52 protein-coding genes and 2 pseudogenes (1 of these 54 running past the window's edge) are annotated in these 54,977 nt (G+C 71.0%); 27 read left to right on the forward strand and 27 right to left on the reverse strand.

Translation table 11 applies throughout. From position 1 onward, the window contains the following. The 3 genes and pseudogenes from AC0ZLC_RS13990 to AC0ZLC_RS14000 all read right to left on the reverse strand — a co-directional run. Positions 1 to 78: pseudogene (locus AC0ZLC_RS13990) on the reverse strand (IS5/IS1182 family transposase); the annotation flags it as partial. Between the two features lie 120 nt (positions 79 to 198). Next, positions 199 to 711: a hypothetical protein gene (locus AC0ZLC_RS13995; protein ID WP_476752264.1), complete on the reverse strand. Its 513-nt coding sequence runs from the start codon at positions 709 to 711 to the stop codon at positions 199 to 201. Between the two features lie 64 nt (positions 712 to 775). Further along, positions 776 to 1,365: pseudogene (locus AC0ZLC_RS14000) on the reverse strand (ISL3 family transposase); the annotation flags it as partial. Positions 1,366 to 1,527: 162 nt separating this feature from the next. Here AC0ZLC_RS14000 and AC0ZLC_RS14005 point away from each other — a divergent pair. Next, entirely contained in the window at positions 1,528 to 2,199 is a 672-nt protein-coding gene (locus AC0ZLC_RS14005) for a hypothetical protein (protein WP_476752265.1), read from the forward strand. Between the two features lie 14 nt (positions 2,200 to 2,213). Here the strand turns inward: AC0ZLC_RS14005 and AC0ZLC_RS14010 are convergent, their stop codons facing one another. The 7 genes from AC0ZLC_RS14010 to ku all read right to left on the reverse strand — a co-directional run bounded on the left by AC0ZLC_RS14010 (position 2,214) and on the right by ku (position 8,264). Next, positions 2,214 to 2,804, reverse strand: a complete 591-nt coding sequence (locus AC0ZLC_RS14010) for an SMI1/KNR4 family protein (RefSeq protein ID WP_476752266.1) — start codon at positions 2,802 to 2,804, stop codon at positions 2,214 to 2,216. A 95-nt stretch (positions 2,805 to 2,899) separates the two neighbouring features. Continuing rightward, complete coding sequence (locus AC0ZLC_RS14015) at positions 2,900 to 3,274, reverse strand: hypothetical protein (protein ID WP_476752267.1); 375 nt, start codon at positions 3,272 to 3,274, stop codon at positions 2,900 to 2,902. A 79-nt stretch (positions 3,275 to 3,353) separates the two neighbouring features. Continuing rightward, positions 3,354 to 3,767, reverse strand: a complete 414-nt coding sequence (locus AC0ZLC_RS14020; RefSeq protein WP_476752268.1) for a DUF4279 domain-containing protein — start codon at positions 3,765 to 3,767, stop codon at positions 3,354 to 3,356. A 27-nt stretch (positions 3,768 to 3,794) separates the two neighbouring features. Then, positions 3,795 to 5,459, reverse strand: coding sequence for a putative T7SS-secreted protein (locus tag AC0ZLC_RS14025; RefSeq protein ID WP_476752269.1), 1,665 nt, complete (start codon positions 5,457 to 5,459; stop codon positions 3,795 to 3,797). Then, a complete protein-coding gene (locus tag AC0ZLC_RS14030; protein ID WP_476752270.1) occupies positions 5,459 to 6,118 on the reverse strand; it encodes a hypothetical protein in 660 nt (219 codons plus the stop codon). Before AC0ZLC_RS14030 ends, AC0ZLC_RS14025 begins: the two co-directional genes overlap by 1 nt. Further along, on the reverse strand, positions 6,115 to 6,579 hold the full coding sequence (locus AC0ZLC_RS14035; protein ID WP_476752271.1) for a hypothetical protein: 465 nt from the start codon (positions 6,577 to 6,579) through the stop codon (positions 6,115 to 6,117). The genes AC0ZLC_RS14030 and AC0ZLC_RS14035 overlap by 4 nt, the downstream gene beginning before the upstream one ends. Positions 6,580 to 7,139: 560 nt before the next feature. After that, on the reverse strand, positions 7,140 to 8,264 hold the full coding sequence (gene ku, locus AC0ZLC_RS14040) for a non-homologous end joining protein Ku (RefSeq protein WP_476752272.1): 1,125 nt from the start codon (positions 8,262 to 8,264) through the stop codon (positions 7,140 to 7,142). Positions 8,265 to 8,315: 51 nt separating this feature from the next. Between ku and ligD the strand changes: the two genes are divergently transcribed. After that, a complete protein-coding gene (ligD, locus tag AC0ZLC_RS14045) occupies positions 8,316 to 9,200 on the forward strand; it encodes a non-homologous end-joining DNA ligase (RefSeq protein ID WP_476752273.1) in 885 nt (294 codons plus the stop codon). Positions 9,201 to 9,229: 29 nt separating this feature from the next. On the opposite strand, the gene AC0ZLC_RS14050 is transcribed toward ligD, so the two are convergent. Further along, a complete protein-coding gene (locus tag AC0ZLC_RS14050) occupies positions 9,230 to 10,174 on the reverse strand; it encodes an alpha/beta hydrolase family protein (RefSeq protein ID WP_476752274.1) in 945 nt (314 codons plus the stop codon). Between the two features lie 180 nt (positions 10,175 to 10,354). Between AC0ZLC_RS14050 and AC0ZLC_RS14055 the strand changes: the two genes are divergently transcribed. Then, entirely contained in the window at positions 10,355 to 10,945 is a 591-nt protein-coding gene (locus tag AC0ZLC_RS14055; RefSeq protein WP_476752275.1) for a TetR/AcrR family transcriptional regulator, read from the forward strand. A gap of 358 nt (positions 10,946 to 11,303) precedes the next feature. Here AC0ZLC_RS14055 and AC0ZLC_RS14060 read toward each other — a convergent pair whose 3' ends face one another. Next, positions 11,304 to 12,107: a nuclease-related domain-containing protein gene (locus AC0ZLC_RS14060; protein ID WP_476752276.1), complete on the reverse strand. Its 804-nt coding sequence runs from the start codon at positions 12,105 to 12,107 to the stop codon at positions 11,304 to 11,306. A 116-nt stretch (positions 12,108 to 12,223) separates the two neighbouring features. Between AC0ZLC_RS14060 and AC0ZLC_RS14065 the strand changes: the two genes are divergently transcribed. The 6 genes from AC0ZLC_RS14065 to AC0ZLC_RS14090 all read left to right on the forward strand — a co-directional run bounded on the left by AC0ZLC_RS14065 (position 12,224) and on the right by AC0ZLC_RS14090 (position 18,403). Further along, a complete protein-coding gene (locus tag AC0ZLC_RS14065; RefSeq protein WP_476752277.1) occupies positions 12,224 to 12,730 on the forward strand; it encodes a protein-tyrosine phosphatase family protein in 507 nt (168 codons plus the stop codon). Between the two features lie 113 nt (positions 12,731 to 12,843). Next, a complete protein-coding gene (locus AC0ZLC_RS14070) occupies positions 12,844 to 13,626 on the forward strand; it encodes a hypothetical protein (protein ID WP_476752278.1) in 783 nt (260 codons plus the stop codon). Further along, positions 13,623 to 14,942, forward strand: coding sequence for an ATP-binding protein (locus AC0ZLC_RS14075; RefSeq protein WP_476752279.1), 1,320 nt, complete (start codon positions 13,623 to 13,625; stop codon positions 14,940 to 14,942). Before AC0ZLC_RS14070 ends, AC0ZLC_RS14075 begins: the two co-directional genes overlap by 4 nt. Positions 14,943 to 15,012: 70 nt before the next feature. Continuing rightward, positions 15,013 to 15,480 carry an SH3 domain-containing protein gene (locus AC0ZLC_RS14080; protein WP_476752280.1) on the forward strand — a complete coding sequence of 156 codons (468 nt, stop codon included), beginning with the start codon at positions 15,013 to 15,015 and terminating at the stop codon, positions 15,478 to 15,480. A 101-nt stretch (positions 15,481 to 15,581) separates the two neighbouring features. Then, positions 15,582 to 16,949, forward strand: a complete 1,368-nt coding sequence (locus AC0ZLC_RS14085; protein ID WP_476752281.1) for an FtsW/RodA/SpoVE family cell cycle protein — start codon at positions 15,582 to 15,584, stop codon at positions 16,947 to 16,949. Next, positions 16,946 to 18,403 (forward strand): penicillin-binding transpeptidase domain-containing protein, encoded by a 1,458-nt coding sequence (locus tag AC0ZLC_RS14090; RefSeq protein WP_476752282.1) that lies wholly within the window; start codon positions 16,946 to 16,948, stop codon positions 18,401 to 18,403. Before AC0ZLC_RS14085 ends, AC0ZLC_RS14090 begins: the two co-directional genes overlap by 4 nt. Positions 18,404 to 18,688: 285 nt before the next feature. On the opposite strand, the gene AC0ZLC_RS14095 is transcribed toward AC0ZLC_RS14090, so the two are convergent. Continuing rightward, positions 18,689 to 19,570: a hypothetical protein gene (locus tag AC0ZLC_RS14095; protein WP_476752283.1), complete on the reverse strand. Its 882-nt coding sequence runs from the start codon at positions 19,568 to 19,570 to the stop codon at positions 18,689 to 18,691. Between the two features lie 59 nt (positions 19,571 to 19,629). Continuing rightward, a complete protein-coding gene (locus AC0ZLC_RS14100) occupies positions 19,630 to 20,739 on the reverse strand; it encodes a ferritin-like domain-containing protein (protein ID WP_476752284.1) in 1,110 nt (369 codons plus the stop codon). A 153-nt stretch (positions 20,740 to 20,892) separates the two neighbouring features. On the opposite strand from AC0ZLC_RS14100, the gene AC0ZLC_RS14105 reads away from it, so the two are divergent. From AC0ZLC_RS14105 to AC0ZLC_RS14120, 4 genes are all read left to right on the forward strand, one after another. Next, positions 20,893 to 21,822 carry an AurF N-oxygenase family protein gene (locus AC0ZLC_RS14105; protein WP_476752285.1) on the forward strand — a complete coding sequence of 310 codons (930 nt, stop codon included), beginning with the start codon at positions 20,893 to 20,895 and terminating at the stop codon, positions 21,820 to 21,822. A 68-nt stretch (positions 21,823 to 21,890) separates the two neighbouring features. Then, positions 21,891 to 22,616, forward strand: coding sequence for a TetR/AcrR family transcriptional regulator (locus AC0ZLC_RS14110; protein WP_476752286.1), 726 nt, complete (start codon positions 21,891 to 21,893; stop codon positions 22,614 to 22,616). A 10-nt stretch (positions 22,617 to 22,626) separates the two neighbouring features. Continuing rightward, a complete protein-coding gene (locus AC0ZLC_RS14115; protein WP_476752287.1) occupies positions 22,627 to 22,971 on the forward strand; it encodes a hypothetical protein in 345 nt (114 codons plus the stop codon). 103 nt (positions 22,972 to 23,074) lie between these two features. Next, positions 23,075 to 24,244 carry a C40 family peptidase gene (locus tag AC0ZLC_RS14120; RefSeq protein ID WP_476752288.1) on the forward strand — a complete coding sequence of 390 codons (1,170 nt, stop codon included), beginning with the start codon at positions 23,075 to 23,077 and terminating at the stop codon, positions 24,242 to 24,244. On the opposite strand, the gene AC0ZLC_RS14125 is transcribed toward AC0ZLC_RS14120, so the two are convergent. Genes AC0ZLC_RS14125 through AC0ZLC_RS14145 form a run of 5 tightly spaced genes read right to left on the reverse strand, consistent with a single transcriptional unit; the run spans position 24,208 to position 30,174 of the window. After that, positions 24,208 to 25,470 carry a styrene monooxygenase/indole monooxygenase family protein gene (locus AC0ZLC_RS14125; RefSeq protein ID WP_476752289.1) on the reverse strand — a complete coding sequence of 421 codons (1,263 nt, stop codon included), beginning with the start codon at positions 25,468 to 25,470 and terminating at the stop codon, positions 24,208 to 24,210. The genes AC0ZLC_RS14120 and AC0ZLC_RS14125 overlap by 37 nt on opposite strands. A 31-nt stretch (positions 25,471 to 25,501) precedes the next feature. Beyond that, positions 25,502 to 26,164, reverse strand: coding sequence for a GTP-binding protein (locus AC0ZLC_RS14130; protein ID WP_476752290.1), 663 nt, complete (start codon positions 26,162 to 26,164; stop codon positions 25,502 to 25,504). Next, the gene (locus AC0ZLC_RS14135) at positions 26,145 to 26,543 is read right to left on the reverse strand and encodes a DUF742 domain-containing protein (RefSeq protein WP_476752291.1); all 399 of its coding nucleotides are present in this window, start codon (positions 26,541 to 26,543) and stop codon (positions 26,145 to 26,147) included. Before AC0ZLC_RS14135 ends, AC0ZLC_RS14130 begins: the two co-directional genes overlap by 20 nt. Beyond that, on the reverse strand, positions 26,540 to 27,040 hold the full coding sequence (locus AC0ZLC_RS14140; RefSeq protein WP_476752292.1) for a roadblock/LC7 domain-containing protein: 501 nt from the start codon (positions 27,038 to 27,040) through the stop codon (positions 26,540 to 26,542). Before AC0ZLC_RS14140 ends, AC0ZLC_RS14135 begins: the two co-directional genes overlap by 4 nt. Next, the gene (locus AC0ZLC_RS14145; protein WP_476752293.1) at positions 27,037 to 30,174 is read right to left on the reverse strand and encodes a sensor histidine kinase; all 3,138 of its coding nucleotides are present in this window, start codon (positions 30,172 to 30,174) and stop codon (positions 27,037 to 27,039) included. Before AC0ZLC_RS14145 ends, AC0ZLC_RS14140 begins: the two co-directional genes overlap by 4 nt. 359 nt (positions 30,175 to 30,533) lie before the next feature. On the opposite strand from AC0ZLC_RS14145, the gene AC0ZLC_RS14150 reads away from it, so the two are divergent. After that, positions 30,534 to 31,322: a protein phosphatase 2C domain-containing protein gene (locus AC0ZLC_RS14150; RefSeq protein ID WP_476752294.1), complete on the forward strand. Its 789-nt coding sequence runs from the start codon at positions 30,534 to 30,536 to the stop codon at positions 31,320 to 31,322. 57 nt (positions 31,323 to 31,379) lie between these two features. On the opposite strand, the gene AC0ZLC_RS14155 is transcribed toward AC0ZLC_RS14150, so the two are convergent. Beyond that, entirely contained in the window at positions 31,380 to 31,874 is a 495-nt protein-coding gene (locus AC0ZLC_RS14155; RefSeq protein ID WP_476752295.1) for a MarR family winged helix-turn-helix transcriptional regulator, read from the reverse strand. Between the two features lie 290 nt (positions 31,875 to 32,164). Here AC0ZLC_RS14155 and AC0ZLC_RS14160 point away from each other — a divergent pair, with 290 nt between their 5' ends. Then, positions 32,165 to 33,004, forward strand: a complete 840-nt coding sequence (locus tag AC0ZLC_RS14160) for a lysozyme (RefSeq protein ID WP_476752296.1) — start codon at positions 32,165 to 32,167, stop codon at positions 33,002 to 33,004. A 97-nt stretch (positions 33,005 to 33,101) separates the two neighbouring features. On the opposite strand, the gene lon is transcribed toward AC0ZLC_RS14160, so the two are convergent. Further along, entirely contained in the window at positions 33,102 to 35,519 is a 2,418-nt protein-coding gene (lon, locus tag AC0ZLC_RS14165) for an endopeptidase La (protein ID WP_476752297.1), read from the reverse strand. A gap of 175 nt (positions 35,520 to 35,694) precedes the next feature. Between lon and AC0ZLC_RS14170 the strand changes: the two genes are divergently transcribed. The 6 genes from AC0ZLC_RS14170 to AC0ZLC_RS14195 all read left to right on the forward strand — a co-directional run bounded on the left by AC0ZLC_RS14170 (position 35,695) and on the right by AC0ZLC_RS14195 (position 43,878). Then, positions 35,695 to 36,357: a GNAT family N-acetyltransferase gene (locus tag AC0ZLC_RS14170; protein ID WP_476752298.1), complete on the forward strand. Its 663-nt coding sequence runs from the start codon at positions 35,695 to 35,697 to the stop codon at positions 36,355 to 36,357. 350 nt (positions 36,358 to 36,707) lie between these two features. Next, positions 36,708 to 37,385 carry a spermine/spermidine synthase domain-containing protein gene (locus AC0ZLC_RS14175; protein ID WP_476752299.1) on the forward strand — a complete coding sequence of 226 codons (678 nt, stop codon included), beginning with the start codon at positions 36,708 to 36,710 and terminating at the stop codon, positions 37,383 to 37,385. A gap of 113 nt (positions 37,386 to 37,498) precedes the next feature. After that, the gene (locus AC0ZLC_RS14180) at positions 37,499 to 38,236 is read left to right on the forward strand and encodes a response regulator transcription factor (RefSeq protein ID WP_054236710.1); all 738 of its coding nucleotides are present in this window, start codon (positions 37,499 to 37,501) and stop codon (positions 38,234 to 38,236) included. A gap of 54 nt (positions 38,237 to 38,290) precedes the next feature. Beyond that, complete coding sequence (locus AC0ZLC_RS14185; protein ID WP_476752300.1) at positions 38,291 to 39,391, forward strand: HAMP domain-containing sensor histidine kinase; 1,101 nt, start codon at positions 38,291 to 38,293, stop codon at positions 39,389 to 39,391. A gap of 281 nt (positions 39,392 to 39,672) precedes the next feature. Continuing rightward, entirely contained in the window at positions 39,673 to 43,515 is a 3,843-nt protein-coding gene (locus AC0ZLC_RS14190) for a multifunctional oxoglutarate decarboxylase/oxoglutarate dehydrogenase thiamine pyrophosphate-binding subunit/dihydrolipoyllysine-residue succinyltransferase subunit (protein ID WP_476752301.1), read from the forward strand. Between the two features lie 180 nt (positions 43,516 to 43,695). After that, entirely contained in the window at positions 43,696 to 43,878 is a 183-nt protein-coding gene (locus AC0ZLC_RS14195; RefSeq protein WP_005312030.1) for a DUF6104 family protein, read from the forward strand. 131 nt (positions 43,879 to 44,009) lie between these two features. On the opposite strand, the gene AC0ZLC_RS14200 is transcribed toward AC0ZLC_RS14195, so the two are convergent. Then, positions 44,010 to 44,927 carry a hypothetical protein gene (locus AC0ZLC_RS14200; protein WP_476752302.1) on the reverse strand — a complete coding sequence of 306 codons (918 nt, stop codon included), beginning with the start codon at positions 44,925 to 44,927 and terminating at the stop codon, positions 44,010 to 44,012. A gap of 180 nt (positions 44,928 to 45,107) precedes the next feature. Between AC0ZLC_RS14200 and AC0ZLC_RS14205 the strand changes: the two genes are divergently transcribed. Both AC0ZLC_RS14205 and AC0ZLC_RS14210 read left to right on the forward strand, forming a co-directional pair. Further along, entirely contained in the window at positions 45,108 to 45,962 is an 855-nt protein-coding gene (locus AC0ZLC_RS14205) for a DUF4097 family beta strand repeat-containing protein (protein ID WP_476752303.1), read from the forward strand. A gap of 1 nt (position 45,963) precedes the next feature. Continuing rightward, positions 45,964 to 47,040, forward strand: a complete 1,077-nt coding sequence (locus tag AC0ZLC_RS14210) for a helix-turn-helix transcriptional regulator (protein WP_476752304.1) — start codon at positions 45,964 to 45,966, stop codon at positions 47,038 to 47,040. Positions 47,041 to 47,194: 154 nt separating this feature from the next. On the opposite strand, the gene AC0ZLC_RS14215 is transcribed toward AC0ZLC_RS14210, so the two are convergent. From AC0ZLC_RS14215 to AC0ZLC_RS14230, 4 genes are all read right to left on the reverse strand, one after another. Continuing rightward, on the reverse strand, positions 47,195 to 47,758 hold the full coding sequence (locus AC0ZLC_RS14215) for a Clp protease N-terminal domain-containing protein (RefSeq protein WP_476752305.1): 564 nt from the start codon (positions 47,756 to 47,758) through the stop codon (positions 47,195 to 47,197). Continuing rightward, positions 47,758 to 47,967, reverse strand: a complete 210-nt coding sequence (locus AC0ZLC_RS14220) for an HTH domain-containing protein (protein ID WP_217454569.1) — start codon at positions 47,965 to 47,967, stop codon at positions 47,758 to 47,760. The genes AC0ZLC_RS14215 and AC0ZLC_RS14220 overlap by 1 nt, the downstream gene beginning before the upstream one ends. A 161-nt stretch (positions 47,968 to 48,128) precedes the next feature. Beyond that, positions 48,129 to 49,094, reverse strand: coding sequence for a zinc-binding dehydrogenase (locus tag AC0ZLC_RS14225; protein WP_358852732.1), 966 nt, complete (start codon positions 49,092 to 49,094; stop codon positions 48,129 to 48,131). A gap of 270 nt (positions 49,095 to 49,364) precedes the next feature. After that, entirely contained in the window at positions 49,365 to 50,588 is a 1,224-nt protein-coding gene (locus AC0ZLC_RS14230; protein ID WP_476752306.1) for an NAD(P)-dependent malic enzyme, read from the reverse strand. A 538-nt stretch (positions 50,589 to 51,126) separates the two neighbouring features. Between AC0ZLC_RS14230 and AC0ZLC_RS14235 the strand changes: the two genes are divergently transcribed. Genes AC0ZLC_RS14235 through AC0ZLC_RS14245 form a run of 3 tightly spaced genes read left to right on the forward strand, consistent with a single transcriptional unit; the run spans position 51,127 to position 53,840 of the window. Further along, positions 51,127 to 52,080: an ABC transporter substrate-binding protein gene (locus AC0ZLC_RS14235; RefSeq protein WP_476752307.1), complete on the forward strand. Its 954-nt coding sequence runs from the start codon at positions 51,127 to 51,129 to the stop codon at positions 52,078 to 52,080. A gap of 33 nt (positions 52,081 to 52,113) precedes the next feature. Continuing rightward, positions 52,114 to 53,052 (forward strand): amino acid ABC transporter permease, encoded by a 939-nt coding sequence (locus tag AC0ZLC_RS14240; RefSeq protein WP_476752308.1) that lies wholly within the window; start codon positions 52,114 to 52,116, stop codon positions 53,050 to 53,052. Continuing rightward, positions 53,049 to 53,840, forward strand: a complete 792-nt coding sequence (locus AC0ZLC_RS14245; protein WP_476752309.1) for an amino acid ABC transporter ATP-binding protein — start codon at positions 53,049 to 53,051, stop codon at positions 53,838 to 53,840. Before AC0ZLC_RS14240 ends, AC0ZLC_RS14245 begins: the two co-directional genes overlap by 4 nt. 154 nt (positions 53,841 to 53,994) lie before the next feature. Here AC0ZLC_RS14245 and AC0ZLC_RS14250 read toward each other — a convergent pair whose 3' ends face one another. Then, positions 53,995 to 54,774, reverse strand: a complete 780-nt coding sequence (locus AC0ZLC_RS14250; RefSeq protein ID WP_476752310.1) for a class I SAM-dependent methyltransferase — start codon at positions 54,772 to 54,774, stop codon at positions 53,995 to 53,997. Positions 54,775 to 54,874: 100 nt separating this feature from the next. Here AC0ZLC_RS14250 and AC0ZLC_RS14255 point away from each other — a divergent pair, with 100 nt between their 5' ends. Further along, positions 54,875 to 54,977, forward strand: partial view of a CGNR zinc finger domain-containing protein gene (locus AC0ZLC_RS14255; RefSeq protein ID WP_476752311.1) — the beginning only. It continues 527 nt past the right edge of the window; 103 of the gene's 630 nt are visible here — the first part of the coding sequence; it begins with the start codon at positions 54,875 to 54,877; the stop codon falls past the right edge of the window.

Consider the following 54,977-nt stretch of genomic DNA (forward strand, 5'->3'; position numbering starts at 1 on the left):
CCTCGCGAACTGCCCCTCGGTCAGACCCGCAAACGGCTCGATCCACTTCGGATCACCTGCAGAGATCACCCCAGCCATGCCCGACCAACGCCCCAGCCGCACCACTGGTTACGGGACAACCTCTAGCTGGCTTTATCGAGTAGTAGTGGTTCTGGCTGGCTTTTCGTGAACCGGTCACAGTGGGTCATGCGACACAGCTCAAAGGCTGTGGTTCTGGTGCATTTCTATGGCGAGAAAGTCTCGCGCGGCAAAGGTGACGCGGTCGCGAATGTGCTGCTGGTCCGGAAGCTGATCGTTCGGCAGGTCGAGTGCCCTCGCCAGATCAACAATAGGTTGCAGCGCGCCGGGGTAGTCGAGTTCGGCTGCAGACTCCTGATAGATCAGTTTGGCTCCGTGTATGGGATCGAGTCGGCACGCCACGATCTGGCCGGCCCACCACCGGGCCGTGGTCCATCGCGCCTTGGCAAGATCGTCCGAGGCCAACGGCAGCACCATCAACTCTTCCAGCACAAGGTCGAACAGCTCGCGGGCCTGGGCGTACTCACCACGCGCGAGGCCGGCCAGCAGTGGAAGCGAGGGAGCCTCGATGTCGGCCATCAGGGCGTCCAGGCCCAACTGGACCAGATAAGCGTCCGAGGGGCGCTGCCAGGGTTCCATGGCCAAGTCTGCAGCGGCCATGCGGATCAGGCTGATCGCTACTACTGCGTCCACGCTGTCGCCCTCTCATCATGTGCCCGTAGAGGGATGTCCTATCACCGAAAGCCGGGCCGTTTGATCAGGTGGCCAGCAATATGCGCTTGCGTAGCAGGCTGAAACCGGGGCGGCCGAACTCCTGGCGCTTGAGCATCTTGATCCGGTTGATGTGTCCTTCGACGACGCCGGAGTTCCAGGGCAGGGTCAGGCTGGCGATGACCGCGTCGTGGTCTCGGTCGATGCCGCCCGCGAGAGTGTGGAGGCTGGGAAGGTCGTCCTGGCGGACGGCGTCGAGTCACTGCGAGAGTCGTTCTCCCTGCCGCTCGGTGAGCATCTGGGCGAAGGACGGACGTGACCGGTCAGGGCGTCGAGGTCAGGGCAGTTGGCCAGGACGGCATTGAGCCGGAGCTGTTCGATCTCGGTCAGCATCCCGGGTCGGCTGGGAATCCACCTCGTCACCACGCGCGGTGCCGGCGGTTGCGCGGTGACCGCCCGCTGCGAGGTGCGCTTCTCCCGCAGGTAGGCGCTGATCCGGCCGTAGCTGCCTCGGTAGCCCAAGGGAACGATCTCCTCCCAGAGCTTCCGGGCGTTGGTGCAGCCCTCGTCCCAACGTTCGTCCAGATAGGGCTTGCACTCGTCGAGAACGGAGGTCCTGTTGTGCTGCCACTGGCCCGGTGAGCATGCACAAAGGCACGGCAACCCGTCTACCTGTTCGGGAAGTTGACGGCTACGTTGGACGGGCACCCCGTCAACTGTCCTGGGGGTATACGAGTCGAGGTCCGAGCCATTGGTTCTCTGGCACTTCTGCCCCGCCGTACCAGGTAGCGTCCGCCTGTGAATCTCCACCTCTACAACGACGTTCCCAAGGGGCTGACCCGAAGGGCCCGGTCGTTTGTGCGTGCGCACGGCATCAAGGTCGACATCAAGTCGGTCGAGGAACACAGGGAGTGGTGGCTTGAGCGGGACATCCCGGCGGCAGTGATCGACCGGATGGGCGACTACCAGCAACGATGGGGCGGTCTGGTCTTGCCGCCCGGACCGCAGTACGACGGGGGCCCCAAGTACTTCCACCCTGACGCGCCGGAAGGTTCGTCCTCCGAGGGGTGGTCGTTCGAAGCAGGGGATCAGCGGACCGCGGTCCCCTACTCGTTCATGATCGGACCGACCGGTGAGTTCGGCATCCATTCACATCAGTGGACTCCGCTTCACGCGTCCGTCGAGGGATGGGTGGAGTCGCTCGCACTGGCCCACCATGCGTCTGTGTGGGCGAAGCAGATCACCAAGGTCACCGGCGACGCTGTGGACGACATCGAGCTGGACGCCTGCGAGTCGGTGCGAGAGGTGAGAGGGCTGGCGGACAAATGGTGGCGAGGAACCGATTCATTGGTGGCGATCTATTCAGGAGAAGCCGAGTCCCTGTCGTTCCCCGCGGCTCGCACTGCGTTGATCTACTCCGGCCTTGACGAGTGGGGGTTGCGAGGAGGCGTCAAGGACAGTGACGTATAAGAACGCTGGATCGATCAGCCTGACCGAGTTCTCATCGGTGGTTGAGTTGAGGATTCGCGACCAGGTTGGTCGCAGGTGGCCCGCCCGTCGAACCACAGTGAGCCCCGGTGCGGACCGGTGACAACGAGCAGGGTCATGAAGCCACAGCCGTTTTCCTGGATGAATACAGCGCCGGACGTCTTGCGCTCCTGGAACACCCCGTACTCAGCGTCCCACTGCTCCCATGCCGCCCGGTAGGCGTCGTGGTCAGGGAAGTCCTGCATCAGCGGCTCGCGCGCGTCCAGCTCGTCCTCGAAAGCACGGTAGGAGTCGGGATGCGGGAAGTCAGTAGTGAGCAAGTCGTAGTTGGTGCTTGAGTCCCCATGCCATCCCCAGCCCGCCGCGGATCGGCATAGACGGTTCACCGCACCGCCGGCGCTCTGCTGGAGCAAGTACTCTCGGTACTGGTCCGGTAACGCGATGCCCAACTGAGTCTCCGCTTCGCAGACCTCCACTTCGGACAGCGGCGGCGGGGAGGCGACCTGCCTCACGGGTGGACGGCTGAGCTCATCAAAGCGCCGCCCCCGAGCCACGCGTTCGTATTCCGCCATCCAATCGGTAGTCACACAGGTGAGGGTAGACGCGAGTAGTCCGTCAGGACTCTGCCGTGGCATGGATGCCCCCCACCAGGTTCTTGTGCTCAAGGCAGACTTGGCCTGCTTCACCCGAGCCAGGCGAGTGGGTCTTCCTCGTCCTCCCCGGATGCCTGGACCGTCGTGAAGGTGACCGGGACCTCCAGCTCGGCGAGGCCGGCGAGGACGTCTGGTGAGATGCGGAGTGCCGATCCTGACTCGGCGACGCCTGACACATCGACCTTCACCGACTTCCCGGCTGCCTTCAGCGCGTCGAGCGCCGGCTTGCGGGGGCCGAGGAGCGCGACGAGGTGCGCGGCTTGTTCGTCGGCGCTCTTCGAGTGCCGCTCGTCGACGGTGAGCGTGGCCCAGCCGGGGCCGGAATAGACATCCACACCTCCGGACGAGGACAGCTCTTCACCGGCGGCGAGTTGCAACTCGCCGAGCAGGGAAGCGGAGTCCACTTCCTGGCCTGCCACAACCAAGGACGCGCTCAGGTCGGCCCACGTCTTCAATTTCGCTCCAGGTTCCATGGTTGTTCTTTCAGCGTTCGTTCATGTTGGCCGCGACCCGAAGAGGGAATCCGAGAACGGAGATTCGCTTGACTTCCTCGGGCTTGAGGGTGAGGGCGCAGTCGTTCCCGGAAAATCCGTAGATGTCGACGATTACGTCATATCCCCGCTCGACCAGTTGGGCGAGCTCCGTCCGCTTGCTCTCCGTAGTGGAAAGGATGGTGTCCAACTGCTCGTGGAAGTCACGGCTGACGTTCGAGTTGCAGTTGATCCCCCATTCCCCGTCGACCTCGTCCGGACGACCCCATTTACTGGGTCCCGGGTTGCGCACACCAGTGGGCTCGATACCGAGGAAGGCCGTGATCTCCGCGGGCTCGAGATCACGTCCCTTGACGACGAGTGACACATCGGTCAGTACCCAGTGGCGCTTTTCTTCTACAGCCATGTACGGCTCCTCACAGATCAGGGGATTCTACTTGAGCTCACGGCACGCCGCCCAGTGCACATTTCCCATGCCGGGCTTCAGCAGTTCGCTCATCGCAGTCTCTTTGCCGACGGTCGTCGAATTCTCGAACACGCTGAAACCTCCGCCGCCCGTCGACGCGGGAGGCGCCAGCGTGTAGTTCGGGATGACATCGCCCGGACCGAACGTCTCCACGTAGCCTCCCGGATACACGCCTCGCTCGACGGTCAGGCCGTTGAGTCCGGGAAGTGCGTCTCCATGTTGCACGTAGAAAGAGACGTTGGTTCCCTCGGGCACCACGGTTTCGCCGGCTCTGGATGGCAGATAGCCGTGACCGGCGAAGACTTTCTCGCCGTCCAGACGGCCACCGGCCAGCACCCGGTCCGCATAGTAATGGCCCTCCGTGTCGGGCCACTTCTTGTTCACGATCTGCGGGTTGGAGTCGCGCAGCGCCTGCATGACGTCCGCGCGCTCGGGCATGGGGTCCCCGGAACCTCTGGCCGCCTGACGCTCGATGCCCTCCCTCGCTCCGCGTTGCGCCGCCGTCTCCAGACCCTCCTTCGTCGCCAGGCGCAGTCCGCCGCGGGCGAGACCGGCGCCTTTGGTGCCGATGAGTTCGGGGATGAGGCGGCCGACGAACTCGGACGGGTCCTTCTTGAAGCCGTCGACGGCGGCCTGGACGACCCGTTCGGGATGGGAGGCGGTGGAGACCAGGCCGGCCAGCGTCATGTTGACGTTCTGCAGGTAGGCGGCCGGGTGGGTGAGGTTGTACGGGTCCGTGGGGTTGAGGCCGCGGACGAAGTTGAGCAGTCCGGCCGTGCCCTTGAGCGCGCCGCCGACGACATGGGTGAGTTCGGTGTTGACGGCCTGGTAGCCGTCCACGAAGTCGTTGCCCAGGCGCTCCAGCGGCGGGGGTTCGGCGGGTGCGTGAGCCACGGCCGCCTTCACTTTGCCCTGCGCCTCGGAGGCGGCCGTGTTGCGCTGCCTGCGGGCCTCGGCGAGCTTCTCGGCGGCCGCCTTGACGTCCGCCTTGCCGGGGTCCTTGAACGGCTCGGGCCTCGGACCGGGGTCCTCGTTCGCCTTGATCTTCGCGTTGTAGGCGTCGACCTTCTTGTTGTACGCGTCGGCCGCGTCCTTGGACGCCTTCATGCCCTTCTTGTAGAGCTCCACCGCCTCCTTGGCCTGGCCCTGCGCCCACTTGACGGTGCCCGCGTACGCCTCCAGCGCCCCCGCCGCCGCCTCGCACGCCTCGGACGCTTGTGCCCACTTGGCGGGGTGGACGCCGAACTTCTCCCGGAACGCGGCGCCGCCCTCGCCCCGCCAGCCGGACGAGTCGACCTTCTTCAGTCCCGAACCGACCTTGTCGAAGGCGCCATGGAAGTCCTTGAGGTGCTTCGCACTCTCTCGGATCTTGTCCGGGTTGCCGTGGACGAGCTCGTTGGCCTCCTCGGTCTGGCCGAGCTGCTGCTCGCCGGGGGTGGCGCCCAGGTCCGAGGCGACCTCGTCGCCCCAGTCCTCCACACTGTCGGCCCAGTCGTGCGCACCGACCTTGTCCAGGCCCTCACCCAGCTTGTCCGTGGTCCAGTCGACACCTTCCCCGAGCTTCTCCTTGCCCGCGTCGTAGAGGTCTTCGGCGCCGCCCAGAAGCGAGTTGGTGAGGTCTCCGAGTCCCATCAGCCGTCAGCGCCCTGCTGTTCGGCCGCCTTGGCCCGCTCCTCTGGAGAGGGGCCGAAGGTGTCGTCCAGGAAGCCGTCGTACTCCTGGTCCGACACCCCGAGCGTGCCGTGCAGATTCTCGGGGTTGAGGCCCAGCGGGCCGACCGTGTGCGAGGTCATCACGTCCCGGCCGGCGTCCTTCCAGGCCTGCCCGCTGTTGGCCATCGCCTGGTCCAAGGATTCCTTGCTGTAGTCCACGTCGCCGCCGTAGACACCGGACTTGGCGAGGTCGCCCCAGCCCATCTTCTCCACCTCCTCCTCGGAGGCGTACGGATTGCCGATGGCCGAGTTGGCGACGACCTTGAAACTGCCCTCGACGTACTGCTCGGTCTCGTAGTACGTGCCCGCCGACAGACCCGTCTTCACGGCGAACCCGTTGCCCTCGTTGATCAGCGACCGCACGCCCCATTCCCAGCGCTCGCAGAACGACTTGAAGCCGGCGGTCAGCCCCTCGTGGCCGAGTTCCAGCCCGGACAGGGCGATGTCGCCGAAGCCACGCCCGGCACCGGCCTCGCCCACCATGCCCAGCTCCTTCAACTCGCCCAGCGCCTCCGTCAGGCCCTGGGCGATCAGGGCGAGCCCGTCCGCCTTGAGATCCTTGCCCCCGTCACCGGTCATGCCGCGCCCCCCGTCTCGAAGTCAACCGCCGCCCGGTCGGGAACGACGCCCCGCACCGGTGGAAACACCATCCCGTCCGGCCCGTCCGCGCAGTCCAGCGCCACCCCGCAGGGCACCCCGGCGGCCGGAACCGCCACATCCAGCAACCGCGCGCCGAGGACCGTCTGGTACGTCCACTTCCGCGCGAACTCGCCCCGTGCCTGCGCGTATCGTGCCAGCGCCTGCCCGTCGGAGAACGCCAGGATGAAGCGCACCCCGTTCCAGTCGGCGGTCAGCAGCCCGCGTTCAGCGTCCGGGCCGTCCGCCTCACCCAGCGGCACCAGCACCGCCGTATGCCGGAACTCCTCCAGCAGCTCCGCGAACCGCCGTCTGCGGGCGGCCACTTCAGGATCCTCGGCGACCGGGACCGGGGGCTGCTGCTCGGCCGGTGCCGGGACGTACTTGTCCACGTAGTCGGACAAGCGGGATCTTGGTCGGTGCGCGTTCGCCGTTCTGTCTTCCCCGTTGTTGGACACGGTCGCAATCATCACATCGGCGTGTCGGCCCGGACAATGAAGGGCTTACGAGGCTTTGATCACCGGCCTGACTGTGCTCGCCACGTTCAGAATTCGGAGCAAGGGCGCTCCGGTGACTCAGGTTTCTCGCGGCACGGGCATCCGGCATCCCGGCGCATCGGGATGCCCTCGGCGACCAGACACGCCGCACGTTCCCGTCCGTTCGGCGGTAGGCGGGGCGGCCGTTGTGCTCGGCGTCGCGTTCGAAGTGGTGGCGGAGCCCGTCGAGGTGGCGCACGAAGGTGAAGGATGTGCAAGTGCCGTCATGCCTTCGGCACTGTATGGGACGACGCTCGGCGGCTGAGGAGTTCTGGGCGCAGCCGAATGCAGGGCGCGTCTCACGGGCGGAGCCAGAGCCGGATCACCGCGGTGGTGACCGTGCTGTGGTAGACGTAGGCCCTCTTGTCGTAGCGGTTGCGGTTGGCGACGGCCCGGGAGTTCGCTGCGCCTCACCGGGACGCGGTGGGTCAGGCCGATGCGCGCTTGCGGGGTGCGGCCCTTTTCGCCGCGTTCTTCGTTCCGCTCTTCTCCGCGGACCTGGCCGTGGTCCCGGCCGCCTTCTTCGCGGCCGTCTTCTGGGCCGCCGTCGACTTCTTCTCCGCGGCCTTCTTCGCGCCTGTCGTCTTCGTGGCCGTCGTCTTCGCCGCCGCCGTCTTCTTGGCCGCGGTCTTCTTCGCGGCCGAGGTGGACTTCTTTCCGCCGACGTCCTTCGGGGCCGCCTCGGCCGATTTCCGCGAGGTCTGCTTGCGGGGTGACTGCTTGCGGGCCGTGAGGTGCGTGACCTCCGCCTCCTCCCCCGCCGGGGTCTCCTCGCCGCGGGACTCCTTGGCGGCGCGCACGCTCTTCTCCAGCGCGGCCATCAGGTCGAGCACCTTGCCGCCGTCCCCTTCCCGGGCGGGCGGACCGGCCGCCTCCTCGCCGGACGCCTTCGTGGCGATGAGTTCTTCGACGGCGTCGCGGTAGTCGTCGTGCAGATCCTCCAGGTCGACCTCGCCGAGGGTGTCCATCAGGGCGTCGGCCAGGTCCAGTTCCTGGTCGCGCACGGTGACGCCGGTCTCGGGGGCGACGCCCTCGGGCGCCCGGATCTCGTCCGGCCAGAGCAGGCCGTGCATGGCGATGACGTCGTCGACGACGCGCAGCATGCCGAGGCGCTCCCGCCCGCGCAGGGCGAACTTCGCGATGGCGACCTTGTTGCTGCGCTTCAGCGCCTCGCGCAGCAGGGTGTACGGCTTGGCTGCGGGGACGCCGTTCGCGGAGAGGTAGTACGCCGTGTCCATCTGGAGGGGGTCGATCCGGTCGGCCGGGACGAAGGCGACGATCTCGATGGTCCGGGCGGTCGGGATCGGGAGCTGGGCCAGGTCGTCGTCCGTGATCGGGATGATCGTGCCGTCGGCGTCCTGGTAGCCCTTGCCGATCTCGCCGGTCGTGACCTCGCGGTCCTCCAGTTCGCAGACCTTGCGGTAGCGGATGCGGCCGCCGTCCTCCAGGTGGATCTGGCGGAAGGAGATGGAGTGGCTCTCCGTGGCGTTCACCAGTTTGATCGGGATGCTGACCAGGCCGAAGGAGATGGCGCCGTTCCAGATGGATCTCACGTGCCGCACCTTTCAGGTCGATATCACCTGGTTTCGTGGGATTCTCATCGTATGACGCCGATTACCGAGGTGGAGGGGCGACGGCTCGCGCTGAGCAACCTGGAGAAGGTCCTGTATCCGGCGACCGGCTTCACCAAGGGCGAGCTGCTGCACTACTACGCGACGAACGCGGGCGCCCTGCTGGCGCACCTCCACGCCCGGCCGCTGTCCTTCCTCCGCTACCCGGACGGTCCGGACGGCCAGGTCTTCTTCGCCAAGAACGTGCCGCCCGGTACGCCCAGCTGGGTCACCACGGCCGAGGTCCCGCGTTCGGAGGGTCCCGCCCGGATGGTGTTGATCCAGGATCTGGCCAGCCTGATGTGGGCGGCGAACCTCGTCACGGAGTTCCACACGCACCAGTGGCGGATCGAGTCGCCCGGGTGCGCCGACCGGATGGTCTTCGACCTCGATCCGGGGGCGCCCGCCACCGTCGTCGAATGCTGCGAGGTGGCGCTGTGGCTGCGGGAGCGGCTGGCGGCGGACGGGATCGAGGCGTACGCGAAGACGTCCGGTTCGAAGGGGCTGCACCTGCTGGCGGGGATCGAGCCGACGCCGTCCGACGAGGTGTCGGCCTACGCCAGGAAGCTCGCCGTGGAGGCGGAGGGGGCGCTGGCCGGCCGGGTCACCCACCGGATGACCCGGAGCCTGCGGCCGGGGAAGGTGTTCGTCGACTTCAGCCAGAACGCGGCACGCAAGACGACGGCGACCGCGTACACCCTGCGGGCCCGGACCGCGCCGAGCGTCTCCGCGCCGGTGACGTGGGACGAGGTCGCGGACTGCACGGACCCCGGCCACCTGGTCTTCCTGGCCGCGGACATCGAGCCCCGCCTCGCACGGTACGGGGACCTGCTGGCACCGCTGCTGGACCCCGGCCACGCGAGGCCGCTCCCGAAGTGAACGGCCCCGCATGGCCGGGGCCGGGCGGCCTACTTGCTCTGGAGCTTGCCGAGCGGGTGCGGGTACTCCTCCAGCGCGGCGCGCGCCGCCTCCCCGACGGAGTCCTCCGGGTGCAGGGCGCTGCGCAGGTAGGCCCAGGTGAGCCGCTGGATCAGGGCGACGCGTGCGGGGCTCGCGTCGGTCGTCTCGGCGGCGTCGTGGCCGGAGACGCCGCCGAGCGAGTGTTCCGCGCCGAACAGGGTGAGCAGACTCTTGCGTCCCGGGCTGAGGAAGTAGGGGTCGGTGAACCAGTCCGGCCCGCGGGTGGTCAGCGCGGACTGGTCCTCGTCCCCGGCGACGACGAGGGTGGGGACGGTCATGCCGTCGAAGGACGGGTTCATGAAGGGGAAGTGCTCGGCCGCGAACGGTGACAGGTCGTCTCCGCCCCGCCCGGTGCAGGCGAGCAGCACGCCCGCGGCGACTCTCGGGTCGGAGAAGTCCTCGCCGGGGTTGCCCTCGGCGTCGAGGACGCGCGCGCCGAGCAGCGTACTCACCGTCTGGGCCCCCCAGGAGTGGCCGGCCACGGCGATGCGGTCACGGTCGACGCGGCCGCGGAGTCCCGGCACGGCGGCCTCCAGGACGTCGATCCCGTCGAGGGCGCGCTTGACGTCCTCGATGCGGAAGCGCCACATGCGCGGCGTACGGGGATCTTCGGCCGGGATGCCGAGCGTCCGCGAATCCAGATGGGTGGGCTGGAGGACCACGAAGCCGTGAGCGGCCCAGAAGTCCGCCAGCGGGGCGTAGCCGTCCATCGAAGAGCCGTAGCCGTGCGAGAACACGATGACGGGCAGGTCGGTGCCGGTCGCGGGCGCGGACACGCGGACCTGGAGGTCCTCACCCCGGCCGGGGGCAGGCAGGACGACGGGCTTGACGGACACGATCGGGGCGGGCGCACCCGCGCTGTCCGGCAGGATCGCGGTGGTCGAGACGGGCATGGCCGTACTTCCATTCGGTAGCTGTGCGACGGCCGCGCGGGGCCGGCACTTGGTCGCCGGAACGGCGCCTGGCATCATAAGGAAACGGAACCTTGTTCCGGAAACGACGATACGGAACGACGTTCCGCTTTGGCAAGCCCGTAATGGTTTCGGCAAGCCCGTAATGAAGGGAGCGACGCGGTGAACGACAGCGACGAGGGAGCGGGACAGCGGGCCCGGCCCAAGCGGAGGGACGCCCGGCGCAACGAGGGGACCCTGCTCGACGCGGCCGCCGCCGTTTTCGTCAGGTCGGGCGTCGAGGCGCCCGTGCGCGAGATCGCGGCCGAGGCCGGGGTCGGGCTGGGCACGATCTACCGGCACTTCCCGACGCGGGCGGATCTCATCATCGCCGTCTACCGGCGACAGGTGGACACCTGTGCCGAGGCGGGGCCGGAGCTGCTGGCGAGCAGCGCGACCCCGCATGCCGCGCTGGGGCGGTGGATCGACCTCTTCGTGGACTTCCTGGTCACCAAGCACGGGCTCGCCGCGGTCTGGCAGTCAGACGATGCCGGCTTCGAGGCGCTGCACGCGTACTTCCTCGACCGGCTCCTGCCGGTGTGCGCCCAGTTGCTGGAGGCAGCGGACGGGGCGGGGCAGATTCGGTCCGGGATCGACGCGTACGGGCTCATGCGGGGGGTCGGGAATCTCTGCATCGGAGCGGAAGGTGACCCCCGCTATGACGCGCGCCGCCTGGTCGAGCTCCTCATCGCGGGCCTCCGCCGCCCTCAGTGACCCGGGTGCGTCACCGCTGGGGCAGGGACAACCCCCTGGCCCGCAGCAAGCCGCCACGACCCGCACCCGCCCGCCCGCAGAAGGGGCCGTGCCGGTACATCACATGCCCGTTGCAGGTCGGGCGGACAACCCCGGCGCACCCCCGTGACACGTGCACGCCCGACATGCAACGGGCGGATGCACCGGCACGGCCCGACCCGCCCACCGGGCCAAGGCGCCCCACCCACCGGGGCAAAGACGCAACGGGACGGACCCACCGGAGCGAAGGCGCACCGGGACGGACCCACCCACCGGAGCAGAGGCGCAACCGGGCGGACCCACCCACCGGAAAGCGGGCGCGGCACGGCACCCGCACCGCTCACACCCGCACCCACGTCCCCCGGTCCCGCGCCATCGCGTGCAGCGCCTCGACGTCCGCCGGTTTCAGGACGCCGCCCAGGCGGGCCAAGGACGGCACGTCCGCATCCCGCAGGATGCGGACCGCACGCGGCGGAGCGGTCACCGCCACACCGGCGGGTTCGGCCAGCACCAGCACGGGCCTGACCTCCGCCGTCAGGGCGTACGACGCGCGGTCCGCCTCCGCCCGCACCTCCCGCAGCAGCGGCTGCGGCTCCCGGCGCCCCACCGTCACCATCGGGTCGGCGACGAACACCCGCTGCCTGCGGGCATACAGGGTCCGTACGGAGAACAGCCCGCCGGGACCGATCACGAGGTGGTGCAGACGGTCCCCGCCGGGCAGCGGCACCGAGTGCAGCGTGTGCCACCCCGCGCCGTCCAACTCGTCGAGGGCCCCTCCGACGGCCTGCTCGACGGCCAGCGCCCGCCGCCGCGGATCGGGCCGCAGCCGGTGCGCGGGCCCCGGATCACGGTCGAGGGCGATCAGCAGCGCCTCGCCAGGCCGGTTCGGCGCCAGGTCGTCGTCCGGATGCAGGGTGAGGCGGGCGAGCTCTGCGGGCGTCGGGACGGGTGGCGGTCCCACCGTCACAGGCCCGGTCAGGAAGGGCCCGAGCGCGTCGAGCACGTCCTCGCGCCGGTCCTCGCTGAGCACACTCACCCGGGCCGCCTCACGGTCGTACCAGGCGACGTTGCTCCCGTCCGTACGACAGACGTACAGCCGCTCCTGGCCGTGCCGCCAGGTCGGTATGACGCGCAGTCCGCTCATGCACCATCACCCCATGACCATGGGAACAGGAGGGGTGCTCCAGGGGCAAGAACCCCGATACCTTTGGAGGAGTCGGCCGGGCCCGAGGCCGGGGACCGCCATGGGGGGAGGCACCTTTGCGGACCCGCGGTAAGCATTCCGACGTACCGGCCCCGGACAGCGCGTGGAACGAGATCGTCCCCGGTCTGTGGATGGGCGGCCACGAGTTCCGGGCACACTCCGGACAGCACGAGTTCGCGGTGGTCCACGACGAGTTCGACCTGGTCCTGACCCTGCTGCGGCTCCCCGGACACGGTCCGGACCCGGGCGTGGAGCACCACGTGTGGCCGATCCCGGACGGCCCCCTCGACGGTACGCAACTGGCGGGCGTGATGCGTCTGGCGCAATCCGCGTGCGAGGGGCTCGACGACGGCAGACGCGTGCTGGTCCGCTGCTGGCACGGCTACAACCGGTCGGGGCTCGTCGTGGCGCACGCCCTGATCCGCGCGGGTCGCGCCCCCGACGAGGCGATCCGCCTCATCCGTGCGCGCCGCTCGCCGTGGGCCCTGCACAACGAGCTGTTCGTGGAGTACCTGCGGTCAGGCCTGGCGACGGCCCGCCTTCTCGAGGAACTCGCCGAGTAGCGCGGCGCCCCGACCCGGCGCACAAGGGAGGTTTCCCGCCGAGGACCACCGTACATAACGCGCATAAGGTGGACCGGACAGTCTCGTCGCGTCGCCCCGCACCCAGGAGCCCAGTGACACCGGACCGCCCCGACCATCCCGCGCACCGCCCCCACCCCACGCACCGCTCGCGCCCCGCGCTCCCCCACCGGCGCACCACCTTCGCCCCGGCCGTCGCCCTCGCCGCTCTCCTCCTCGCGACCGTCACGGCCTGCGGTGACCCCGGCGACCTGCGCGGAGCCGGATCCACGCCGACGGCCGTGGGTCCGACGCGGCTGTGGCCGGAGGTGCCGCCCGCCTCGACGCCCGCCCTCGACTACGGCGAGGCGGACACCGAGACGGTCCGGGGAGTCACGGCGCCCCGCGACGACATCCACCGCGTGGACCCGCTCGACGTGGTGCGCGCCGAGGTGGCCGCGCACCCGGACGAGTACGGCGGCCCGCACGCCTCGTACGCCGAGACGGCGGACCGGCTCGAGGACTGCGGCGGCGGGGCCGCACACGGCGGAAAGTGCCCGGTCCTGCGCGCCTACTACCGGGACCTCACCGGCGACGGGAAGGACGACATGGTGCTCGGCATCCGCTTCCCCGGGAACCAGCTGGCGGTGCGGGTGTACACGTTCATGAAGCACGAGCTGGTCCAGATCATGGGCACCGCGGACAGCACGGCCGGCGTCGAGCTCGCGGGCCGGGCCGTGATCATCCGCTCGCCGTCGACGCTGCCGGGTTACGAGTACCGGACGGTGTGGACGTGGGACCGGCACCAGCACGCGATGCTGGCGACCCGGGACGAGATCCTGCGCGTGGGCACCCCGACGCCGAGCGGGTCGCCGGTGCCGTCGGCGAGCGCCTCGTGAGACCGGGCCTGCCGCGGTGGACGGCCACCCTCACCGGGAAGGCGGCGGCCTTCATCACGGTGATGTGCTGCGCGCTGGCCGCACTGCTCGGGCTGCTCGTGCACGTGTCGGTGACCAATCACACCGTGGGCGAGGCCCGGACGCAGGCGCTGGACCGGCTGACCGCGGCTACGGAGTCGTACGAGGCGGGGGACCGGCTGCCGCCGGGCGCCGGCGTCGACCCGCCGGGGCTGCCCGCGCGGCTGAGGGCCCTCGCGGCGGGCGGGCGGCGCGGCACGATGGTCGGCGAACACGACCCGCGCCCCACGATGTGGGCGGCGGGACCTGCCGAGGAGGGACACGCGCTCGCCGTACGGGTCGACTACGCGCAGGGCGCCCACACGATCGACGCGCTGGACGAGGCGATCGTGTGGTCCTCGGCGCCGGCCATCGGCGCGACGCTGCTGGTGGGCGCGTTCGCGGTGACGCGGGTGACCCGGCGACTGCACGGGACGGCGCAGGTGGCCCGGCGGATCAGCGCGGGGGATCTGGACGCGCGGGTGGACGATCCCCGTACGAAGGATCCGACGCGACGCCAGGACGAGGTGGCCGCGGTGGCCGGTGCGCTGGACACCATGGCGTCGACGTTGCAGGGCAAGCTGCTGAGCGAGCAGCGGTTCACCGCGGACGTGGCGCACGAGCTGCGCACCCCGCTGACCGGGCTGCACGCGGCGGCCGAGCTGCTGCCGCCGGGCCGCCCGACGGAGCTGGTCCGCGACCGGGTAGCCGCCCTGCGCACGCTCACCGAGGATCTGCTGGAGATCTCGCGGCTCGACACGGGGGGCGAGCGGCCCGCCCTCGACGCGATGCGGCTCGCGGCGCTCGCGGAGCGGGTGGTGCGGGAGTCCGGCACGGAGATCCGCGTGGTCCGGGACGTCTGGGTGGAGACCGACCGGCGCCGGCTCGAACGGGTGCTCGGCAATCTGGTGGCGAACGCGCACAAGCACGGGCGGCCCCCGGTGGTGCTGACCGTCGACGGGCCGTTGGTGACCGTGCGGGACCACGGTGAAGGGTTCCCGGCGTACCTCGTGGCGCACGGACCGCAGCGGTTCCGCACGGAGGGCGGCGCCAGGGGGCACGGGCTCGGCCTGACCATCGCGGCCGGCCAGGCCGAGGTGCTGGGGGCGCGGCTCACCTTCGGCAACGCCGCGGACGGCGGAGCGGTCGCGACGCTGACGCTCCCCCGGGCCGGGACGCGGCCCCCGCCGACGGGGCCAAAGGCGCCGCCGGACCTCGCCGCGGAAACACCTCCGGGTCTCTCCGATGGCGCAGCGTGACGGGCGTACCGGCGGCGCCCCTCCTAGTGTGGCGAACAGTCAGCTGCGCCCCGTTCACGGAGGAGCCCCCATGACCCTGCGGTCCACGCTCACCCACCTCGGCATGGTCGCCGCCGGCGGCGCCCTCGCCACGCTGGCCGCCACGACCGCCCCGGCCCTCGCCGACGGCCGGGACTCCGACTCCGGCGAGAACCAGGTCAGCAGCAGCCAGGACCAGGACGACACCCAGGGCTGGAACGAAGGCGGCCAGGGCTGGAACAACAGCGGCCGCGACTGGAACCACGACGGCAACCACAGCCCCAGCCTCTACACCGGCCGGGTGACGGCCCGGAGCGGGCTGGTGCTGCGCGACGCGCCGACCCGCGGCAGCGCGGTCGTCCGCGTCGAGCCCTACGGCGCGACCGTCCACATCTTCTGCAGGACGAGCGGTCAGCAGGTCGGCCACGACAACCTCTGGTACCTCCTCACGGACGGCACCTGGGCCTGGGGTTCGGCGAAGTACATCGCCACCGCCGGTGCGGCCCCCCGCTGGTGCTGACCGCGCCACCCCGCGCGCACCGCACTCCGAGACAGACTGCGTTGGCCCGTTTGTAGCGACATAACAGGACATCGGGGTCCCACGCTTGCTACGTTCCGGACATGATCGAGGCCGGAACCACCGTGGCAGCGGATCCGCCCACCTCCGCCGTACGCCTGCCCCGGCGCCGCGGCGTCGAGTTCACCCTCCTCGTGGTCGCCGTCCTGCTCTCGGTGTACGGCTACTGCGCCGTCGGTCTCGCACAGCACGGCACCCTCCCGCCCGGCGCCGCCGGTTACGGCGCCGGGCTCGGCGTGCTCGCGCTGCTGGCCCACTTCGCGGTGCGCCTGCGGGCGCCGTACGCGGATCCGGTGCTGCTGCCGATCGCCGTGCTCCTCAACGGCCTGGGCCTGGTGCTGATCTACCGGCTCGACCTGGAGACGCCGCACGACCAGGCGGCCACCACCCAGCTCGTCTGGTCCACGCTCGGCGTCGCGTTCTTCATCGTGGCCGTCGTCGCGCTGCACGACCACCGGGTGCTCCAGCGCTACACCTACGTCAGCGTGGTCGCCGCGCTCGCCCTGCTCACCCTGCCGATCTTCTTCCCGTCCGTGAACGGCGCCCGGATCTGGATCAGGGTCGCGGGCTTCTCCTTCCAGCCGGGCGAGTTCGCGAAGGTGCTGCTCGCGGTCTTCTTCGCCGGCTACCTGGCGGCCAACCGGCACGCGCTCGCGTACTCGGGCCGGCAGATCTGGCGGTTCACCCGGCTCCAGCTGCCGACCGGGCGGGTGCTCGGGCCGATCGTCGCGATCTGGCTGCTGAGTGTGGGCGTGCTGATCCTGGAGCGGGACCTCGGCACCTCGCTCCTCTTCTTCGGCCTCTTCGTGATCCTGTTGTACGTCGCCACGGGCCGCACCGGGTGGATCGCGGTGGGGCTGCTGCTCGCGGTGGTCGGCGCGGTCGCCGTCGGCCGGCTCGAACCACACGTGCACAGCCGGGTCGAGGACTGGCTGCAGCCCTTCGCGTCGATCGAGGCGGGCCGGGGACCCAACCAACTCGCCCAGTCGCTCTTCGCGTTCGCCGCGGGCGGTGTGACGGGCACCGGTCTCGGCCTGGGCCACTCGATCCTCATCGGCTTCGCCGCCAAGTCGGACTTCATCCTGGCGACGGCCGGCGAGGAGCTGGGCCTGATCGGGCTCTGCGGGATCTTCCTGCTGTACGCGCTGCTGGTGGAGCGCGGCTACCGGGCCGGCATCGCCCTGCGCGACCCGTTCGGGCGGCTGCTGGCGATCGGTCTCGCCTCGATCCTGGCGCTGCAGGTCTTCGTCATCGCGGGCGGGGTGACCGGGCTGATCCCGCTCACCGGAATGGCGATGCCGTTCCTCGCCCAGGGCGGCTCCTCGGTCGTCACCAACTGGATCATCATCGCGCTGCTCATCCGGATCAGCGACTCCGCGCGCAGTCAGTACGACGGGACGGAGGGGCCGTGACCCGCTACATCCGCCGAGCGGCGGTGCTGTGCGCGGTGCTGCTCGTCGCGCTCCTGGTGAACGCGGTCCGCGTCCAGCTCGTCGAGGCGCCGTCGTACGAGGACAACCCGGCCAACCGCCGGGGGACGATCGCGCGTTACGGCCAGCCGCGCGGGAACATCGTGGTCGGCGACGGACCGGTCACCGGGTCCAAGGACACGGGCGAGCAGCTCCGCTACGAACGGACTTACCGGAACGGGCCGTTGTACGCGCCGGTCACCGGTTACGCCTCGCAGGTGTACGGGACCTCGCTGCTGGAGAACGCGGAGGACGGTGTCCTGTCGGGCGCCGATCCCCTGCTGGCCCCGCTCCCCCTGTGGAACGGCTTCACGCGGGCCAGGAGTCCGGGCGGTGAGGTGGTCACCACCATCCACGCGGCGGCGCAGCGGGCGGCGTTCGGCGGACTGGGCGCGCGCCGGGGTGCGGTGGCCGCGATCGAGCCGTCCACCGGACGGATCCTCGCACTGGTCTCGGCGCCCTCGTACGACCCGGGACGGTTGTCGGGCACCGGCCCGGCGGTGAAACGGGAGTGGGCACGGCTGAACGGCGACGAGGCCAGGCCGATGCTCAACCGGGCCATCCGGCAGACGTATCCGCCGGGTTCGACGTTCAAGGTGGTGACGGCGGCGGCGGCGCTGGACTCGGGCACGGTGACCGACCTCGACGCGCGGACCGAGTCCCCGGACCCTTACACGCTGCCGGGGACCACGACCCGGCTGACGAACGAGGTGCCGGACTGCCGGGACGCCTCCCTGCGCTACGCCTTCGAGTGGTCCTGCAACACGGTCTTCGCGAAGCTCGGCGTGGAGGTGGGGCTGGACGACATGACCAGGTCGGTGACGAACTTCGGTTTCAACGACCGCGAGTTGCGGATTCCGTTGTCCGTCGCGCCGAGCAACTTCGACACCCGGCTGGACCGGGCACAGCTGGCGTTGTCGTCCATCGGGCAGTTCGACACCCGGGCGACCCCGCTGCAGATGGCGATGATCTCGGCGGCGGTGGCGGGCGGCGGCTCGGTCAAGGCTCCGTACCTGGTGGAGCGGACGACCACCGAGGCGGGCACCCCGGTGCGGACGAAGGGCACGAGGACGCTCCACCAGGCGATGCGGCCGTCGACCGCCGCGAAGCTGCGGCAGATGATGACGGACGTGGTGGAGAAGGGCACCGGCGCGAACGCCGCGATCCCGGGGGCCACGGTCGGCGGCAAGACCGGCACCGCCCAGCACGGCATCGGCAACTCCGGGACGCCGTACGCCTGGTTCATCTCCTGGGCGCAGGCGGCGGACGAGATGCAGCCCGCGGTGGCGGTCGCGGTGGTGGTGGAGGACGCGGCGGCCCGCCGCGGGGACATCAGCGGCGGCGGGGACGCGGCGCCGATCGCCAGGGCCGTCATGCAGGCCGTGCTCGACTCGTGAGCGCGGGCGGGCGCGGGCGGCGGCCGCTGCGCCGCCCACGGCCACCCACCCTGCGGACACTGTTCCCGCCGGGCCCGGCGAGAGCGGCGGGCCCGGCGGGACCGTGGGCGGGCGGGAGCGGCGGGCAGGCGAGAGCGGCAAGCCGACGGGACCGTGGGCCGGCGAGGGCTACGGACCGACGGGGCCGTGGGGCCCGACGGGATCGTGGGGCCGGCGGGAGTTGCCGAGCCGACCGTGGTTCCGGCCCCGTCCGCCGTGGCGTCCCCGTGACGCCGCGGCGACCCCTCAGCCGATCGGCTTCCTGATCTCCGAGCGCACCTCGACCGCGGTCTTGGCGGCCGCCTCCAGATCCACGTCGGAGGGGTCCTTCGTCATGCTCTCCGCGGTGATCTCGGCGACGGAGGCACCGGTGTTGCCGTCCACCCAGCCGCACATCGGGATGGTCATCGTCGTGCCCAGCTGGTCCTTGGTGAGCACCTGGCAGGTGATCGTGGTGTCCGAGCCGGCGGGCTTGAAGTCCTTCGGCGGTACGGCCACCTTGGCACCGTCGGACTCGGCGGCGCCCTCCATCATCTTGTCGCGGGCGGTGCCGGTGTTCTTGAACCTGCCGTACATGCCCGAGATGACCAGGTTGCCCTTGGTGGTGTCGCCGCCGACGCTGTACTGGCCGACCACGGCGGTGACGTCCCGCGCGTCCCAGGCGCCGTCCGCCTCGCCCTCGACCTTGGAGCCCTCGGAGTCGGAGAGGTCCTGGGCGAGTTCGTAGCGCTCGTCGAGCAGGGTCTTGGGCAGCGTGAGCTTGAACTCCGCCTCGGGGAAGCCGCTGTCGGTCTTCGAACCGATCACCGCGAGCCCCACGACGATCACGACGACGAGGGCGACGACTCCGCCCACGATGCCGAGGACGAGACCCACCCGGCTCTTCTTGGGGGGCGGCGCCATCGGGGGCGCACCCCAGCCGTAGGGCTGCTGGCCGGGCTGGCCGGGCTGACCCGGCTGCCCGTAGGGGGCTCCCTGCGGCGCTCCGTAGGGCGCGGCCTGCTGGCCGTACGGGCTCGGGGGCGGCTGCTGACCGTAGGCCGGCGCGGGCGGCTGTCCGCCGTACGGGCCCTGGGGCTGCTGCCCGTACGGGTTCTGCGGATGCTGGGGCGGTGGAGGCGTGGACACGCCAGAACCGTACTCCAGACTGGTGAACCGCGGTGACCCGGCCGGAATCCGCCGGAACGTCAGTCCTCCGTCGCCCCCGACTCGATCGCCTCCCGTACTTCCGCCACCCGCTCCCGTTCCTCGGCCGCGAACCGCTCGGCGTCCAGTTTCTCCGCGATCTCCTCGTCCTGGGCCATCAGGAGGTCGAGGTTCGAGTCGCCCATCTCGAAGACGCCCATGTCGACGTAGGCCTGCTGGAGGCGCTTGCCCCACAGGCCGATGTCCTTGACGCAGGGGACAATGCGGCTGAACAGCAACCGCCGGAACAGGTGCAGGAATTCGGACTGCTCGCTGTACTCCGCGGCCTCGGCCCTGGGGATGCCGAAGTTCTCCAGGACCTCGTCCCCGCGCAGCCGGTCGCGCATCAGGTAGCAGCCCTCGATGACGAACTCCTCGCGCTCGCGCAGTTCGGCGTCGGTGAGCTGCTTGTAGTAGTCGCGCAGCGCCATGCGGCCGAAGGCGACGTGCCGGGCCTCGTCCTGCATCACGTAGGCGAGGATCTGCTTGGGCAGCGGCTTGTCCGTGGTGTCGCGGATCATGCCGAAGGCGGCGAGTGCGAGGCCCTCGATGAGGACCTGCATCCCGAGGTAGGGCATGTCCCAGCGGGAGTCGCGCAGGGTGTCGCCGAGGAGCGCCTGGAGGTTGTCGTTGATCGGGTAGAGCATCCCGATCTTCTCGTGCAGGAAGCGGGAGTAGATCTCCGCGTGGCGGGCCTCGTCCATCGTCTGGGTGGCCGAGTAGAGCTTGGCGTCCAGGTCGGGGACGGACTCGACGATCCGGGCGGCGCAGACCATTGCGCCCTGCTCGCCGTGCAGGAACTGGCTGAACTGCCAGGACGCGTAGTGCTTGCGCAGCTCGCCTCTGTCCCGGTCGGTCATCCTGGCCCAGTACGGCGTCCCGTGGAGGGTCATCGCCTCGTCCGGGGTGCCGAGCGGATCGTACGGGTCGACCTCCTGGTCCCAGTCGATCCGCTTCCGGCCGTCCCACTGCTTGTCCTTGCCCTTCTGGTACAGGGCGAGCAGGCGGTCGCGTCCGTCGTCGTACTCCCAGCTGAAGCGCGCGGCCCCGTTGGCCGGCACGCTCCATTGAGGGTCTCCCGCGTTCATGGCATAGAGCTCATACGTCGGCATACCTGGCAGGCTCACACGAGGCGGACCCGGGGTCAACAAGTCGCGCACAGGGGATTGACGAGCTTGCTGACAAGCAGTCTCATAAGACGTGACCGCCGGTAACCCTGGTGTGCCCGGCTCCTGTTCATCCGGTACGACGAGGTGGGAACAGTCATGACGACAGTCACGGAAGCCGATGTGCTGCGCGACGCGCTCGGCCTGCTCAAGGACCGGGAGCAGGTGGCCGAGCGCCTGCTCGACTCTTCCGCCAAGCACTCCTTCGACCCGGACAAGGAGCTGGACTGGGACGCCCCGTTCGAGCCGGGCAAGTGGTTCTGGCCCCCGGAGCTGGTGTCCCTCTACGACACCCCCCTGTGGAAGCGGATGAGCGAGGAGCAGCGCATCGCGCTCTCGCAGCACGAGGCCGCGGCCCTCGCCTCGCTCGGCATCTGGTTCGAGATCATCCTGATGCAGCTGCTGGTGCGGCACATCTACGACAAGGCGGCGACGAGCGCCCACGTGCGGTACGCGCTCACCGAGATCGAGGACGAGTGCCGCCACTCCAAGATGTTCGCGCGCCTGATCAGCCGGAGCGGGACGCCCCACTACCCGGTCAGCCGGGCGCACCAGAACCTGGGCCGGCTCTTCAAGACCGTCTCGACCACGCCCGGTTCCTTCACGGCCACCCTGCTCGGCGAGGAGGTGCTCGACTGGATGCAGCGGCTGACGTTCCCGGACGAGCGCGTGCAGACCCTGGTCCGCGGTGTCACGCGCATCCACGTCGTGGAGGAGGCCCGCCACGTCCGGTACGCCCGCGAGGAGCTGCGCCGCCAGATGATGACGGCGTCGCGCTGGTCGCAGGAGTTCACCCGGGTCACCTCCGGCGAGTTCGCCCGCGTCTTCTCGCAGGCCTTCATCAACCCCGAGGTCTACACGAACGTGGGTCTCGACCGGCACGAGGCCGTCGCCCAGGTGAAGGCCAGCGGTCACCGCCGCGAGGTCATGCAGACGGGCTCCAGGCGCCTGACCGACTTCCTGGACGACATCGGAGTGCTGCGCGGGGCCGGACGCCGGCTGTGGAGGTCGTCGGGGCTGCTGGCGTAGCCGTGTCCGGGGAGCCGCGCCCCGCGGTCGCGGCGTGCCCGGGGGCGAACACGGTTACGCTGCCCGACATGACCCCGCAGGCCTCCACCCCCGCGTACCGCAGGCTGAGTGTCGAGGAGCGGCGCAGTCAGCTGCTCGACGCGGCGCTGTCCCTCTTCGCGCACCGCGCGCCGGAGGAGATCTCGCTCGACGACGTGGCGGAGGCGGCGGGGGTGTCGCGTCCGCTGGTCTACCGGTACTTCCCCGGCGGCAAACAGCAGCTGTACGAGGCCGCGCTGCGGTCCGCCGCCGAGGAGCTGGAGCAGTGCTTCGCGGAGCCGCCCGAGGGGCCGCTGGCCCGGCGGCTGTCGCGGGCCCTCGACCGCTACCTCGCCTTCGTCGACCAGCACGACGCCGGATTCAGTGCCCTTCTCCAGGGCGGCAGCGTCGTCGAGACCTCGCGGACGACGGCCATCGTGGACGGGGTGCGGCGGGCCGCCGCCGAGCACATCCTCACGCACCTGGACGTGGCGGATCCGGGGCCGCGGCTGCGCATGACCGTCCGGATGTGGATCACCTCGGTCGAGGCGGCCTCGCTGATCTGGCTCGACGAGGACAAGGAACCACCGCTGGAGGAGCTGCGCGACTCGCTCGTCGAGCAGTTCGTGGCCGTGCTCGCGGCGACGGCCGGCCGGGACCCGCAGGCCGCCGCCGTGGTGCGGGCGGCCCTCGCCATGGAGCCGGCGGAGGGGCCCGTGGGCGCGCTGGTCCGGCGTGTGCTGCCCGTGGTCGGCGACGCGGCGCACCTGCTGTGACACTGGGGGCGTGAAGAGCGAAGACACCCCCTTCGAGGGCGGGCCCCTGGACGGCCGCGTCCTGCCCGTCCTGCTCGGCATGACCGGACACCCTCCGAAGGTGTACCGCGTCCCGGTGCCGGACGCCGCCGGGGGTCCGCCGACCGTCCTCGTCTACCGGCGCGTCCAGCGCCCGCCCAGCGGACGGTTCGCCCTGCACCCGGGGTGGAAGTACGCGTACGACCCGGCGGGCGGGAAGGGCGGCGGCCTGAAGTGGCCGTGGTCCAAGCCGCACCCCGCCCCGGACCAGGGCACCGGGAAGGGCACGGAGCACGGTGCCACGCCGACCGGCAAGCCGGACGACGCCGACGAGTGACCCCGTTGGGCCGAACCGCCCACCTTCCGCGCGCGGACCGCGCGCAGGCACCCGATCCTCACGGAGCGGGACGGAGACACCGCCCCCCTTCGGAGGTGATGACATGTCAGGAAGGCTTCTGCACCTGGTCTGTACGGCGGCGGTGGCGGCCGGAGCACTGTTCGCGCCCTCCCCCGCCCTGGCCGCACCCGTACCGGACACCGGTTCCGCCGTGACCGAGTCCGCGCCGGACGGCCGTTCCCCGGCCGCCCTGCTGACGGATCTTCAGAAGCTGTACCGGCAGACCGAACAGGCCACCGAGACGTACAACGCGACCGAGGAACGGCTGCGGGCGAAGCGGGCCGACGCCGCGAGACTGGAGAAGGAGCTGGCCGGGGCGCGGCTCTCGTTGCACGACAGCAGGGGCGCCGCGGGACGCCTGGCCCGCCAGCAGTACCAGAACAGCAGCGAGATCTCCCCCTACGTACGGCTGCTGCTCGCCCGCGATCCGCAGCACGCGCTCGAAGAGGGGCACGTGATCGGGCAGCTGGCACGGCAGCGCGCGGAGACCGTCGGCCGGCTCACCGTCGACGAGAGGCGCAGGGACGCCCTGGCGCGGGCCGCACGCAAGGCCCTGGACGACCAACTCACCCTCACCGAGCGGCGGAGGAAGGACCGCGACAAGGTCAGGGCAAAGCTGGCGGAGGTCGAGGAGCTGCTCGCCTCGCTCAGCGCGGACCGGCTGGCGGAGCTGGCCGAGCTGGAGGAGACGGGGACGGCGAAGGCGCAGCGGACGTTCATGGCGTCGGGTGCGCTCAGCAGCGGGCGCACCCCGTCGCGGGACGGCGGCAGGGCGCTCCGCTACGCCGTACGGCAGGTGGGCAAGCCGTACGCGTGGGGTGCCGAGGGCCCGGAGTCGTACGACTGCTCGGGACTGACCTCGCGGGCGTGGGAGCACGCCGGGCGGGCCGTGCCGCGCACCAGCCAGGAGCAGTGGGCCGAGCTGCCGCGGATCCCACTGGCCGAGCTGCGCCCCGGCGACCTGGTGGTCTACTTCCCCGAGGCCACGCATGTCGCTCTCTACCTCGGCGACGGCATGGTGGTGCAGGCGCCGCGGCCCGGCGCGCGGATCAGGGTGTCGCCGATCGCGGCGAACCCGGTGCTGGGCGCCGTGCGGCCCGACCCCGGCGGGGAGCCCCTGCCGCGGTACACGCCGCCGGAGCTGCCCCGGGACGCCGGGGACGGGTCCGACGAGGGCTACTCCTTCGCGGAGCCGGTCACGGAGGCGAGGTAGGCCTCCGTCTTCGCCGGCTCGAAGAAGAAGTTCTCGAAGTCCGCCGGGTCGTTGAAGCCGTTGGCGAACCGGTCGGCGACGGGCTGGAGCTGCCCCGCGGCGCCGATCAGGTTGAGGACGTGCTCCGGCGGGACCCCGAGCATGGCGTTGGTCCACTTGGTGACGTGCTGGGCGGTGTCCCAGTACCGGTCGAAGGTGGCCTGCATCCAGGCCTCGTCGAAGGGCTGCTCGCCGCGCTCCAGGATGGAGGCGAGGTAGGCGGCGGCGCACTTGGACGCCGAGTTGGAGCCCTGGCCGGTGATCGGGTCGTTGGCCACGACCACGTCGGCGACGCCGAGGACCAGGCCGCCGCCGGGCAGCCGGCCGATGGGGTTGCGGACGGTCGGGGCGTAGCGGCCGGCGAGGGTGCCGTTCGCGTCGGTCAGCTCGACCTTGGTGGCCCGCGCGTACTCCCAGGGCGTGAACTTCTCCATGAGTTCCAGGGTGAGGGAGAGGTGCTCGGCGGGGTCCTTGACGCCGTTGAAGACGTCCAGCGGGCCGCCGGGTACGCCCTCCCAGAAGAGGATGTCGGCGCGGCCCGAGGTGGTGAACGTCGGCATGACGAAGAGCTCGCCGACGCCGGGGACCAGGTTGCAGCGGACCGCGTCGAAGTCGGGGTGCTCGGGGCGCGGGCCCAGCCCGTGGACGTAGGCGACGGCGAGGGCGCGCTGCGGCTCGGTGTACGGCGAACGCGCGGCGTCGCGGCCGAACATGGAGACCAGCTCGCCCTTGCCGGCGGAGACCAGCACCAGGTCGTAGGTGCGGGAGAAGTAGTCGAGGTCGGAGACCGCCGCGCCGTGGATGACGAGCTGGCCGCCGCGCTGGGCGAACGTCTCCATCCAGCCGGCCATCTTCACGCGCTGGTCGACGGACTGGGCGTAGCCGTCCAGCCTGCCCACCCAGTCGATCGCGCGCTGGGTGGGGCCCGGGTCGTGGGATCCGGGTGCCGCCACGGAGACGCCGAGGCCCTCGATCTTCGGGGCCTGGGACTCCCAGAAGTTCAGCTGGAGGTCGCGTTCGTGCTGGAGTGCCGTGTCGAACATGCACTGCGTCGACATGACCCGGCCGGACCGGATCTCGTCCGCGGTCCGGTTGGACATCAGGGTGACCTCGTACCCGTGCGACTGGAGGCCGAGGGCGAGCTGGAGGCCGGACTGGCCGGCTCCGACGACGAGTATCTTCCGCATGCGGGTCCTTAACTGTGCAAGTGCGTACGACTTATTCGGGGGTGACGTCGAGTGCGTGGCCGACCAGGGCCAGCAGGGTCTCCACGACCGAGATCCGGCGCCGCGCGTCCATGATCATGACAGGTATGTGCGCGGGCACCGTCAGCGCCTCGCGCACGTCCTTTGGCTCGAACCGCTCGCTGCCGTCGAAGTGGTTCACCGCGACGACGTACGGCAGTCCGCAGCTCTCGAAGTAGTCGAGCGCCGGGAAGCAGTCCGTCAGGCGGCGGGTGTCGGCGAGGACCACCGCGCCGATCGCCCCGCGCACCAGGTCGTCCCACATGAACCAGAAGCGCTGCTGCCCCGGCGTGCCGAAGAGGTAGAGCACCAGGTCGTCGTCGAGCGTGATGCGCCCGAAGTCCATGGCCACCGTGGTGGTCAGCTTCTCCGGGGTCGCGCTGAGGTCGTCGGTGTCCTCGCTGGCCTGCGTCATGAGCGCCTCCGTCTGGAGGGGCGTGATCTCGGAGACCGCGGTGACGAGGGTGGTCTTGCCGACGCCGAAGCCGCCCGCCACCACGATCTTCGTGGCGATCGGGGCGCGCGTCCGGTCGGTCTGCCAGGCCTGGAGTTCCTCCTCGGGCTCGACGAGGCGGAAGACGTCGGTCTCGACGTCCGGGGAGACACCTGTGGTGGCGTCAGAGACGACGGAGTCCACTCAGCACCCTTTCCAGCAGTGCGCGGTCCGGCTGTCCCGGGCCGTGACCTGTTCCGTACACGCGAATCCTGCCCTGGTCCGCCAGGTCGCTCAGCAGCACGCGGACCACGCCGAGCGGCATCCTGAGCAGCGCGGCGATCTCGGCCACCGTCCGCATCCGGCGGCACAGTTCGACGATGGCCCGCATCTCGGGCATCACCCGGGTGGCGAGGGAGCCGTTCGTCAGTTCCCGGCGTTCCTCGGGTGCCTCCAGCGCCGCCACGAACGTCTCGACGAGCAGCACGTGCCCGAAGCGGGTACGGCCGCCGGTGAGGGAGTAGGGGCGCACGCGGGCGGGTTTGCGGTCGCCGCCGCGGACCGGAAGCCTGGTCGTACTCATCGGGCACTCCCCATCGACTCGGTCTCCAGGGATCGGCGCAACTCGGTGCGGAGTTCGGGGGTCAGCACGTGTCCGGCGCGGCCGACGAAGAGCGCCATGTGGTACGCCACCACGCTCATGTCGCAGTCCGCGGAGCCGTGCACTCCGAGCAGGGAGCCGTCGCTGATCGACATGACGAACAGGCTGCCCTCGTCCATGGCGATCATCGTCTGCTTGACCCCGCCGCCGTCCATCAGCTTGGCGGCGCCGATGGTCAGGCTGCCGATGCCGGAGACGATGGTGGCGAGGTCGGCGGCGGACCCCTTGGGGCCGCTGCTCCGCTCGGCCGCCGCCCGGGCCTCCGCGTTCCTCCCGGGGTCGGAGGAGAGCAGCAGCAGGCCGTCGGAGGAGACGACCGCGACCGACAGCAGGCCCGGCACCTCCTCAACGAGGTTCGTCAGCAGCCAGTGCAGGTTGCGGGCCTCACTGCTCAGTCCGAAGGTACTGGGCGCGGTCAACTGCTTGCCTCCTCGACTGTGCCCCCCGTGGCTGGTACGTCGTGTGCCGCGGGTACGGCGTCCGCCTCGGGCGTCCTCGTCTGCGAGGTCTCCTCGGCGATCTCCGCCTCGACGTCGCGGCGGCCCTCCAGCGCACCGCGGTGGAATCCGCCGAGCCTGCGGCGCAGGGCCTCGGCGTCCACCCCTCCGGTGCGCTGCCTCGGGGCCGGCGCGGGTGCCGAGATCTTCGGCGTGCGCTTGGGCAGACCCTTGGCGGTGACCCGCTGCGGCTCGTCCGCGACACGGTCGTGGGTGTCGGGGCCGATGGCGTAGGGGTCGGTGGTGGTCCGGGCGGGGAGGCCGGCGTCCGTGGGGGGCTCGGCGTCGGCCTCGGCCGTGGTCTCGGGCTCCGCCACGGGGGCGGAGGCGGGGGGCTCGTCCGCCGGGGGTTCCGGCGCCAGCAGCTCCATCGTCGTCTCCGAGGGCCGCTCGGCCCGGGAGACGTTCTCGTCGTCGCGGGGGGCGTCGCCGGCACCGGGGGCGTGCGGGGCGGCGTCCGCACGGGGATCGCCCGACGCGTCACGGGTGCGGAACTCCGGCGCCGGTGCGTCGGCGCGCGGCTCCCGTACGTCCTCACCGGTGCCGGGGGCGGGTACGGCGGCGTGGTCGGAGCGGGGGGCCCGTACGGCGTGGTCGGCGCCGGGCTCCCGTACGGCCTCGTCCGTGCCGGACCCCCGTGCGGCCGGGTCGGCGCGGTGCGCTCGGGTGGCCTCGGTGGTGCCGGGCTCCTCCGCCTGCCCGTCGGGCGCCGCGTGGGCGCGTACCGCCTGTTCGGCCGCGGCTATCAGCGGGTCCCCGGCGGTGGGGGCGGCGGAGGGCTCCGCGGGGCCGGGTGTCGCGGTGGGCGCGGTGGGCGCGGTGGCCGAACGGCCGTGCAGGACGTTGGAGTTGGCTTCGGCGTCGACGCCCGGCAGGGACAGCGCGGGGGCACCGCCGAGGGCCGGCGCGGACGCGGTCCCGGCCGGCGCGGCGGCGGCCGGCGCGGCGGCGGCCGGCGCGGCGGCCAGCAGCGCCTTGGGCAGCACGACGACCGCGGCGACGCCGCCCTGCTTCTGCTCGCGCAGGTGCACGCGCACACCGTGGCGGTGGGCGAGCCGGGCCACCACGTACAGACCGAGCCCGAGGCCCTCGCCGCTCTCCTCGTCGTAGGCGTCGTCCGGATCGAAGTCGGCGAGCCGGGAGTTGAGCTGCTCCATCCGCTCGGTGGTCATGCCGATGCCCTCGTCCTGGACGGAGAGCATCACCTCGCCGCTCTCCAGGAGCCAGCCGGAGACCTCGACCGCCATGTCGGGCGGGGAGGACGACGTCGCGTTCTCCAGCAGTTCGGCCACCAGGTGGCTCAGGTCGTCCGCGGCGAAGCCCGCCAGGTGCGCGTGCGGCGGCAGCGCGGCGATCCGCACCCGCTCGTACCGCTCGATCTCGCTGACCGAGGCCCGTACGACGTCGACCAGCGGGACCGGGCCCGCGTGCTGCTGGATGTGCTCCGCGCCGGCGAGGACCAGCAGGTTCTCGCTGTGCCGCCGCATCACGGTGGCGAAGTGGTCGAGCTTGAAGAGGGTGGAGAGGCGCTCGGGGTCCTGCTCGCGCTCCTCGAGCTTCTCGATGACGGCGAGCTGTCGCTCGACGAGGCCGAGGGTGCGCAGCGCCAGGTTGACGAACGTGCCGTGGATGCTGTGCCGCACCTGCTCCAGGTGGGCGGTGGCCGCGGCGAGTTCCGTGCGCAGCTGGGCGCGCTCGTCGGCCATCGTCTGGCGCTGGCCGATGAGGTGCTTGCGGTCGGCCTCGAGGGTGGCCTGCCGTTCGTGGAGTGCCGCGGCGTGCGCGCGCAGCGTGTTGACGGATCGGACGACCTGCGCGAACTCGTCGTTGCGGCCGGTGAACTTGACCGGTTCCTCGGTGGCCGGATCGGCGGCCACCCGGGCCGAGCCGATCCGCAGGACCGCCAGCGGGCGGGTCAGCGTGCGGGCCATCGCCGTGCTGACGCCGACGGCGACCAGCAGCAGCGCGCCGAGGAGGGCGACACGCAGTTCGAGGCCGGTCACGTCGTCGTCGCGCAGCTGGGCGAGTTCCTTCGTGCGGCGGTCGTTGAGCGAGGCCTCGACGCCGCGCATCAGCTCGACGCGGGCGGAGAGGGCCGCGTCCAGCTTCTTGACGCTCGTGCCGAGTTCGTCGTCGGAGAGCGTCGGCTGGTCGGTGAGGGTGGCCAGGTACGTGTCGGCCGAGGTGACGTCGGGTCCGTTGACCGTGGAGTCGTACGAGGCCCGGGCGGCCTTGGGCGCCGTGTCGCGGAAGTCGGAGAGGGCCGCGTCGGAGCGCAGGCGGGCCTGCTGGGCGGCGGCGCCGAGCGCGTCACGCTGCTTGGCGTCGGCGTCCGACGAGTTCTCCGAGGTGGTCGGCAGTCCGGTGACCGGGTCGATGGAGGTCCGCGTGGAGCGGGGGACGGCCAGCGCCGCGAGGAGCAGCCCTCGGGTGGACGCGGCCTGCTGTACGGCGGTGTCCAGTTCGGCGAGGGCGTACGCGCCGGAACCCGCGCGGGGCGGCAGCAGCTGCGCCAGTTCCTCGGCGAGGCCGTGCAGTTCGGTGATGGTCTCGGAGTACGCCTGGTGGGCTTCGAGAGCGGTGCTCTTGCCGGTGAGCGCCGCCCTGCGCACGGCCGCGACGGCGTCGAGGTTCTTGCGCAGTCCGGCGGGGGCGTCGGCGTCCGCGCGCAGCTCCTCGACCTGCCGGTCCACCCGGGCGCTGCGCTGCTCGGAAGGCGCCCTGGTCTTGGGGCGGCCGGCGGCGATGTACGGGACGACCTCGTCCCGTTCGTCGGCCAGCGAGTGCGCGAGGGTGAGGGCCTCCTGCGTCTGCCGCGCGAACGTCACCAGATCCTGGGAGTCGCTCAGTTGGCCGGAGGCGGCGAGGACGGTCGGGGCGCCCGCGCCCGCGATGGCCGCCGCGACGACGGCCACGGCGACGATGAGCCGGTTGCGTACGTGGGCGGGAGCGCCCCTGCCCGCGGAGTCGGTGGCGGCGTCGCCGGTCGCACCCTCCTTGGAGGCCGTCTGCTTGCCTGTGCGCCGAGGCCGCATTTTCTGCACCGGTGCTCGCATTCCTGTACTCGTGTACCCATGGGCCCGGGTGACGTTGCGTCAACTGGGGCGTCCGCCGCCCGGTACGGCTCCCGACCCTCCCAGTGCCGGTGGGCAGTGGTCCCGCATCGTCCGAGCCGCCACCCGAAGGAGTGAACATCGGCGAGGAGTTGGCGGGCAAGTTCCCACGGCGCTTGCCCGGGGCCCGCGCGGCGGGCCGGTTGGACGTCGGCGGCGCGCTTTGGCAGTATTCGCCGCCACGCTTCGCCGGAGTCGATCATTCCATGCCAAACAGGGCGCCTGACCTGCCCGTCGACGCCCGCGCGGCAGTCGGCGCCGCCCCTTGTCCGCGGTGTGAAGGGCTCGTGCAGACTGGCTGGATGCGCACTGAACTCGTCACGCGGCCCGGCGACCCGGACCGCCTCAATGAGGACTTCGCCGCGGTCGGGCTTCCGGCCTCGGGACAGGGCGGTTCCCTGGTCGTGCTGGACGGGGTGACGCCTCCGAGGGGCGACGCCGGATGCCGGCATCCGGTCCCCTGGTTCACCGGGCGACTGGGCGGCGCACTGACCGAACTGTCCGTTTCGCGGCCCGAGATGACGCTGTCGGAGGTGCTGGCGCAGGCGATTCGCCGCACGGCCGCCGCCCATGCCGACACGTGTGACCTTTCTCACCCGCGCACGCCGCAGGCAACCGTCGTCCTCGCACGCTGGTCCGCGGACACGGTCGAGTACCTGGTCCTCTCGGACTCGGCGCTGTTGCTCCAGGACTCCGCGGGCGGGGTGACCGCGGTCCTGGACGACCGGCTGTCCCGGATTCCGACGGCGTCCCTGGCCACGGACGCCGTCGCGGACGCGACGGTCCGCAACAAGGAGGGCGGCTTCTTCACCGCGGCGGCCGACGCCTCGGTGGCCCGGCGGGCGGTGACCGGCACGCTGCCCCGCGCGGGCGTCCGCGCCCTGGCCGCCCTCACGGACGGGGCGACCCGCTGGACGGACCGGTTCCATCAGGGCGACTGGGCCGACCTGTTCGCCCTCGTCGGAAAGGAGGGTGCCGCGTCCCTCGTCGACCGGATACGGGTACTGGAGTCGGCGGACGCGGTGGAGCGGACGCGGCTGCGCCGGGGCAAGGCGCACGACGACGCGACGGTGGTGTACGTGGAGCTCTAGGGGGGTGGGCACTTCGCGCCGGCCCCCGCGGCGAGGGCGGGTCGTCGCGTCCCGGCGCTACCCGCCCTCCACCCCGCGGTTCAACTGGTGGAGCAGCCTGGCCAGTTCCGCGACCTCGCGGGGGTCCCAGCCGGAGAGCTGGCGGACGTAGCGGGCCCGCCGCGCCTCCCGTACCGCCCGGAAGCGCACCCGCCCCTCCTCCGTGAGGTGGACCAGCCAGGCGCGGCCGTCCGCCGGGTCGGGCTCGCGGGCGACGAGGCCGAGGTCTTCGAGAGCGCGCAGCTGGCGGGACATCGTGGCCTTTCCGACCCCGATGTAGGCGGCGAGTTCGGTGGCCCGCTGCCGGCCGCACTCCTCCAGCCGGACGAGAAGTCCGTACGCGGAGGACTCCAGGTCGGGGTGGACCTCCCGGGCCATCTCCCCCGAGGAGGCCCGGGCGCGCCGCAGGAACACGGTCAACTCCCTTTCCAGCGCCGGGAATTCCTGGTCCACACCACTTCCCGACGCGGTGGATTCGACGCGATGCCCGTCGTCGTTCCCGTGCTCGTGCACGTCAGCACCCCTGACCCGGTTTCCCGATCCTGAAAGTTTCCGCCAAAAGTGGCCGTTGCCGCAGCTCCGCCAGTATTTCGCAGGAGTAGACCAACGGCAGCCTCCGGCCCCTCTTCCCAGCCGCACTTCTACGTGCGTAGCTTCTTTAGCAGGCAATTACTGGCATGCCCACGCCACTGACCGGCCGGCGACGGCCCGTCCTCCCCCGGAGTGCGTGCGCCTGCCGGCGTTCTCCCGCTTTCCCCCCACCGAGCATCACCGCGCACCACCGAACCCCTCGGAGGCACGCCATGCCCGAGCACAGATGCGGAACAGCCCGACCGTCGCGCTCCCCCAGGCGACTCCCCACGGCCGGGATCCTGCTCGCCGCGCTCTCCCTCCTGTTCAGCCTTCCGGCGGCCCTCGCCCAGGCCGCCGGCACACCCGCCCGCGGCTCCGCCCACATGGGCATGGGCGTCCTCGCGCACGACGGCCGGGGCGGGACGCCGTCCACCGGTGACGCCGCGCAGACCGAGGGCGTCGACGTCAGCAGCCACCAGGGCAACGTCGCCTGGTCGACCCTGTGGAACAGCGGCGTCCGCTGGGCCTACACGAAGGCGACGGAGGGGACGTACTACACGAACCCCTACTTCGCCCAGCAGTACGACGGCGCCTACAACGTCGGCATGATCCGCGGTTCGTACCACTTCGCGACCCCCGACACCACCGGCGGAGCGGCCCAGGCCAACTACTTCGTGGACCACGGAGGGGGCTGGTCCCGGGACGGAAGGACACTGCCGGGGGCCCTCGACATCGAGTGGAACCCGTACGGAGCGGCCTGCTACGGCAGGACGCAGAGCGCGATGGTCACCTGGATCCGGGACTTCCTGAACCAGTACCGGGCGCGCACCGGCCGCGACGCGGTCATCTACACGGCCACCACCTGGTGGACCCAGTGCACCGGCAACTACGGCGGCTTCGCGTCGGCCAACCCGCTGTGGATCGCCCGCTACGACACCGATCCGGGCACGCTGCCCGCCGGCTGGGGCTTCTACACGATGTGGCAGTACACGTCCTCGGGCCCGACGGTCGGCGACCACGACAAGTTCAACGGCGCCCTCGACCGGGTGACGGCACTCGCCAACGGCTAGGGCCTGTCGTTTGGACCAGGCCGGCGTCGCGAGGTCTCGCGGCACGGGAAGGCCCGGACCCCGAAGGGCCCGGGCCTTCCCCGGCCGGTGGCGTCCGTCACGCCGCCAACGGAACCTCCGCGCCCGCGCTGTTCGTCGCCGGGGCGAGCGCCAGTTCCAGGACCTGGCGGACGTCCGTGACGGCGTGGACGTCGAGCTTGTCCAGGACCTCGGCCGGGACGTCGTCCAGATCGGCCTCGTTGCGCTTGGGGATGATGACGGTGGACACGCCGGCCCGGTGGGCGGCCAGCAGCTTCTGCTTGACGCCCCCGATCGGCAGCACCCGGCCGGTCAGGGAGACCTCGCCGGTCATCGCCACGTCCGTGCGGACCAGGCGGCCGCTGAGCAGCGACGCCAGGGCCGTCGTCATCGTGACGCCCGCGCTCGGCCCGTCCTTCGGGACCGCGCCCGCCGGGAAGTGGATGTGCACACCCCGGTCCTTGAGATCGCAGACCGGCAGCTCCAGTTCGGCTCCGCGGGAGCGCAGGAAGCTCAGCGCGATCTGCGCGGACTCCTTCATCACGTCACCGAGCTGGCCGGTCAGGGTAAGGCCCGCCGCGCCCGTCTCCGGGTCGGCCAGCGACGCCTCCACGTAGAGGACGTCACCGCCGGCGCCGGTGACCGCGAGCCCGGTGGCGACACCGGGCACCGCCGTGCGGCGCTCCGCCGGGTCCTGGGCGGACTCCGGCACGTGGTGCGGCCGCCCGATGAGAGCACGCAGATCGGCGTCGGTCACCGTGAACGGCAGCTCCCGCTCGCCCAGTTCGTGCTGGGCGGCGACCTTGCGCAGCAGCCGCGCGACCGACCGCTCCAGGTTCCGCACGCCCGCCTCCCGGGTGTACTCGCCGGCGAGCTTGCGCAGCGCGCTCTCGTCGAGCGTCACCTCGGACCGCTCGAGACCGGCCCGCTCCAGCTGGCGCGGGAGCAGGTGGTCGCGGGCGATGACGACCTTCTCGTCCTCGGTGTAACCGTCCAGGCGGACCAGCTCCATGCGGTCGAGCAGGGCCTCCGGGATGGCTTCGAGCACGTTGGCCGTGGCCAGGAAGACCACGTCGGAGAGGTCGAGCTCGACCTCCAGGTAGTGGTCGCGGAAGGTGTGGTTCTGCGCCGGGTCGAGCACTTCGAGCAGCGCCGCGGCCGGGTCGCCGCGGAAGTCGGAACCGACCTTGTCGATCTCGTCGAGCAGCACGACCGGGTTCATCGACCCGGCCTCCTTGACCGCGCGGACGATCCGGCCCGGCAGCGCGCCGACGTACGTACGCCGGTGGCCGCGGATCTCGGCCTCGTCCCGGACGCCGCCGAGGGCGACCCGGACGAACTTGCGGCCCATGGCGTGCGCGACGGACTCGCCGAGCGAGGTCTTGCCGACACCGGGCGGTCCGACGAGCGCGAGCACGGCACCGCCGCGCCGCCCGCCGACCACACCGAGGCCCCGGTCGCTGCGCCGCTTGCGCACCGCGAGGTACTCGGTGATCCGCTCCTTCACGTCCTTGAGCCCCGCGTGCTCGGCGTCCAGCACGCGCCGGGCGCCCGCGATGTCGTACGCGTCCTCGGTGCGGTCGTTCCACGGGAGTTCGAGCACGGTGTCGAGCCAGGTACGGATCCACGAGCCCTCGGGCGACTGGTCACTCGCGCGCTCCAGCTTCTCGACCTCCTTGAGCGCGGCCTCGCGGACCTTCTCGGGGAGGTCGGCGGCCTCGACGCGCGCCCGGTAGTCGTCGGACTCCTCGCCGTCCTGGCCGTCGCCGTTCAGCTCGCGCAGTTCCTTGCGTACGGCCTCGAGCTGGCGGCGCAGCAGGAACTCGCGCTGCTGCTTGTCCACGCCTTCCTGGACGTCCTTGGCGATGGACTCGGCGACGTCCTGTTCGGCGAGGTGCTCGCGGAGCTGCTCGGTGGCGAGCTTCAGCCGGGCCACCGGGTCGGCGGTCTCCAGCAGCGTCACCTTCTGCTCGGTGGAGAGGAAGGGCGAGTAACCGGAGTTGTCGGCGAGGGCGGAGACGTCGTCGATGGCCTGGACGCGGTCCACCACCTGCCAGGCGCCGCGCTTGCGCAGCCAGCTGGTGGCGAGGGCCTTGTACTCCTTGACCAGGTCGGCGACCTGGCCGGGCAGCGGGTCGGGCACGGTCTCGTCGACCATCGTGCCCTCGACCCACAGGGCGGCACCGGGACCGGTGGTCCCCGCGCCGATCTTCACGCGCCCACGCCCGCGGATCAGCGCGCCCGGGTCGCCGTCGGCCAGGCGGCCGACCTGCTCGACTGTGCCGAGCACACCCGTGCCCGGGTACGACCCGTCTATGCGTGGCACCAGCAGCACCTTCGGCTTGCCGGGCGCGGACCGCGCGGCGGCCTGGGCGGCCTCCACCGCGGCGCGCACATCGGCGTCGTTCAGGTCCAGCGGAACCACCATCCCGGGCAGCACGACCTCGTCGTCGAGCGGCAGCACGGGCAGGGTGAGCGGTGAGGACGTCGAAGCCATGATCTCCCCTTCGGCAGTCAAGTTGAGCTATGCCGACTCAATGCACGTGGACCCCCGAATGTTCCCCCGGCCGCGTTCGCTGTGAGCGATCACCGCTGTCGCACTTCCGATCCCACCGCGTATCGTCGCGATCGGTAATACTCAATATACCCGACCGCCTATTACGGAGGCTGTTGTGAGCGGGATCGTACGGGCATGGGTGGACGGGTGGGTCGCTTCACGGGGAGCGGCACCGCCGGTGGCGGAGCAGTGGGGGTTCACGGTCGACGTGGGCCTCGCGGACCACGTGAGCCGGCACGTCTTCGCCGCGACCGGGGACGACGTCGAGGAGGCGGCCGTACGCAAGGTCGCGGACGGGGTGACCGGGACCGGCGTGTGGCTCAAGGTCTTCGCGGAAGCGTCGGTCGTGGGCCCCTGGCTCGGCGCGGGCTGGTGGGTCGACCCGGACCCGGGGTTCCTGATGACGGTCGCGCTCGCGGGCACCGGCGCGGAGGCGGCTGCCGAGACCCGCCCGCTCCCGGACGGCTACCGGCTGCGCACCTGGTCGCGCGGCGGTGTCGGTCACGCGCTCGTCGCCGCGGCGGACGGTTCCTGGGCCGCGCACGGGCACGTCGCCCCGACGGGCGCGACGGCGGTCTTCGACCGCATCGCGACCGCGCCCGAGCACCGCCGCCGAGGCCTGGGCCGACTGGTCATGCGCTCCCTCACCGAACTGGCCTTCGCGCAGGGCGCCGTGACAGGAGTCCTGGCCGGTACACCGGACGGGCGGGCGCTCTACGAGTCGCTCGGGTGGCGGGTGGAGGCACCGCTGACGAGCGCGCGGTTCACGGCCCGCTGACGCCGGCACCGGGAGCGGGCCCGGCGCCTCGGTCGGCGGTACCCGCGGCCGGTCCGACAACACGGCCGCCGCGGACGCCGGGGCGTCGAGCACCCCGGACGGTCCATCGGCCCAACCGGAGCCGGCCAGGGCCCAACACGGGCGCCGGACCCCGGACGACGACACCCGCCGCCGACGCCCCGTCCGGAAACACGACCACCGCCGGACGCCGGCTCTGCCCCCGGCCGTCGAACACCCCGTGACGGTCCAACAGAACGGCCAGCCGGACGCCCCCCGCGAAACCCCGGCGACGGGCCCTGCGCCCCGAAAAATCCGGCCGGACGCCCCAACGAAGGTGCCAGGATGGCGTCATGACTGCCACGTACGACACTCCTGTGGTCATCGACCGCCGGGAGGGCCCGTACGGCGAGGTCGTGCTGCGGCGCCACGGCGCGCTGCTGCAGATCATCGCCAACGGATGCTTCCTGATGGACACCTCCGACGGCCGCTCGGAGCGGCGGCTGGTCGACGCCGCGTACGACGCCCTGGACGGGCGGGCGGAACCGAGCGTGCTGATCGGCGGTCTCGGCGTCGGATTCTCGCTCGCACACGCCGCCGCCGACCCCCGCTGGGGCCGTATCACGGTCGTCGAACGCGAACCGGCCATCATCGGCTGGCACCGCGAGGGACCCCTGTCCGCACTGTCCGCCGAGGCCCTCGCGGACCCGCGCACGCACATCGTCGAGACCGATGTCGTCCGTCACGTCAATGAGATCTCCGCCACGTACGACGCCCTGTGCCTGGACATCGACAACGGCCCGGACTGGACGGTCACCGAGGGCAACGACAGCCTGTACTCGAGGGCCGGACTGGCAGGCTGCGCCCGGGCGTTGAGGCCCGGCGGCGTGCTCGCGGTGTGGTCGGCGCAGCCCTCTCCGGAATTTGAAGGAACCTTGCGGAATGCCGGATTCCAACGGGTGCGTACCGAAGAGATCCCCGTTGCCCGGGGCGTTCCGGACGTGGTGCATCTCGCGGTAAGGCCTGGATAGCCGAGCTGCGGTGACTGCCCGTACTCTGCTTGCCTGACGCGGATCATTCAAGCGTCAAGCGCAGTCATGGGATCACCCCACGGATTCCGGAAAGCACACTTCAGGGGCGGGCGATGGAGCAGACACACACCTCCCACAACGGCACGGCGGCGACGCCCGGCGCTCAGCGGCGGGTGCTGGTGGTCGAGGACGACCCCACGATCGTCGACGCCATCGCGGCCCGTCTGCGAGCCGAGGGATTTCTGGTGCAGACGGCGGGCGACGGCCCGGCCGCCGTCGACACCGCCGAGGCCTGGCAGCCCGACCTGCTGATCCTCGACATCATGCTGCCCGGCTTCGACGGCCTGGAGGTCTGCCGACGCGTGCAGGCGCAGCGCCCGGTGCCGGTCCTGATGCTCACGGCGCGTGACGACGAGACGGACATGCTGGTCGGGCTCGGCGTCGGCGCCGACGACTACATGACGAAGCCGTTCTCGATGCGCGAACTGGCCGCCCGCGTGCACGTCCTGCTGCGCCGCGTGGAGCGCGCCGTGGTGGCCGCGTCGACGCCGCGCAGCGGGATCCTGCGGCTCGGCGAGCTGGAGATCGACCACGCGCAGCGCCGGGTCCGGGTCCGCTCGGAGGACGTGCACCTGACGCCCACCGAGTTCGACCTGCTGGTCTGCCTGGCGAACACCCCGCGTGCCGTGCTGTCCCGCGAGCAGCTGCTCGCGGAGGTCTGGGACTGGGCGGACGCCTCCGGGACGCGCACCGTCGACAGCCACATCAAGGCCCTGCGCCGGAAGATCGGTGCCGAGCGCATCCGTACGGTCCACGGCGTGGGCTACGCGCTGGAGACCCCGACTCCCTGAGCCGGGCCGCTGTTCGGGACCTCTTGAAGGGGCGGATGTGAGGGGGCGCATGTGATGAGCGGGTTCGGGGCGCGCAAGGGTGCGGGCCCCTGGGGAGGCGTGCGCCCCTTCTCGATCAAGACGAAGCTCGGCACGCTGGTCGTGGTCTCCGTCCTCATCACCACCGGTCTGCTGATGATCGCGGTCCGCACCGAGACCGAACTGCGCTTCATCACGGTCTTCTCGATGATCGCCACCCTCCTGATCACGCAGTTCGTGGCGCACTCGCTCACCGCCCCGCTGGACGAGATGAACACGGTCGCCCGGTCCATCTCGCACGGCGACTACACGCGCCGGGTGAGCGACGGCCGCCGCGACGAGCTGGGCGACCTCGCCCAGACGATCAACCTCATGGCGGACGAGCTGGAAGCGCAGGACCGCCAGCGCAAGGAACTCGTGGCGAACGTCTCGCACGAGCTGCGCACCCCGATCGCCGGCCTGCGGGCGGTCCTGGAGAACGTGGTGGACGGGGTCTCGGCCGCGGACCCCGAGACGATGCGCACCGCCCTGAAGCAGACCGAGCGCCTCGGCCGCCTGGTCGAGACCCTGCTCGACCTGTCCCGGCTCGACAACGGCGTCGTGCCGCTGAAGAGGCGCCGCTTCGAGGTCTGGCCGTATCTGTCCGGCGTCCTGAAGGAGGCCAACATGGTCGCCTCCGCGCGCGCGGACATCGCCTCCGGCTCCGGCAGCCACACCCGCACGGACGTCCATCTGCACCTGGACGTGTCCCCGCCCGAGCTGACCGCGCACGCGGACCCGGAGCGGATCCACCAGGTCGTCGCCAACCTCATCGACAACGCGGTCAAGCACAGCCCCCCGCACGGCCGGGTGACGGTGCGGGCCCGCCGGGGCAGCTCCCCGGAGTCCCTGGACCTGGAGGTCCTGGACGAGGGGCCCGGCATCCCGAAGTCGGAGTGGCACCGGGTCTTCGAGCGGTTCAACCGCGGCGGGGTCCCCTCGCCGCACGGTCCGGGCAGCGACGGCGGTACGGGCCTCGGGCTCGCCATCGCCCGCTGGGCGGTCGATCTGCACGGCGGCCGGATCGGAGTGGCCGAATCCCGGCGCGGCTGCCGGATCCAGGTCACCCTTCCGGGCCTGCCTTCACTGCCGAGTTGACGTAGGGTTCGAAGCGGAGCCACAAGATCCACGACAGTCCGCACTGGCAGACACGTGTGAGCAGGCAGGGGCGCACGCCCCGGGGTTCCGTGCGGCCGGGCCGAAGCACCCGTTCCGCGGCTGAACCACGCTTGTTTCCCGCCATTTCCAGCCCCGAAACACGGGTTCTGATGTGACTTACGCGACGATGACCAGCCCGGCCTGACCTTCTCGGCCAGGGAGGCGTAGCCTTTATTCCCGCTGTCCATCACCTTGTGAAGCGGAAGAGGGCGGTTGCCGCCGTGTCGCCACAGTCCCCCAGTAACTCGAGCATCTCGACCGACGACCAAGCCGGGAAGAACCCTGCTGCGGCCTTCGGTCCCAATGAGTGGCTCGTCGACGAGATCTATCAGCAGTACCTCCAGGACCCGAACTCGGTAGACCGAGCCTGGTGGGACTTCTTCGCCGATTACAAGCCGGGCGGCGCGACCGCCACGGCTGCGGCGGGTACTGCGGCCACGGGGGCCGCAGGCACCAGCACATCGGCTCCGGCCGCGCCTGCCGCTCCGGCGCAGGCCGCGCCACCCGCGGCTCCGGCCCAGACCGCTCCGGCTCAGGCCGCTCCGGCCCAGGTCAAGGCCGCCCCGGCACAGGCCGCACCCGCCGCTCCGGCGGCTGCTCCGGCCGCGCCGAAGCCCGCTGCCGCCCCCCCGGCTCCCGCCAAGGCCGCCCCGGCCGCCGCGAAGCCGAAGGCCGACGCCGCCACCGAGGCCCCCGAAGGCCCCGAGTACGTAACGCTGCGCGGCCCCGCCGGTGCCGTCGCGAAGAACATGAACGCCTCGCTGGAGCTGCCCACGGCCACGTCCGTGCGCGCCGTCCCGGTGAAGCTGCTGTTCGACAACCGCATCGTCATCAACAACCACCTGAAGCGCGCCCGGGGCGGGAAGATCTCCTTCACCCACCTCATCGGGTACGCGATGGTGCAGGCCATCAAGGCCATGCCGTCGATGAACTGGCACTACGCGGACAAGGACGGGAAGCCCACCCTCGTCAAGCCGCCGCACGTCAACTTCGGCCTCGCCATCGACCTGGTGAAGCCCAACGGCGACCGCCAGCTGGTCGTCGCGGGCATCAAGAAGGCCGAGACGCTGAACTTCTTCGAGTTCTGGCAGGCCTACGAGGACATCGTCCGCCGCGCCCGTGACGGCAAGCTCACGATGGACGACTTCACCGGGGTCACGGTCTCGCTGACCAACCCCGGCGGCCTCGGCACCGTCCACTCGGTCCCGCGTCTGATGCCCGGACAGTCGGTCATCATGGGCGTCGGCTCGATGGACTACCCGGCGGAGTTCCAGGGCACCTCCCAGGACACCCTGAACAAGCTCGGCATCTCGAAGGTCATGACGCTCACGTCGACCTACGACCACCGGGTCATCCAGGGCGCCGCGTCCGGCGAGTTCCTGCGGATCGTCGCGAACCTGCTGCTCGGCGAGAACGGCTTCTTCGACGAGATCTTCGAGGCCCTGCGCATCCCCTACGAGCCGGTCCGCTGGCTCAAGGACATCGACGCCTCGCACGACGACGACGTCACCAAGGCCGCGCGCGTCTTCGAGCTGATCCACTCCTACCGGGTCCGCGGCCACGTCATGGCCGACACCGACCCGCTGGAGTACCGCCAGCGCAAGCACCCCGACCTGGACATCACCGAGCACGGCCTGACCCTCTGGGACCTGGAGCGCGAGTTCGCCGTCGGCGGCTTCGCGGGCAAGTCCCTGATGAAGCTCCGCGACATCCTCGGCGTGCTGCGCGACTCGTACTGCCGCACCACCGGCGTCGAGTTCATGCACATCCAGGACCCGAAGCAGCGCAAGTGGATCCAGGACCGCATCGAGCGCTCGCACACCAAGCCGGAGCGCGAGGAGCAGCTGCGCATCCTGCGCCGGCTGAACGCGGCTGAGGCCTTCGAGACCTTCCTGCAGACGAAGTACGTCGGCCAGAAGCGCTTCTCCCTGGAGGGTGGCGAGTCCGTCATCCCGCTGCTCGACGCGGTGCTCGACTCGGCCGCCGAGTCGCGGCTGGACGAGGTCGTCATCGGCATGGCCCACCGCGGCCGCCTGAACGTCCTCGCGAACATCGTCGGCAAGTCGTACGCGCAGATCTTCCGGGAGTTCGAGGGCAACCTCGACCCGAAGTCGATGCACGGCTCCGGTGACGTGAAGTACCACCTGGGCGCCGAGGGCACCTTCACGGGCCTGGACGGCGAGCAGATCAAGGTCTCGCTGGCCGCGAACCCCTCGCACCTGGAGGCGGTCGACCCGATCCTCGAGGGCATCGCCCGCGCCAAGCAGGACATCATCAACAAGGGCGGCACGGACTTCACGGTCCTGCCGGTCGCCCTGCACGGTGACGCGGCCTTCGCCGGCCAGGGCGTCGTGGCCGAGACGCTCAACATGTCCCAGCTGCGCGGCTACCGCACCGGCGGCACGGTCCACGTCGTCATCAACAACCAGGTCGGCTTCACCGCCGCCCCGGAGTCGTCGCGCTCCTCGATGTACGCCACCGACGTGGCCCGCATGATCGAGGCGCCGATCTTCCACGTGAACGGCGACGACCCCGAGGCCGTCGTCCGCGTCGCTCGCCTGGCCTTCGAGTTCCGCCAGGCGTTCAACAAGGACGTCGTCATCGACCTCATCTGCTACCGCCGCCGCGGTCACAACGAGTCGGACAACCCGGCCTTCACCCAGCCGCTGATGTACGACCTGATCGACAAGAAGCGCTCGGTGCGCAAGCTCTACACCGAGTCCCTCATCGGTCGCGGCGACATCACCCTGGAAGAGGCCGAGCAGGCGCTGCAGGACTACCAGGGCCAGCTGGAGAAGGTCTTCACGGAGGTCCGTGAGGCCACGTCGCAGCCGGGCGAGGCGCCCGTCTCCGACCCGCAGGCCCAGTTCCCGGTCGCCGTGAACACCGCGGTCTCCGCGGAGGTCGTCAAGCGCATCGCCGAGTCCCAGGTCAACATCCCCGACCGCGTCACCGTCCACCCGCGTCTGCTGCCCCAGCTGCAGCGCCGCGCGTCGATGGTCGAGGACGGCACGATCGACTGGGGCATGGGCGAGACGCTCGCGATCGGCTCCCTGCTCCTGGAGGGCACCCCGGTGCGCCTCTCGGGCCAGGACTCCCGCCGTGGCACGTTCGGCCAGCGCCACGCGGTCCTCATCGACCGGGAGACCGGCGAGGACTACACGCCGCTGCTGTACCTCTCCGAGGACCAGGCCCGCTACAACGTCTACGACTCGCTGCTCAGCGAGTACGCGGCGATGGGCTTCGAGTACGGCTACTCGCTGGCCCGCCCCGAGGCGCTGGTGATGTGGGAGGCGCAGTTCGGCGACTTCGTCAACGGCGCGCAGACGGTCGTGGACGAGTTCATCTCGTCGGCGGAGCAGAAGTGGGCCCAGACGTCGGGCGTCACCCTGCTCCTCCCGCACGGCTACGAGGGCCAGGGCCCGGACCACTCGTCCGCCCGCCCGGAGCGCTTCCTCCAGATGTGCGCGCAGAACAACATGACGGTCGCGATGCCGACCCTCCCGTCGAACTACTTCCACCTCCTGCGGTGGCAGGTGCACAACCCGCACCACAAGCCGCTGGTGGTCTTCACCCCGAAGTCGATGCTGCGCCTGAAGGCGGCGGCCTCGAAGGCGGAGGAGTTCACGACGGGCCAGTTCCGCCCGGTCATCGGCGACGCGTCCGCCGACCCGGCCGCGGTCCGCAAGGTCGTCTTCTGCGCGGGCAAGGTCTACTACGACCTGGAGGCGGAGCGCGTCAAGCGCGGCGTCACGGACACGGCCATCATCCGCATCGAGCGCCTGTACCCGCTGCCGGGTACCGAGCTCCAGGCGGAGATCGCCAAGTACCCGAACGCCGAGAAGTACCTGTGGGCCCAGGAGGAGCCGGCGAACCAGGGCGCGTGGCCCTTCATCGCCCTGAACCTGATCGACCACCTGGACCTGGCGGTCGGCGCGGACGTCCCGCACGGTGAGCGGCTGCGGCGCATCTCGCGCCCGCACTCGTCCTCCCCGGCGGTGGGTTCGGCCAAGCGCCACCAGGCCGAGCAGGAGCAGTTGGTGCGTGAGGTGTTCGAGGCGTGAACCGCTGAGCACCCCCGAGTGACCAAGGGGCCGGCCCCATCGCCTTCACGGGCGGTGGGGCCGGTTTCGTCGTCCGCGGCGGGGATCCGAGGCGGTGGGGGGAGGCGTTCGCGTGCCGCCTAACCTGGAGGGGAACGACCCCCGGCCGGCCGGTGCCGGCCCAGCCCCAGGAGAGCATCCGTGTACTTCACCGACCGTGGCATCGAGGAACTGGAGAAGCGGCGCGGCGAGGAGGAGGTCACCTTCGAGTGGCTCGCCGAGCAGCTGCGTACGTTCGTCGATCTCAACCCGGACTTCGAGGTGCCGGTCGAGCGGCTCGCGACGTGGCTGGCGCGGCTGGACGACGAGGACGACGAGGAGTAGCCGCTCACCCGGTCCGCCGACGGCGCGGGCAGCGCGGGTAACGCGGGCAGGCGCGGGTAACGCCCACCGACGCCTGCCAAGTGCGCCGACGCGGCCGGTAGGGCCCGGCTCGCGACGGTGCGGCCAGGCGGTCAGCCCTGGTCGCGGATCCGCTCGTACGCGAGGCCGAGGGCGCCGTGGAGGAGCAGCAGGGCCCCCGCGACGATCCAGCCGCCGCTGCGGTGCCGCACGCCGTAGGCGCTCAGCGGCAGCCCCACCGCCAGCTGTCCGAGGGCCAGTGCGCGTGTCCCGGGCCGACGGGTCTCGGCCCCCGCGCGGGGTCCCGCGCGGACGGTGCGGAACGGGGGCTTCGGCGCGCGGTCTTCGGCGGCGCCGGATTCCGCACGGGCACGCTCCGGAGCGACGTCGGACCTCTCGTGGACGCCGCTCCGGTCGGTCCGGGTGACCGGGCGGGAGCCAGGCAGGACGCGGGCGGCCTCGGTCAGGCGTCCGGCGGGCGTGCCGGGCGCCAGGCCGTCCGGCAGGGTCACCCCCGCCCGCATGAGGACGGCGAGGAGGCCGCTCAGGCGGGCCCGGGCGTCGGCGGCGGCGTCGGGTTGTGTCAGCCGGTCGAGGGCCTGCATGTCGAGGACGGGGTCGAGGCCGAGACGCACGGCGAAGGTGCGCATCGCCTCGTCCTCACCGACCGGGGTGCCGTTCGCGAGCCACTCGTAGCCGACGGGGCGGCGGAAGCCCGAGGCCAGGGTGTAGCCGCTGCGGTCGGCGTCCCACCACAGGGCGAGCACGGGCCAGGGGGCGCCCACGGCGAGGGCCGCGGCCCAGCCGGTCAGCACGCGGTCGACCGGTTCGGCCTTGCCCGCCCACGGGGTGCCCGCAGGCACGAGCACACTCCAGCCGGGGCCGGCGCCGGCGAGCTCCATCGGCTCTCGCAGCAGCTGTGCCGCGGACCCTACGGCGCCGGGATCCGCCCGGCAGAGCAGCAGGGCGCCGGCGGGCGTGTCAGCGGAGCTCTCGGGCGTGGCCGCGGGCTCGTCGGGGGTGGTCGGCATGGTCCTACGGTAGGGCGAATTCGACCTGACTTGCCCCTTTTGTTGCCTCTCGTCGACACGGACCGGACACCGCGGGCTCACGAGAACGAGTGTCTTGACTTTCCGTATCCGCGATATATCGTGAAACGTGGAAGACGCGATATGGCGCGTCGCGTCCCGTCCGGCCGAGGAGGTCGCACCATGTCCGAGTGGTCCGTCGCAGAGCCGAGGACACTGACGTTCGACGACCCCGTGACGGCGCTCCACGTGCGCATCGTCAACGGAACGGTGAACGTCGTGGGTACCGACGAGGGTTCCGCCAGGCTGGAGGTCTCCGAGCTGGAGGGCCCGCCGCTGCTGGTGACCCGGTCCGGCGGCACCCTGACAGTGGCGTACGAGGACCTTCCCTGGCAGGGCTTCCTCAAGTGGTTCGACCACCACGCGTGGCGGCGCAGTGCGGTCGTCTCGCTGGCCGTCCCGGCGGGCACGCCCGTCGAGGTGGGCGTGGTCGGAGCCGCCGCCGTGGTGTCCGGGACCGAGGGCCGGGTGGAGGTCAGAGGGGTGTCGGGGGACACCACGCTCGTCGGTGTCTCCGGCTCGGTGCAGGTGAGCACGGTGTCGGGCAGTCTTGAGGCCCAGGCCGTCACCGGCGACCTCCGCTTCAACTCCGTGTCCGGCGACCTGACCGTCGTCGAGGGCGCCGGTTCGAGCGTGCGGGCCGAGTCCGTGAGCGGCTCGATGATCGTGGACCTCGACGACACGGGCGCAGCGACCGACGTCCACCTGACGAACGTCTCGGGGGAGATCGCCGTCCGGCTCCCGCACCCGGCGGACGCGGAGGTGGAGGCGAACACCGCGAGCGGCTCGGTCTCCAGCGCCTTCGAGGATCTGCGGGTAGGCGGGCAGTGGGGCGCCAAGAAGATCACCGGCCGGCTGGGCGCGGGCAGGGGAAGGCTGAAGGCGATCACCGTCTCCGGCTCCATCGCCCTGCTGCGGCGGCCCCCGGTGGAGGACGCGGCGCCGACCGACGGACCGACCGACAAGAAGGTGCTCTGAAATGCCCCCCGTCTTCGCTCACGGCCGCCTGCGGCTCTACCTGCTCAAGCTGCTCGACGAGGCCCCCCGCCACGGGTACGAGGTGATCCGCCTCCTCGAGGAGCGTTTCCAGGGGCTGTACGCGCCCTCGGCCGGCACCGTCTACCCCCGGCTCGCCAAGCTGGAGGCCGAGGGGCTGGTCACCCACACCACCGAGGGCGGCCGCAAGGTGTACGCCATCACGGACGCGGGCCGCGCCGAACTGGCCGACCGCAGCGGCGAGCTGGCCGACCTGGAGCTGGAGATCGGCGAGTCGGTCGCCGAGCTGGCCGCCGAGATCCGTGCCGATGTGCGGGGCGCCGCGGGTGATCTGCGGCGCGAGATGCGCGCGGCGGCCCGGGAGGCCAGGGACGGTTCCCCGGGTGCCTCCGGAGCCGGGGAGCGGCTCGGCCGTCCGGGGGGTTCCGGGACCGCGGGTGAGTCCGGCGACTTCGGCGAGAAGGAGGCGTGGCGGCTCGCGAAGGAGGAGATGCGGCGCGTCAAGCAGGAGTGGAAGGAGCAGGCCCGGCGCGCGAAGGACGAGAGCCGGCGGGCCCGCGAGGAGGCCCAGCGGGCCCGGCGCCAGGCCAAGGAGGCCCAGGACAAGGTCCGCGCGCAGGCGCAGGAGGAGATGCAGCGCATGGCCAAGCGGGTCCAGGAGCAGGTCCAGGACCACTTCGCGCGCGGTGACTGGCCCACCGGCGTGCGGGAGGGACTCAGTGAACTGGCCAAGGAGTTCGGCGACTTCGGGAAGGACTTCGGGAAGGGCCTCGGCAAGGACTTCGGTTTCGGCCGCCCGGGCGCGACGCCGGATTCGGAGCCGGAGTACACGGTCACACGCGAGGACTTCCCCGCCGGGTACGAGCCGTCCTGGGCCCACGAGGACTCCACGGGTGATCCCGCCCGCGACCTCGACCGTCTCCTGGACCGCTTCCGCGACGACATCCGCGACGCGGCCAGGGACCACGGCGTGACGGAGGAGCAGCTCCGCGAGGCGCGCCGCCACTTGTCGACGGCGGCGGCGCACCTCGGGGCGGCCCTGCGCACGCCGAGGCCCTGAGCCCGGGGTCCGGGAGAGGCCCGGGCTCCCGGAGCACGGGCTCGTGAAGGGACGGGGCCGCGAAACGCGGGCCCGCGAAGGGACGGGCCGTTCAGCCGAACGGATGCCAGCCAGCTCGGGTGTCCGCCATCCCGGGTGTCAGCCCGCTCGGGTGTCAGCCCGCCTGGGCCGCTTCCCCGCCCCACAGCACGCGCCGCACACTCTCGTACGTGACCCCGTGGTCGGCGAGCACCTCGGCCGGGACGCCGGGGCGGGCCGTGAGGGCGAGGAGCAGGTGCTCGTCGCCGATGTGCCGGTCCCGGAGCGCGACCGCGACCCGGAGGGACTCGGTGAGGAGGTCCTTGGCGCCGCGTGTGAAGGGGCGCCGCCCGGACCGCCGGCCGGCGGTGCCCCCACCGCCCGCCAGGGCACCCGTCCCGTGCGCCTCCTCCACCCGGGAGACGATCTCGGTGAGGTCGATGCCGAGCCCGGAGAGGGCGTCGGCGTCGGCGCGGGAGAGCCCTCCGCGGCGGCGGGCCTCGGCAAGGTCCCGGGCCACCGCCTCACGGCGGTCCCCCAGCCCGAGCGACGTCAGGGCGAACGAACCGCGACTGCCCTCCCGGTCGAGCAGGGCGAGCAGCAGGTGCCCCTCCTCGACCCGCTTCTCCCCCGTCCGTTCGCAGTGCTCGACGGCCCCAGTCACCACGGCGCGGGCGTCTTTGGTGAATCGCTCGAACATCACTGCCTCCCGTACTTCTTGTGCACGGCCTGCCTGCTCACGCCGAGTTCCGCGGCGATCTCCTGCCACGACCAGCCCTGATTGCGCGCGTTGCGCACCTGAACCGCTTCCAGCTGCTCCAGCAGCCGCCGCAGCGCGGAGACGGCCCGCAGGCCGATCCGCGGATCGCGGTCCCCCGCACGCTCGGCGAGATCCGTTGCTTCGGTCATGTTGTCAACGTACGTTGACAAACCGTGCCTGTCAATCGAAGTTGACAGGCACGTGCGGGGCGCAGTCTCGTGCGGGGCCGGACACACCGACGGCGGGCCCGGAGACTCCGGGCCCGCCGTCGGTGTGATGCGACGAGAAGGTGGGGATGGCGGACCGGCGGTCAGCCCGCGGTGAGGACGACCTTTCCGAACTGGTCGCCCGACGCGATGCGTTCGAAGCCCTCGCGGGCCCGGTCGAGCGGCAGGACGTCGTCGATGACGGGCCGTACTCCGGTCGCGGCGCAGAAGGACAGCAGGTCCTCCAGCTCGTCCTTGGTGCCCATCGTGGACCCGACGACCTTCAGCTCCAGGAAGAAGATCCGGGTCAGTTCGGCGTGGGAGGGGCGGTCTCCGCTGGTGGCGCCCGAGATGACGACGGTGCCACCGGGACGCAGGGACTTGACCGAGTGCGACCAGGTGGCGGCCCCGACGGTCTCGATCACGGCGTCCACCCGCTGCGGCAGCCGCGCCCCGGACTCCAGGGCCTCCACGGCGCCCAGTTCGACGGCGCGCTTGCGCTTGGCCTCGTCCCGGCTGGTGGCGAAGACCCGCAGACCGGCGGCCTTGCCCAGCACGATCGCGGCGGTGGCGACGCCGCCGCCCGCGCCCTGGACGAGGACCGAGTCGCCGGGCCGCACGCCCGCGTTGGTGAAGAGCATGCGGTACGCCGTCAGCCACGCCGTCGGCAGGCAGGCGGCCTCCTCGAAGGAGAGCTCCTTGGGCTTCGGCAGCACGTTCCACGTCGGTACGGAGACCTGCTCGGCGAACGTGCCCTGGTAGCGCTCGGTGAGGATGGAGCGGGGCTCGTCCGGTCCGACGCCGTGGCCGCTCTGGCCGATGACGGAGTGCAGGACGACCTCGTTGCCGTCTTCGTCGACGCCCGCGGCGTCGCAGCCGAGGATCATCGGCAGCTTGTCCTCGGACAGGCCGACTCCGCGCAGGGACCACAGGTCGTGGTGGTTGAGGGAGGCGGCCCTGACGTTCACGGTCGTCCAGCCGGGCCTCTGCTCGGGGGCCGGGCGCTCCCCCAACTCCAGGCCGTTCAGCGGCTGGTCACGGTCGATTCGGGCGGCGTAGGCAGCGAACATGACCATGACGATAGGCTCCGCCCCTCCCCGAAGGAACAACGTCCCGCTGTGACACGCGTCCCGATTCCAGCCGGTGCGGGATCGATCCGGTCCGCCCGGCGCGCGAGGACGAGCGCGCGGCGCGACAGGAGGTCCCGGGACTCAGCAACCAGGGACGGGACGGGGACGGGAAGCGGCGGCGGGGGCGAACACCACCCACTCGGCCCACCCGCCGGGCAAAAAAAACCGGCCCCGCCGGGACGGATCCCGACGGGGCACGGAAACCGCAGCTCAGCGACGAGCCACACCCTCCGCCCGAGCGGCAGCGGCCACCGCGGCGGTGACCGCCGGCGCCACCCGCTCGTCGAACGGCGAGGGAATCACGTAGTCCGCGGCGAGGTCGTCCCCGACGACCGCAGCCAACGCCTCGGCCGCCGCGATCTTCATCGTCTCCGTGATCCGGGAGGCCCGGACCTGAAGCGCACCGGCGAAGATGCCGGGGAACGCCAGCACGTTGTTGATCTGGTTCGGGAAGTCGGACCGCCCGGTGGCCACCACGGCCGCGTACTTGTGCGCGATCTCCGGACGCACCTCGGGGTCCGGGTTGGCCATGGCGAACACGAACGCGCCCTCGGCCATCGACGCCACCGCCGCCTCCTGCACCGTACCGCCGGAGACACCGATGAAGACGTCGGCGCCCGCGAGGGCCGACTCCAGCGAGCCGGAGATGCCCGCCTTGTTCGTGAGCTCGGCGAGTTCCCGCTTGACCGGGGTGAGGTCGTCCCGGTCACGGGACACGATGCCCTTGCGGTCCGCGACGGCGACGTCACCGAGCCCCGCCTCCAGCAGGAACTTGGCGATGGCGACCCCGGCCGCACCCGCGCCCGAGATCACCGCGCGCAGCTCGCCGAGCGAGCGCCCGGTGAGCCGGGCGGCGTTGCGCAGGGCGGCGAGCGTGACGACGGCCGTGCCGTGCTGGTCGTCGTGGAAGACCGGAATGTCCAGCCGCTCCTGGAGCTTCCGCTCGATCTCGAAGCACCGCGGCGCCGAGATGTCCTCCAGGTTCACACCGCCGAACGAGGGGGCGAGCCGGACCACGGTTTCGACGATCTCGTCGACGCCCGTGCAGGCGAGCGCGATCGGCACCGCGTCGACCCCGCCGAACTGCTTGAAGAGAATGGCCTTGCCCTCCATGACGGGGAGCGAGGCCTCCGGACCGATGTCACCGAGTCCGAGCACGGCCGTGCCGTCGGTCACGACGGCGACGACGGACGACTTCCATGTGTAGTCGTGGACCAGTTCCGGCTGCTCGGCGATGGCGCTGCACACTTTCGCCACACCGGGCGTGTACGCCAGGGACAGGTCGTCCTTGTCACGGATGGGCACGGTGGCCTGCACGGCCATCTTGCCCCCACGGTGCAGCGCGAATGCCGGGTCGAAGGAATCGAGGGGCTCCGCCTCGCCTTCCTGATCCGTACTGCTGTCGCTGCGAGGATTGACGATCTCCGCTGCCACTTTGTTTTACCCCTTAAGTATTCAAGGTTTGAGGGTGACCACTCCTGGTTGAGGCGTGGGCGGGCACCGCGTATGCCCTGCCGCCGTGGTTGCGTACGGGCGGACACGCGACGGGCGCGCCGCACACGCGCCCTGAGCCCCGGATGAGGGGTGTAAGGAACCTTCTTACCCGACGGACCAGGTGGTCGACGAGTCCATAGTGCGAAGGTCACACGCGCGTGACACGACTCGTCACCGGATGTCGGGACAAGTCCTCGATTGGTCCTCAAGCCGCGCAAGTGCGCAGAAGCGGTAGCTCGCATCGGTGGATGAGCCGAAGATCTTCCGGCCGGAAGGGGGGATTCCCGCACAACATCCGGCCCGGCGGGCCGGCCTCAAGTGGTTCGGCGACGACCCGTTATCCGATTTTGACATAGCGAGTCGCCTGAATGCGCGAATCCGAATGGCAAGATGCCGTCATCACACGAGGTCGCGACACTCGAAGGTGTGTGTTCTCGTCGACCCATCGGCAACTCCCTCATCCGCCGGAGGAACCACCATGACCGCAAGCTCCACCCGTCGTACCCCCGCCGCCCGGTCCCGGATAGCAGCGGTCGGTGCGATCGCGGTCGCCGGCGCCCTGCTGCTCACCGGCTGCGGTGACCAGACCAAGGACAAGGGGTCGGACAGCACGAAGACCAGCACCGCCCCGCTGGCCGACAAGCTCCCCAAGGCCATTCGGGACAAGGGCGAGATCAAGGTCGGCTCGGACATCGCGTACGCGCCGGTCGAGTTCAAGGACAGCTCGGGCAAGACCGTGGGCATCGACCCCGACCTCGCGGACGCCATGGGCAAGCAGCTCGGCGTGAAGTTCACGTTCGAGAACGGCACCTTCGACACCCTGCTGACCGGCCTGCGCTCCAAGCGCTACGACATGGCGATGTCGGCCATGACGGACACCAAGGACCGTCAGGAGGGCATCGACTCCGAGACCGGCAAGAAGGTCGGCGAGGGTGTCGACTTCATCGACTACTTCACCGCGGGTGTCTCGATCTACACGCCCAAGGGCAAGACACAGGGCATCAAGACCTGGTCCGACCTGTGCGGCAAGAAGATCGCCCTGCAGCGCGGCACGGTCTCCGAGGACCTCGCCAAGGCCGAGTCCAAGAAGTGTACCGGCGGCAAGCAGATCGCCATCGAGGCCTACGACAACGACCAGCAGGCCCAGACCCGGCTGCGCGCCGGCGGTGCCGACGCCGGCTCCTCCGACTTCCCGGTCGCCGCGTACGCGGTGAAGACCTCGGGCGGCGGCAAGGACTTCCAGATCGTCGGCGACCAGGTCGAGGCCGCTCCGTACGGCATCGCCGTGGCCAAGTCCAGCACCCAGCTCCGTGACGCCCTGCAGGCCGCGCTCGACGCGATCATCAAGGACGGCACGTACGCCAAGGTCATCTCCAAGTGGGGTGTCGACGCCGGAGCGGTCAAGTCGGCAGAGATCAACGGCGGCAAGTGACCGCGACTCCAGCGGCACTGAAAGGCAACATCCGTGACTGTTGACATCGACAAGACGACGGGCCCCGGGGACACTCCCCCGGCCGGGCCGGAGGCCATCAAGGCCATCCCGGTCCGGCACTACGGCCGCTACGTATCCGCCGTCATCGCGATCGCGATCTTCGTCGCGATCATCTACGCGTTCGGCCAAGGCAAGATCAACTGGAATGCCGTACCGGACTACTTCTTCGATCACCGCATCCTCACGGGCGTCGGAAAGACGCTCCTGCTGACGGTGCTGTCGATGGTGATCGGCATCGTCGGCGGCATCATGCTGGCCGTGATGCGGCTGTCGAAGAACCCCGTGACGTCGTCCATCGCCTGGTTCTACATCTGGTTCTTCCGCGGCACCCCGGTCCTGGTCCAGCTGATCATCTGGTTCAACCTGGGCCTGGTCTTCGAGTACATCAACCTCGGTCCGATCTACAAGGACTACTGGTCGAGCTTCATGACGCCGCTGCTGACGGCGCTCCTGGGCCTGGGCCTGAACGAGGCCGCCTACATGGCGGAGATCTGCCGCGCCGGCCTGCTCTCGGTCGACGAGGGCCAGACCGAGGCCTCGCACGCGCTTGGCATGAGCCACAGCAAGACACTGCGCCGGATCGTGATCCCGCAGGCGATGCGCGTCATCGTGCCGCCCACGGGCAACGAGGTCATCAACATGCTGAAGACGACCTCGCTGGTGTCGGTGGTCCAGTATCCGGAGCTCTTCCGCTACGCCCAGGACATCGGACAGACGTCCGGCGCACCGGTCGAGATGCTCTTCCTCGCCGCCGCCTGGTACCTGATCATGACCTCGGTCCTCAGCGTCGGGCAGTACTACGTCGAGCGGTACTACGCGCGCGGTTCCAGCCGTAGTCTGCCGGACACCCCGTTCCAGAAAATCAAGGCCAACATGCTGTCGCTGGGCCGCCCGAAGGGAGGCACGGTATGACCGCCGACGTGACCAAGTCGGACGCCACCACGCCGATGGTGAAGTCCGAAGGTGTCCACAAGTCCTTCGGTCCCGTGGAAGTCCTCAAGGGCATCGACCTGGAGGTGAAGTCCGGCGAGGTCTTCTGCCTCATCGGCCCCTCCGGCTCCGGCAAGTCGACCTTCCTCCGGTGCATCAACCACCTGGAGAAGGTCAACGCCGGCCGGCTGTACGTCGACGGGGAGCTGGTCGGCTACCGCCAGAAGGGCGACAAGCTGTACGAGCTCAAGGACAGCGAGGTCGCTCTCAAGCGCCGGGACATCGGCATGGTCTTCCAGCGCTTCAACCTGTTCCCGCACATGACGGCGCTGGACAACGTCATGGAGGCGCCGGTCCAGGTCAAGGGCATCAGCAGGGCGCAGGCCCGGGAGCGCGCCGGCCAGCTGCTGGAGCGCGTCGGCCTGGCCGACAAGGCGGGCAACTACCCCTCGCAGCTGTCGGGCGGCCAGCAGCAGCGCGTCGCGATCGCCCGCGCGCTGGCCATGGACCCGAAGCTGATGCTCTTCGACGAGCCCACCTCGGCGCTCGACCCGGAGCTGGTCGGTGACGTCCTCGACGTCATGCGCGACCTCGCCGAGTCCGGCATGACGATGGTCGTCGTCACGCACGAGATGGGCTTCGCCCGGGAGGTCGGCGACTCGCTGGTCTTCATGGACGGCGGTGTGGTGGTCGAGTCCGGCAACCCGCGCGACGTCCTGACGAACCCGCAGCACGAGCGGACGCAGTCCTTCCTGTCGAAGGTGCTCTGACCGGCCCGCGCGGACGCGACGCCACGAAAAGGGGCGGTACGGAAATCCCCGTACCGCCCCTTTCGCGCGTCCCGCGGCGACCGCGCCCCGTGACGACCGGCCGCAGGGCGACCGTTCCACGGGACCGTGCCGCGGGGCGACCGTTCCGTGCGGGCTACCTGACCGCCAGCACCAGGGCGTCCGAGGGCGAGCGCCACACCGGTCGCGCCTCGGCGAAGCCCTTCTCGCGCAGCACGCGCGCGTGCCAGTCGGCGGAGGGCGTCTCGCCGTCGGCGTGCTCGCCGTAGATCTCGAAGCGTCGGGCGGTCGGTCCGGCCAGGACCGGGTCAGCGGCCGCCAGCTCCCACCACTGGGCCCAGTCGAGGACGCCGTCCCGCCCGGCCCGGTCCATGCGGGCGTGCCGCTGGGCGCGGTCCGCCGCGTTGATCCTCGGCGTCGTCTCGTCGATCATGTGGTCGGCGTTCATGAAGACACCGCCGTCGCGGACGAGGCCCGCGATCTGGCCGTAGAGGACCGCGAGGGGTTCGCAGTGCAGCCAGTGCAGGGCGGTCGCGGTCAGCACGGCGTCGTACGACGCGAACGGCAGCCGCGCCGTCCAGTCGGGGTCCTTCAGGTCGGCCTCGACGAACGAGACCCGCTCGTCCCCTTCGAAGGTGCCCCGGGCGATGGTGAGCAGGGCGGGGTCCAGGTCGACGCCGGTGCTGCGGGCGTCCGGGAACCGGTCGAGCAGCCGGGCCGTGACGGTGCCCGTGCCGCACGCGAGGTCGAGGACGCGGGGTGCGGTGCCGGCGAAGGCCTCCACCATGTCCAGCATCACCCGGAAGCGCTCCTCGCGGTCCGGCATGTACCACTCCTGCTGCCGGTCCCAGCTCTCCTGCCACGCCCGCCAGCCGGTTCCGGCCGCTGTCCTGTCCGTTCCGGTCGTGCTCGTCATGGCCGCTCCTTCTCCGCTCCACCGCGTAATACCCTGTAAGCACAGTCATCTGTTACCCGACCGCAGCCACGACGATAGAGTGCCCCAGTAAGGACTACAAGTGGAACTGGCCTATTACTCGGACTACGCGGTCCGACTCGTCAACAGCGAGGAGCCCGTCCGGGGCAAGGACGCGCTCACCTCGGTCGAGGCCATCCGCGACC

This window comes from Streptomyces sp. GLSS-08 (assembly GCF_056387915.1).

What these genes read in the sequence shown, in the direction of transcription:
- AC0ZLC_RS14020 (WP_476752268.1), bottom strand. Translation starts at nt 3,767, where the DNA reads ATGGCTGTAGAAGAAAAGCGCCACTGGGTACTGACCGATGTGTCACTC.
- AC0ZLC_RS14025 (WP_476752269.1), bottom strand. Translation starts at nt 5,459, where the DNA reads ATGGGACTCGGAGACCTCACCAACTCGCTTCTGGGCGGCGCCGAAGAC.
- AC0ZLC_RS14030 (WP_476752270.1), bottom strand. Translation starts at nt 6,118, where the DNA reads ATGACCGGTGACGGGGGCAAGGATCTCAAGGCGGACGGGCTCGCCCTG.
- ligD (WP_476752273.1), top strand. Translation starts at nt 8,316, where the DNA reads ATGACGCCGATTACCGAGGTGGAGGGGCGACGGCTCGCGCTGAGCAAC.
- AC0ZLC_RS14050 (WP_476752274.1), bottom strand. Translation starts at nt 10,174, where the DNA reads ATGCCCGTCTCGACCACCGCGATCCTGCCGGACAGCGCGGGTGCGCCC.
- AC0ZLC_RS14060 (WP_476752276.1), bottom strand. Translation starts at nt 12,107, where the DNA reads ATGAGCGGACTGCGCGTCATACCGACCTGGCGGCACGGCCAGGAGCGG.
- AC0ZLC_RS14080 (WP_476752280.1), top strand. Translation starts at nt 15,013, where the DNA reads ATGACCCTGCGGTCCACGCTCACCCACCTCGGCATGGTCGCCGCCGGC.
- AC0ZLC_RS14085 (WP_476752281.1), top strand. Translation starts at nt 15,582, where the DNA reads ATGATCGAGGCCGGAACCACCGTGGCAGCGGATCCGCCCACCTCCGCC.
- AC0ZLC_RS14100 (WP_476752284.1), bottom strand. Translation starts at nt 20,739, where the DNA reads ATGCCGACGTATGAGCTCTATGCCATGAACGCGGGAGACCCTCAATGG.
- AC0ZLC_RS14105 (WP_476752285.1), top strand. Translation starts at nt 20,893, where the DNA reads ATGACGACAGTCACGGAAGCCGATGTGCTGCGCGACGCGCTCGGCCTG.
- AC0ZLC_RS14110 (WP_476752286.1), top strand. Translation starts at nt 21,891, where the DNA reads ATGACCCCGCAGGCCTCCACCCCCGCGTACCGCAGGCTGAGTGTCGAG.
- AC0ZLC_RS14120 (WP_476752288.1), top strand. Translation starts at nt 23,075, where the DNA reads ATGTCAGGAAGGCTTCTGCACCTGGTCTGTACGGCGGCGGTGGCGGCC.
- AC0ZLC_RS14125 (WP_476752289.1), bottom strand. Translation starts at nt 25,470, where the DNA reads ATGCGGAAGATACTCGTCGTCGGAGCCGGCCAGTCCGGCCTCCAGCTC.
- AC0ZLC_RS14135 (WP_476752291.1), bottom strand. Translation starts at nt 26,543, where the DNA reads ATGAGTACGACCAGGCTTCCGGTCCGCGGCGGCGACCGCAAACCCGCC.
- AC0ZLC_RS14145 (WP_476752293.1), bottom strand. Translation starts at nt 30,174, where the DNA reads ATGCGAGCACCGGTGCAGAAAATGCGGCCTCGGCGCACAGGCAAGCAG.
- AC0ZLC_RS14150 (WP_476752294.1), top strand. Translation starts at nt 30,534, where the DNA reads ATGCGCACTGAACTCGTCACGCGGCCCGGCGACCCGGACCGCCTCAAT.
- AC0ZLC_RS14160 (WP_476752296.1), top strand. Translation starts at nt 32,165, where the DNA reads ATGCCCGAGCACAGATGCGGAACAGCCCGACCGTCGCGCTCCCCCAGG.
- lon (WP_476752297.1), bottom strand. Translation starts at nt 35,519, where the DNA reads ATGGCTTCGACGTCCTCACCGCTCACCCTGCCCGTGCTGCCGCTCGAC.
- AC0ZLC_RS14175 (WP_476752299.1), top strand. Translation starts at nt 36,708, where the DNA reads ATGACTGCCACGTACGACACTCCTGTGGTCATCGACCGCCGGGAGGGC.
- AC0ZLC_RS14180 (WP_054236710.1), top strand. Translation starts at nt 37,499, where the DNA reads ATGGAGCAGACACACACCTCCCACAACGGCACGGCGGCGACGCCCGGC.
- AC0ZLC_RS14185 (WP_476752300.1), top strand. Translation starts at nt 38,291, where the DNA reads ATGAGCGGGTTCGGGGCGCGCAAGGGTGCGGGCCCCTGGGGAGGCGTG.
- AC0ZLC_RS14200 (WP_476752302.1), bottom strand. Translation starts at nt 44,927, where the DNA reads ATGCCGACCACCCCCGACGAGCCCGCGGCCACGCCCGAGAGCTCCGCT.
- AC0ZLC_RS14205 (WP_476752303.1), top strand. Translation starts at nt 45,108, where the DNA reads ATGTCCGAGTGGTCCGTCGCAGAGCCGAGGACACTGACGTTCGACGAC.
- AC0ZLC_RS14210 (WP_476752304.1), top strand. Translation starts at nt 45,964, where the DNA reads ATGCCCCCCGTCTTCGCTCACGGCCGCCTGCGGCTCTACCTGCTCAAG.
- AC0ZLC_RS14215 (WP_476752305.1), bottom strand. Translation starts at nt 47,758, where the DNA reads ATGTTCGAGCGATTCACCAAAGACGCCCGCGCCGTGGTGACTGGGGCC.
- AC0ZLC_RS14220 (WP_217454569.1), bottom strand. Translation starts at nt 47,967, where the DNA reads ATGACCGAAGCAACGGATCTCGCCGAGCGTGCGGGGGACCGCGATCCG.
- AC0ZLC_RS14225 (WP_358852732.1), bottom strand. Translation starts at nt 49,094, where the DNA reads ATGTTCGCTGCCTACGCCGCCCGAATCGACCGTGACCAGCCGCTGAAC.
- AC0ZLC_RS14235 (WP_476752307.1), top strand. Translation starts at nt 51,127, where the DNA reads ATGACCGCAAGCTCCACCCGTCGTACCCCCGCCGCCCGGTCCCGGATA.
- AC0ZLC_RS14245 (WP_476752309.1), top strand. Translation starts at nt 53,049, where the DNA reads ATGACCGCCGACGTGACCAAGTCGGACGCCACCACGCCGATGGTGAAG.
- AC0ZLC_RS14250 (WP_476752310.1), bottom strand. Translation starts at nt 54,774, where the DNA reads ATGACGAGCACGACCGGAACGGACAGGACAGCGGCCGGAACCGGCTGG.